The organism is Gordonia sp. 'Campus' (assembly GCF_022206305.1).
In the GTDB taxonomy this organism is placed as follows: domain Bacteria; phylum Actinomycetota; class Actinomycetes; order Mycobacteriales; family Mycobacteriaceae; genus Gordonia.
Window position 1 is genome coordinate 1 of record NZ_JAKOIW010000021.1, and the last position, 56577, is coordinate 56577.

Genomic DNA, 56577 nt, shown 5'->3' on the forward strand with positions numbered 1-56577 from the left:
ATAGGCCAGAACTGTACGCACAGCAATGTGTTCAGGTGACTGGTACTAATCGGCCGAGGACTTACCAACAACACCCACACACCCAAAACCTTTTGGTGTGTTCGCATCCACTATGTACTTCTGAAACAACACACAACAAACAAACACGATTGTTGTGTGACTGTGTTTCATAAAGTTACGGCGGCCATAGCGGAGGGGAAACGCCCGGCCCCATTCCGAACCCGGAAGCTAAGCCCTCCAGCGCCAATGGTACTGCACCCTAACCAGTGTGGGAGAGTAGGACACCGCCGAACACAACTCCCAGAATGCCCCGCAACCCACCGTTGCGGGGCATTCTGCATTCCCGGATCAGCTGAGGTGATGTACGTCGGCGAGTCCGTATACCGGCGTCGGAATCCCCTCGAAGCGGGCCTTGAGCTGCAGGGCCAGATACAGCGAATAGTGGCGGGATTGATGCAGGTTCCCGCCGTGGAACCACAGGCCCGGTTGCTGAGTGGGCTTCCACATGTTGCGCTGTTCGCCTTCCCAGGGTCCCGGGTCCTTGGTCGTCTCCGACCCCAGGCCCCACACCTTGCCGACTCGGTCGGCCACCTCCTGGCCCATGAGGTCGGCTGCCCAACCGTTCATCGATCCATAACCGGTCGCGTACACCACGACGTCTGCCGGGATCTCGGTGCCGTCGGCGAGCACTACTGCGGTCTCGGTCAGGTGGTCGAGTTGTCCGTGGACGAGCTTGATCGTCCCGTCGGCGATGAGCTCGCTGGCGCCTACGTCGATGTAGTAGCCGGAGCCGCGTCGTAGATATTTCATGAACAGCCCGGAATCGTCGTCGCCGAAGTCGAGTTGGAAACCGGCGGCCTCGAGCCTGTCGTAGAACTCCTTGTCCTGCCGGCGGATCTCGTCGTACACCGGCACCTGGAACTGGTGCATGATCCGGTATGGCAGGGAGGCGAACGTGAGGTCCGCCTTCTTGGTGGTCATCCCCGAAGCGACGGCTTCCTCGCTGTACAGCGAACCGAGCGCGATCGAGCGGAGCGAATCCGATTTCACGATGTGCGTCGACGACCGCTGCACCATCGTGGCGTCGACGCCGTTGTCCACGAGCGCCTTGCAGATGTCGTGTGCGGAGTTGTTCGACCCGATGACGACGACCTTCTTGCCGATGTACGCGTCGGGACCCGGATGCCGGCTCGAGTGGTGTTGTTCGCCGGCGAACAGGTCTTGACCGGGGACGGTGGGGATGGCGGGTTTGCCCGACATACCGGTGGCGAGCACGAACTGCGTCGGCTGAAGGACCATGCGCTCGCCGTCGCGGTCGATCTCGACCGTCCATCGGCCTTCGTTCTCGTCATAGGCCGCGGAAAGGCACGTGGTCTTGCTCCAGTACGGGACCTCCATCACCTTGGTGTAGAACTCCAGCCAGTCACCGATCTTGTCCTTCGGCGCGAACACCGGCCAGTTGGCCGGGAACGGGAGGTACGGGAGGTGGTCGTACCAGACCGGATCGTGGAGGCACAGCGACTTGTAGCGCTTGCGCCATTGGTCGCCGGGTCGTTCGTGCCTGTCGACCACGATCGACGGCACCCCGAGCTGCCGGAGACGCGCGCCCAACGCGATGCCGCCCTGGCCGCCGCCGACGATCAGAACGTAGGGCTGCACCGATCGGCCGAGTTCAAGGTCCTCGTCGGCCTTCTTCTCGGCCCACGAGCGGGTGTCGGGATCGGACCCGTGTACGGCGCCCAACGGCCGGTTGGGGCCTGCGGCTTCCTCATGCCCCTTGAGTTCCTGCAATGTCGTCAGGAGTGTCCAGGCCTTGTCCCGGCCGTCGTCGGCGTCGTCGGGGCGGATGCGCAGATGGCCCTCGCACCTGCCGACCGAGGTCTCGAAAGCCATGAACGCCGAGACCACGCCGTCACCGTCGTCGGTTGCCGGCTCGGTGGTGGTGAACTCTGCCGGGCGGGTGTCGGCAAGTCTCGCGGTGAGCATGTCGGCGATCTGCTCGTGACCTTCGACGGTCTTGATGTTCCAGGTGAACGCGGTGAGGTCCCGCCAGTAGCTGTCTGTCAGGAACGCGTCGGTCGCACGGCCGATGTCGCGTGCCTCGAGCGCTGCCTCGAACTCCCGCAGCCATGTGTCGATTCGCTGCTGGGGGGTGCCGTCGACACTGACGACGGGCTCCAGGGTCTGGGTCATGATGCCTCCTCTGTGGTGAATGCCCGCTTGCATGGTGATGTGGACCACAGCGGTTCGAACACAGCAGACGCCTCAGACAGGTGGGCCGACAAGGGTTGCAAGGGGTTGCGGGTCGGCCGATCGTTGTCCTCGGTTGTGACGTGACGCACAATCGAGGTGATGACGACCTTCGACTCCGCACCTGAGCTGGAACCCGCCGTACAGGCGGGTGATGACCCGCGCGAGTTCGCCCACGTACTGCACGCCGTCCACGACGCGGCGATGGCCGGAACCCGGTTGCCTGCGCGGCCTCGCAGCGTCATCGACGACTCGTGGCAGCGGCTGCGACGCGCAGGACTGGACCCCGACGCCACGCGTGCGGTCGAACCCACCCTGGAGTTCGACGAACTCGAGGAGAGGCGCAGACATTCCGGCCTGATCGACGTCGTCGACGAGCTCGCGGGCGGTCTGGACTCGCTCATCGCCGACGGCGACAACATCCTTGTGGTGGCGGATGCTCGGGGCCACGTGCTCTGGCGCAGCGGGTCGTCGAAGGTCCTCACGCGCGCCGATCATCTCGGATTCGTCGAAGGCGCCGACTGGGCCGAGGGCTCGGTGGGTACCAACGCGATCGGTACCGCGCTGATGTCGGGACGATCGGTCCAGGTGTTCTCCGCCGAGCACTTCGTCCGCAGCCACCATTCGTGGACGTGCACCGGCGCACCGATCAAGGATCCGCGGACCGGGGAGGTGCTCGGCGTCGTCGACGTCAGCGGACCGGCGGCGACGATCCACCCGACCACTCTGGCGCTGGTTCATGCGGTGGCCCGGCTGGCCGAGTCCCACCTGCGCGAGCAGCATCATCGTCGCCTGGACACCCTCCGAGCGGTCGCGGCGCCGATTCTGGCGCGGATACCGGGCCCGGCGATGGCCGTCGACACCGACGGATGGGTCGCGGCGGTGGACACGTTGACACCGCGACCGCGGTTGCTGCTCCCCGCGCGCGTGGGTCCGGGTCGGGTGTTCGTGGGCGCACTGGGCGAGTGCGACGTCGAGGCGCTGCCCGGCGGGTGGTTGGTACGTGTCGCAGACGCCACGGATGTACCGAAGACGTCCATCGGTGTTCGGGCGGTGGCGCACGCTTCGGGGGTCGCCGGCGTCGAGGTGAGCGTCGAAGGCGCCAGTGGGGTGTGGACGCACCGGTGTTCGCCCCGCCACGGCGACATCCTGACCTATCTCGCACGGCACCGCGCAGGGGTGAGTGCGGCGCAGCTGTCGATGCATCTGTTCGGGGTCGACGACCGGACGGTGACCGTGCGCGCCGAGATGTCGCGACTGCGAAAGCACTTCGGCGGGCTGCTCGTCGCCGGGCCATACCGGTTCGCCGACGGGGTGGACGTACGCCTGCTCGACGACACGGCGCGCCCCTGAGAAGTCGCCGCCCCTGGGAGTCCCGCCCCTGAGAAAGTCCCACTGAAGGCCCGGGTCCCGACCGGTCACATCCGGGTGAGTGGTATCCGGATCAGTCGTATTCGGCGACGACCAGCCCGCGATCGAAGGCGTACACGATGGCGGCAGCTCGGTCCCGCAGGTCGAGCTTGGTGAAGATGTGGTTCACATGGCTTTTCACCGTGACCTGGGAGATCCCGAGCGCGGTGCCGATCTCGGCGTTGGTGTGGCCCCGTGCGATCAGCCGAAGGACGTCGGTCTCCCGTTCGGTGAGCTCGGGGGCGTGAGCCACCTGTTCGCGGCCGGCGCGTCGGAACCCCTGGAGCACGCGCCCGGTGACCGCGGGGTCGAGGAAGGCCCCGTCACGCACGACTGCCCGCACAGCCCAGATGAGCGCCTCGGCGGGTGAGTCCTTGAGGATGAAGCCGGCCGCGCCGGCGCGGAGCGCACGCGAGAGCAGGACGTCGTCGTCGAACGTGGTGAGCACCAGTACCGGCGGTGGCTCCCGAAGCGTTCGGACCATGGTCGTCGCGGTGATGCCGTCGACGTCGCGCATACGAAGATCCATCACCACGATGTCCGGACGGTGTTCGGCGATCCCGGCGAGAACACCGGAGCCGTCGGCGCATTCGCCGACGATGTCGAACCCGTCGCGCAGACGCAGGATGCGTCGCAGGCCGGTTCGGATCAGTTCCTGATCGTCGACCAGCAGGACACGGATCGGATCGACGGTCGGGTCACCGGGGCTGCTGGTCGTCATACGTGCGCCCCGTCGGCGATCGCGCGCAGAGGCAGCACCGCTCGCACGGACCAGATGCCCCCGCGGTGGGACGTCTGCAGTGTTCCGCCGAGCAGGGTCGCTCGCTGGGTCATTCCGTCGACACCGGTCCCATCACCTGGTCTGTTCCGCCCCGGGGGAGCCGGGTTCTCGATTGTGATCGTGACGTCGTCGCCGATCAGGACGTTCACCGTCGCGCGTGCACCGGTGGAGTGTTTGACGACGTTCGCCAGCGATTCCTGCGCGATGCGATAGAGCGCGGCGCCCACCGGATCCGAGAGGGAGGCGGGATCGCCGTCGAGCGTGCAGTCGATGTCGACGCCGGCCTTGCGGTAGTCGTCGACGAGCCTCATCAGGTCGCCGGCCCCCGGTGCCGGGGAGGGCGCGCGCTGTTGATCGGTGCCCAGCACGTGGACGATGGTGCGGATCTCGGTCATCGCCTCGCGCCCCTGACGTTCGGCGTCGGTGAGGGCATCGAGCGCGTCGTCGATGTCACGGTCCTGCTCGAGGACGCGCCGCGCCGCCGTGACATTGAGCATCGTGATCGACAGCGAGTGCGCGATGACGTCGTGGATCTCGCGCGCGATTCGTCGTCGTTCGTCGCTGGCGGCACGGTCGGCGCGCTCACGCAGAACGCGGGCGCGGTTGTCCGCGAGCCGCTTCTGGATGAGCACCATGTATCCGACGAGCCACCCGCATGCGACGCCGAGTCCGTACAACGCCGGTGAGTCGAGGTCGCCGAACGCGCCGAAGCACACGATGACCGCGAGGCAGATGGTCGCGACGACGATCCCGGTCCGCCACGGGTACATCGCGGCACCGATGGCGGTCATGAGCGCGAGCTGCAGTGGGGCGGCGTCCGACGGCGTCGGGACCATCAGGAAACAGATGGTGCTGGTGATGACTCCGAAGCATGCATACGACGACGGCGGGAGCGTGAGGTCGAGAACGAGGGTCACGGCGGCGAACACCACACCGGCGACCACCCACCAGACCTCGTCGAAGGGGTACCGCTGGGCCGCCGACGCCAGGGTCACCACGACGCTTGCCGACAGGATGACCGCCGGGTACAGCGGGGGATAGTCGCCGCCGGCCCGCTCGATCCGACGGCGCAATCCCGCAGCCGTTCCCGCTGTGAAGCCCGTCACCGTTCCCAGAATAGTTCGGCAGTGGCGGCGTACATCCGTCCCACGGTGGAACCCCGCGTCCACCCACGGGTGGAGACGAGATCAACCCGCGGGTTGGCGAAACGGGAGGCCCGTCTTCCTAGCGTTGTGAGCAGGGACAACGCCACGGCGAGGACGAGAGGACACCACGATGAGACTGCACACCAGAAACACGCGCTGGGAACGGATCGACGCGGCCGGAGGACCGGGACGTGACCGATGGACCGCGGTCGCCGGACGGCCGGTGGTGGTCGGGATCGATGGCACCGACGCCGCGTTGCGTGCCGTGGCCGTGGCCGCCAAGGGCCTCGTCGACGCCGACGACCTGATCCTGGTCTGCGCCACGCGCCGACGACGCGGACGCCCGGACACACGTCCCCACGACGTCCTCAAAGACGAGTCCTATCTGCTCACCGGCCCGGCGATCGTCGACGAACACCTGCGGACCGCGAGGGAACTCGCGACATGGCACGGCGCGCGGACGGTGTCGGTCATGAGCGCGGTCGGCGACCCGACGGCGGTCCTCGGCCGCGTCGCGAACGATGTCGGCGCCGGCGCGCTCGTCCTGGGTACCGACGCGGGACGTCCGGGCTGGACCGCCCGCAGCCTGGCCCGGCGGCTGGACCCTGCCGTCGAACTGATCGTCACCGATGGCTCCGCCCGGTACCGTCGCCGCGCGGTGACGGCCGACACCCCGCGCCGGCCGAGCTGGGCATTCGCGTGGCCGGCGCCGGTGCAGGGTCTTGCCACACGTTGAACGCGTGACACGATGGGCCCATGCACATCACGGATGAGGCGACGCTGCGCGAGATCGTCGGCGAGCCGGTGCAGCTCGTCCGCGACAAGGTGCGATCTTCACTGTCGGACGTGCACCGGGAATGGCTCGAGCAGACGCCCATGGTGTTCCTCGCGACAGCCGACGCCGACGGCCGGACCGACGTGTCGCCGAAGGGCGACCCGGCAGGCAAAGTCGTACACGTCATCGACGACCGGCGCATCGCGATCCCGGAACGCCCCGGGAACCGGCGCGTCGACGGATACCTCAACATCCTGCGAAACCCCCACGCGGGCAGCATCTTCATCGTGCCCGGCCGCGGTGACACCCTGCGGATCAACGGTCGGGCGCGCATCGTCGACGACGGGCCGTACTTCGACGCGCTGGCCGTCGGGGACAAGCGGCCGATTCTTGCGGTCGAGATCGATGTCGACGAGGTGTTCTTCCACTGTCCCAAGGCGTTTCTCCGCTCGGATCTGTGGAAGCCCGAGCGGTGGCGGCCGGACGCACTGCCATCGGTCGCCGACATCACCCGGCGCGTGATGCCGGAGGCCGGTGACGAGCGGTTCACCGAGGAGAGCTTCCGACCGTTCCTGTACTGACCTTGCAGACCTCGCCGCACCGATAGTCTCGAAGGGCGATGCGGCCCGCGGACCGATCGCGAGCACGCGAGAACGAGGTGAGGGGATGGCGATGGGCCGGTACAGCGAAGCGTTCAGCCGGGCGGTCGAGGATCGGGAGAGCTTCTGGCTCGACGCCGCCGCGGCGGTCGACTGGATGACCCCGCCGACACGGGCCCTCGACGCGTCAGCAGCGCCGTTCTACCGATGGTTTCCCGACGCGGAGCTGAACACCTGCCACAACGCCCTGGACCGACATGTCGCTGCCGGGCACGGCGAACGGACGGCGCTGATCTGGGACTCCGCGATGACCGGTCAGCGGCGCGAGCTGACCTACGCCGACCTGCTGGGCGAGGTGTCCCGGTTCGCGGGAGTTCTTGCCGCGCATGGAGTCACCGCCGGTGATCGCGTCGTCGTCTACATGCCGATGATCCCCGAGGCGGCCATCGCGATGCTGGCGTGCGCGCGTATCGGCGCCGTGCACTCGGTGGTGTTCGGCGGTTTCGCCGCTCGCGAACTCGCCACGCGGATCGACGACGCCGAACCGGTGGCCGTCGTCACCGCCTCGGGCGGACTCGAACCGGGGCGTGCTGTCGAATACCTGCCGATGGTCGCCAAGGCGATCGAGTTGTCGGCGGTGCCGCCGCGGACCGTCATCGTCAAGGATCGTGCCGAGGTCGACGGGAGCGCTGCCGACCACGACGGTTGGCTGGACTGGGATGAGGCGACGAATGGCGCCGAGCCGGTTGAGCCGGTCACGGTGGCGGCGACCGACCCGCTCTACATCCTGTACACCTCCGGAACCACCGGAAAGCCCAAGGGCGTGGTCCGAGACAACGGCGGTCACGCGGTCGCGCTGACCTGGTCGATGAAGAACATCTACGACATCTCGGCGGGGGACGTCTGGTGGACGGCCTCCGACGTCGGGTGGGTCGTCGGACACTCCTACATCGTCTATGCGCCGCTGTTCGCCGGTGCGACGACGGTGATGTACGAGGGCAAGCCGGTCGGTACACCCGACGCCGGCGCGTTCTGGCGAGTCATCGCCGACCATGGGGTGAAGGCACTGTTCACCGCCCCCACCGCCATTCGCGCCGTCCGCAAGGCAGATCCGGATGCAGCCGAGCTCGGCAAGTACGACACCTCGTCGCTCGAGACGCTCTTCGCCGCGGGCGAGCGACTCGACCCGGACACCTTCACCTGGTCGTCGAAGGTCCTGGGCGTACCGGTCGTCGACCACTGGTGGCAGACCGAGACCGGGTGGGCGATCGCGGCGAACTGCCGTGGCCTCGAACCGATGCCGATCAAACCGGGTTCGCCGACGGTCCCCGTGCCCGGGTTCCGGGTGGGCGTCGTCGACGCCGAGGGCAACACACTGGGTGCCGAACGGGAGGGCAACATCGTCATCGAGCTGCCGCTGCCGCCCGGCACCCTCGCCGGGCTCTGGCGCGACGAGGAGAGATATCGCAAATCGTATCTGTCGGCGTTCGAGGGTTATTACCTCACCGGTGACTCGGGGTACGTCGATGCCGACGGCTACGTCTTCGTCCTCGGGCGCTCCGATGATGTGATCAACGTTGCCGGACATCGCCTTTCGACCGGCAGCATCGAGGCGGTCGTCGCATCCCACCAGGCGGTGGCCGAATGTGCGGTCATCGGCATCCACGACGAGCTCAAGGGCCAGCGCCCCAGTGGATATGTGGTGCTGAAGTCCGGTGTCGACATCGAACCCGACACGCTACGCAACGAACTCGTCGCCATGGTGCGGGAGGAGATCGGCGCGGTCGCGACCTTCCGCGACGTGACCGTCGTTCCGGCCCTCCCCAAGACGCGTTCGGGCAAGATCCTGCGCAAGACGATGCGCCAGATCGCCGACCATGAGGAGTACACGGTCCCGTCGACCATCGAGGACCCCGACGTGTTGACCGCCCTGGCCGAACAGCTCAAGGACTGACGGTCGTGCTCGACGCCGTGTTGCGCATCGCGATTCGGTTGGTGCCGTTCGTCGGCCTGGTCGGCGCCGCCGTCACGACGGGCATCGACGCGCTGACCCCCGGCGGTGACCTCGGTCGGGACCTGCTCGAGAACTCCGTCCTCTGGATGATCGGGGTGCAGGGCTGGATGACGGGTTGCGGGCACATGTTCTTCGGTGAGCCGATCGCCGAATCCATCGGATGGCCCGCCAAGACGCCGTGGCAGTGGGAAGTGGGGCTGGCGAGTCTCGCCACCGGTGTATTGGGCGTCATCGCTTCAGGTTTCGGCGACGAGTTCACCTTGGCCACGATCATCGCGTTCGCGGTCTTCTACCTCGGCGCGGCGGTCGGGCACGTGCGCGAGATGGTGACACACCGGAACTTCGCACCCGGCAACGCCGGGCCGATCTTCGTCTTCGACGTACTGGTGCCGGTCTATCTGATCGTGTTGTTCGCGGTCGTGACATAGCGCAGACTTGCCGGGTGCATGACGACCAGCACGGCGAACTGCCGACCGACCCGGACGAGCGCCCCCTGCACCTGCGCGTGCACGCGATCGGCTGGGTGTTCGCGGGCGGCATCCTCGGCACGGGACTGCGTTTCTGGGCCGAGGAGACGTTCCCGTTCGTCGACGGGCAATGGCCCTGGGCGACGTTCGGGGTGAACATCACCGGCGCCTTCGTCCTCGGTCTCCTGCTCGAGGCGCTCGCGCGACTCGGTCGGGACGAGGGGGTGCGTCAGCGCATCCGGTTGTTCGGCGGAACGGGCCTCTGCGGGGCGCTCACGACGTACAGCACGTTCGCGCTCGAGATCACCGAACTCACGCGGGCGTCAGCTGTGGTGACCGCGTTGCTCTACGCGGTCGTCAGCGTCGTACTCGGTGTCATCGCAGCCGGATGCGGCATCGGGCTCGCGTCGACACTGCCCTCGCGAACGGCCCGCGCATGATCACCCTCGCAGTCCTGGTGGCCGGTGCGCTCGGCGCGGTGACCCGCTTCGTCGTCGACGGCTGGTTCAAACAGCGGTGGCCGACGATCACACCGTGGGGGACCTTCGGGATCAACGTGACCGGTTCGGCCTTGCTGGGGGTGCTTGCGGGATCGGTGATCTTCCACGGTGCCCCCCATGACCTACAGGCGATACTCGGCACCGGATTCTGCGGCGGTTACACGACTTTCAGCACCGCGAGTTTCGAGACGATGCGCCTGACGCAGCAGGGATCGAGAATCCGGGCGGTGCTGTACGCGGTGGGATCGCTGATCGGCGCGGTGGCCGCATGTGCGGCCGGAATGACGATTGCCTGGGCGATGTGATCGCCCAGGCAATGTCGACAAGCTATCTGTTGTTGCTCACTTTAGTTCGGCGCTGCTCTTGTTCAGCACACGACGCGCGATGATCAGATTCTGGATCTGCTGCGTGCCCTCGAAGATGTCGAGGATCTTCGAGTCGCGGGCCCACTTCTCCACCAGCAGACGTTCGGAGTAACCGAGCGTGCCGGTCAGCTCGACGACCTTGTTGGTCACGTCGGTGGCGGTGCGGCCGGCCTTGGCCTTCGACATCGACGCCTCGGTCGAGTTCGGCTGCTTGTTGTCGGCCATCCACGCGGCGCGCATCGTGTGTAGGTACGCGGCCTCGAAATCGGCCTCCATCCGCAGGAATTCGGCTGCGGCGGCGTGCTGGTCGGCGGCCGGACGGTCGTAGTCCACCTCGATGCCTGCCTCGTCGAGGATGCGGCGCAGTTCCTCGAGTGCGGCGCGCGCGACTCCCACGGCCATGCCGGCCACCAGGGGACGGGTGTTGTCGAAGGTCTGCATGACCCCGCCGAACCCCTTCTTGGTGTCGACCTCGGGCGAACCCAGCAGGTTCTCCTTCGGGATGCGGCAGTTCTCGAAGCGGATCGCCGCGGTGTCGGACACCTTGATGCCGAGCTTGTGCTCGAGGCGTTCCACCGTGACGCCGGGGTGAGTGCGGGGGACGACGAAACTCTTGATGGCCGCACGGCCCGCGCTCTTGTCGACGGTGGCCCACACGACGATGTGCGTCGCACGGGAACCGGCGGTCACATAGATCTTCTCGCCGTTGATGACGTACTCGTCGCCGTCGAGTGTCGCGGTGGTGGAGACCGCGGCCGAGTCGGAGCCGAAGCCGGGTTCGGTGATGGCCATCGCCGCCCACACCTTGCCGAAGCGTTCGAGCTGCTCGTCGGTGGACACGGCGGCGATCGCCGAGTTGCCGAGACCCTGATACGGGATGCTCAGCATGAGTCCGACATCGCCCCAGGAGGTTTCGATGACGTTGACGACGGACTGCATGTTGCCGCCGTTGACCACGGCGCCCTCGGCCCGGGGCTTTTCCTTCTTCTGCTGGCTGCGGCCGCCGTCCGCGCCGGCACCGGCCTGTCCGGTCTCGGACAGACCGTCGTACAGGCTTGCGAGAGTGTCGAGTTCGACGGGGTAGTCGTGCTCGCGCAGGTCGTACTTGCGAGAGATGGGCCGAAAGATCTCGGCCGCCGCCTGGTGTGCCTGATCGACGGTGACGTGCAGCTTCTTCGGGAGTTCGAGATTGATGCTCATGAGAGGTTCTTTCGCTACGTCGGAGAGCTGGTCAGAGGACGACGATGCCTTCGCCGATGCCGGCGCCGCGCAGGTCGCGGTACCAACGCTCGACGGGGTGCTCCTTGGTGAAACCGTGGCCGCCGAGCAACTGGACGCCGTCGAGTCCGATCTGCAGACCCTTGTCGATGGTCAGTTTGCGGGCGAGCGCGGCCTCGCGGGCGAACGACAGGCCCTGCTCGGCACGGGCAGCACCACGCAGCGTGACGAGGCGGATGGAGTCGACCTCGGTGGCCATGGTGGCGACCATGAAGGCCACCGCCTGGCGGTTGGAGATCGGCTCGCCGAAGGCCTCACGCTCGTTGACGTAGGGGATCACGTAGTCGAGGACGGCACGTGCGGTGCCTGCGGCCAGCGCCGACCAGCCGAGACGCGAGAGGCGCACGACATCGCGGTAGGCGGCCGCAGCGGCATCGCCCTCACCGCCGACGATGGCGGATGCGGGGACGGCGACGTCCTGCAGGAGCAGGCGACCCATACCCGCCGCACGGACGCCCATCCCGGGGTCGGCCTCGACGATGAGTCCCTTGGTGTCGGACTCGACGATGAACAGGGCGGGCTTGCCGTCGAGCTGCGCGCCGACGAGGAACAGTTCCGACGATCCGGCGGCCGGGACGAAGGACTTGACGCCGTTCAGCCGGAAGCCGCTGGGTACGCGAGTCGCCTTGGTGCTCAATGCGAATGCGTCGAAGAGGGGACGCGGTTCGGCGATGACGACCGCCGACTGCGGCACGTTCTCACCCGCGTAGTCGGGCAGGTAGGTGCGCTGTTGCTCGTCGGTGCCGAAGTTGGTGAGCGTGGTCGCCACGCCGCTCGGTGCGAGGAGGGGGAGCGCGAGGCCCATGTCGCCGTAGGCCATGGCCTCGGCGACCAGCGCGTTGGTGACGACACCACGCTCGGACGCGGCGCCGTCGAACTCCTCGGGGACGTTGATCATCGTGATGCCGAGTTCGGCGGACCGCTTGACCAGGTCCTCCGGGGCCGCAGCGGCGGCGTCGGCATCGTGGGCCGCCGGTCGCAGGATCTCGGTGGCGAATTCCTTCACCGTCTCGGCGATCATCTGCTGTTCGTCGTCGGGGGTGAGGTTGAAGTAATCCTTGGGGGCGCTGGTCAGACGCTTGGCCTCACCCGACCCGCCGCCCTGGGCCGCCTTGAACGCGCGGTTGGCGGCCCCGAGAGTCTGGAAGCCGGTCTTGGTGCCCTGGTACGCGATTCGATTGATGGGCTCACGGATGTTGTACTTCTCGGCGAACTCGGAGCCCGTGACGGTGGTCAGGACACGCATCGCCGTTCCGATGAAGCTGCGCGGGTGAGGGTTGCGGCCCACTGCGGAGGTGTCGCGCGGTTCGGTGTGAGTTGTCATGATCACCAGCCGTTTCTTCGGAGTCGCCCGGTCGGGGCTCTGCATGGATCTGGATGTGGAAGGGGTGTGTTCAGACCGATCTTACTCGGTGGTAAGTCCATACCTTACTGCTGAGTAAGAAGTTTGTCACGCACTTGTCCGACGCCGCGGCGCGGGGTACCCGCTAGGCTGGCCACATGTCCGTCGAACAGCGCTCCCACCTGGGCTTATCGTCCACCCAAGTCGTGGGTGCGACGACGGTTGCCGTGGTCGGCGCAGCCGCCTTGGGCGCCGCGGCGATCTTCACCCCGGCGGGGGTGGCGAGTGGCCCACAGGTGTGCCCGTTCGCGGCGATGACCGGCCTGCCTTGTCCCGGGTGCGGTCTCACCAGGAGTTGGGTCGCGTTCATGCACGGCGATGTCGGCGCCGCGTTCACGTTCAACGTCTTCGGACCGCTGCTCCTGGTGCTGACGGCTGTCACTGTCGTCGCGGCGATCGTCACGCTGGCCCGTCGGCGTGAAACCCCGCTCAAGGGCTGGCGCGACATCGTGCTCGGGCCGGCCGGTGCCGTCCTCCTGGGAGTGTGGCTCACCTACGGGCTGCTACGGATCGTCGACGCGGCGTCGGGCTGGGGGTTCTTCCCGCTCGTCGTGTGAGAGGGCAGAGTGGACGTATGCAGATCACCCATTTCGGCCACTCCTGTCTGCTCGTCGAGATCGACGGCACCAAGGTGCTCTTCGATCCGGGCAATTTCTCACACGGCTTCGAGGGTCTGAGCGGGCTCGACGCCATCCTGATCACCCATCAGCACCCCGACCACTGCGATGTCGCCAAGCTGCCCGACCTGGTCGCCGCGAATCCCGACGCGATCCTCTACGCGGACCCGCAGACGACGGGTCAGCTCAACGGCGACGACGTCGCCGGGAGGTGGACGGCCGCCCGTAGCGGCGATCAGATCGAGATCGGCGCGCTCACCGCGAGGTTCACCGGTGGCCGGCACGCGGTGATCCACCCGGAGATCCCGGTCGTCGACAACGTCGCGTACATCCTCGGCACCGCCGAGAAGCCGGGGCAGTTCATGCACCCAGGAGACTCCTTCTACATCCCCTTCGAAGACGTCGACGTCCTCGCGCTGCCGTCCGCCGCGCCCTGGATGAAACTCAGCGAGTCCGTGGACTACTTACGTGCGATGGCCCCCCGCGTCGCGGTGCCCATCCACCAGGCGATCCTCTCCGATGCGGGCAGTGGCATCCACTACGGCCGGCTGGCCGACATGAAGGACGCGGCAACCGAGTTCACGGTGCTGGACACAGAGAGCGCGACGGAGGTCTGAAGCCTCAGGCGCGTAGCGCGCCGAGCACCTCGTCGTGCAGCAGCCCGTTGCTGGCGACCGCGCTGCCGCCCGACGGTCCGGGTGTCCCGTCGAGTGCGGTGAAGCGGCCCCCGGCCTCGCGGACGAGGATGTCGAGCGGCGCCAGGTCCCACAGGGACACCTCCGGCTCGGCGGTGACGTCGACCGCGCCCTCGGCAACGAGGCAGTAGTTGAAGAAGTCGCCGTACCCGCGGACGCGCCACACGCGGTCGGTGAGGTCGATGAACTGATCGCGCACCCCGCGGTCGGCCCAGCCGGAGAGGCTCGAGAACGCAAGGCTGGCCGCACCGAGGTCGGCGACCCCCGACACCGACAGACGCCGCACGTCCTGGTCGTCGAAGCGGGTGTGGGCGCCGAGACCCGTTGCGGCCCACCAGCGTCGGCGAAGTGCGGGTGCCGACACGACGCCGACGACAGGCACGCCGTCGATCAGCAACGCGATCAGGGTCGCCCACACGGGCACCCCGCGGACGAAGTTCTTGGTTCCGTCGATGGGGTCGACGACCCACTGCCGGCCGGTGAGCGCGGCATCGCCGCCGAACTCCTCGCCGAGCACGGTGTCGCCCGGGCGGCGGGCCGAGAGTCGTTCGCGGATAAGCGTTTCGCAGGCCAGGTCGGCGTCGGAGACCGGCGTCAGGTCGGGTTTGTCCTCGACCCTCAGGTCCACCGCCCCGAATCGGTCCATGGTCAGCGCGTCGGCGGAATCGGCCAGCGACAGCGCGAGTTCGACGTCATCGCTGAACGTCACCGCCGTGCCGGGGCTCGACGGGCCTGTGTTCGACGGGCCTGTGTTCGACGGGCCGGGGTTCGACGGGCCGGGGTTGGACGGACCGGAGTTCAACGGACCGGGGGGTACGGACATGCCCGGTAGGGTAGCCGTCATGTGGCTCACCGTGACGTTCACCCTGTTGATCGCCGCGCTCGTGGTGGCGCTCGTCGTCCAGTGGCAACGCGGGCGCAACCCGCAACCGCTGTCGGCGGCCAAGGCGTCCCAGTTCGTCCAGGGCACGTTCACGATCGTCGGGGTCTCCGACCGAGACGATGAACCCGCCCACAGTGCGGCCGACAAGAACGGTCAGCGCTTCTGCACCATCTCGGGGACGATCGTCGGGCCCGAGACGAGTCCGACCGACGTCTACGGGACGCTGGTCCTCGGCGCGGGCGACCCGTGGCCGCAGATCGGCGACGATCTGCCGGTTCTCTACAAGCCGAACAAGGCCGCGACGTCGTGGCGATTCGGCGTGATGCCCGAGCCCGGCCCCGATCCTCTCTGATCCGCGGCCGCTCGGGGGCGGACTGTCGGTACTCTGGATAACCGTGCATCCCGACGTGACCGCAGACCTCGAATCTCTCGACGCCACCTTGACCACCGTGGAGAAGGTGCTCGACCTCGAGGAGCTCCGTCGACGCATCGACGAGCTGGAGATGCAGGCATCAGATCCTGACCTGTGGAACGACCAGGACTACGCCCAGAAGGTCACCAGCGAGCTGTCTCACGCGCAGTCGGAGCTGCGGAAGGTCTCCGAACTGCGCCAGCGCCTCGACGACCTGCCCGTGCATTACGAACTCGCCGACGCCGAAGAAGGTGACGACAAGGTCGCTGCCGTCGCCGATGCGGACGCCGAACGGGCGAGCCTGCGTGCCGACATCGAGGCCATGGAGGTCAAGACGATGCTCGCCGGCGAGTACGACTCACGCGATGCGCTCGTCAACATCCGTTCGGGTGCCGGCGGCGTCGACGCCGCGGACTGGGCGCAGATGCTGATGCGCATGTACATCCGCTGGGCCGAGCAGAAGGGCTACGGCGTCGAGGTCTACGACACGTCCTACGCCGAAGAAGCGGGCCTCAAGAGCGCAACGTTCGCGGTGAAGGCGCCGTACATGTACGGAACCCTCTCGGTCGAGCAGGGCACGCACCGGCTCGTACGGATCAGCCCGTTCGACAACCAGAGCCGCCGCCAGACGTCGTTCGCCGAGGTGGAGGTGCTGCCCGTGGTCGAGACGACCGACCACATCGACGTCGACGAGAACGACATCAAGGTCGACGTCTACCGGTCGTCGGGTCCCGGCGGCCAGTCGGTCAACACGACCGACTCCGCGGTCCGGCTCACCCACCTCCCGACCGGGATCGTCGTCACCTGTCAGAACGAGAAGAGCCAGCTGCAGAACAAGGCGTCGGCGATGCGCGTCCTGCAGGCCAAGCTCCTCGAACGCAAGCGTCTGGAAGAACGCGCCGAACTCGACGCACTCAAGAGCGACGGTGGGTCGAGCTGGGGCAACCAGATGCGCTCCTACGTGCTGCACCCGTACCAGATGGTGAAGGACCTGCGGACCAACGTGGAGGACAACAACCCCACCGCGGTGCTCGACGGCGAGCTCGACAAATTCATCGAGGCCGGTATCCGCTGGCGGATGGCGACCGCCGAAGCGTGATGGCATCCTCCGGACATCTGTGGCTCGCTGCTGCGCCGAGCCCGACCGAACAGCTCGTCAGCCGGGTCTACGTCTGGCTCGCGACCAACGGGCTCGAGATCGTCATCTGGATCCTCGGCGCGGTCCTGCTCGCCCGACTGATCCGCTGGGGTGCCGACAAGTACGCCTCGCGGGTGGAGTCCCGCTTCTCCACGAGCGACCTGATCGTGCAGACCGAGGACGCCAAGCATCGTCGTGCCCTGGTCGACGTCGTCGCGTGGACGCTCATCGTCGTCATCGCCATCATCGTCATCGTCCACTCGCTGTCGGTGTTCGGCATCCCGCTGAGCGGCCTGACCGGTCCCACCGCGGTGATCGGTGCCGCACTCGGCTTCGGCGCGCAGCGCATCGTCCAGGACATCCTGGCCGGCTTCTTCGTGGTCGCGGAGAAACAGTACGGATACGGCGACGTGGTCAACCTGACCGTCACGGGCAATGCACCGGCCGAGGGCACCGTCGAGGACGTGACGCTCCGCGTGACCAAGCTGCGCACCGCCGAGGGCGAGGTGATCACCGTGCCCAACGGTCAGATCGTCAAGGCCACCAACCTGTCCAAGGACTGGGCGCGGGCCGTCGTCGACGTCCCGATCCCCTCGGAGGCCGACATCGGGCTGGTCAACGAGACGCTCGACCGCGTCGGACACGAGTTCTACGCGCTGCCGCAGTGGCATGACCTGCTCCTGGACGCGCCGTCGTCACTGGGCGTCATCAACCTCGAACTCGACTCGATCACCGTGCGGATGGTCACCCGGACCCTGCCGGGCAAACAGTTCGAGGTCGGTCGCGCCCTCCGCGTGCACATCATCCGGGCGCTCGCCCGCGAGGGCATCAACGTGGCCGCGCGCGACGTCCGGGCCGCCGGTGGACCGCCTGCGACGCACGCGGACCAGGGCAACCGGGACGGGGGCGAATGATGGCAGATTCAGCGAACTCTCCGGGCCGGCATCGCCCGGGTCCAGACGACACGGGTCCGATCCAAGCGGGCGGCGACGACGCCACGCAGGTGATCCCTACCCAAGGGGTCCCGCCGCAGCACCCGGCTCCCGACGAGGGACAGGCGGACACCGAGGGCAGACGCCGCGACTGGCGCCACATCGCGCGGACCAGGGCTCGCACCAGCACGGTCTTGCTCGTGGGCGTGTTCCTGTTGTGTTGCGTGCTGTACGGATACACCTCACAGCGTTACGGCATCGTCGACCCGCCGGCTCGGCCCGCGCCGAAGTCGACGACGCAGACGGTCGAGCCGTCCTACGAAGCCCCGTCGTCGACCTTCTCCTCGACCACCGAGGAGTCGTCGTCGACGACAGATACGAGCAGCGGGGTCGACGGCACCGAGGGCACGTCGGGGACCGATTCCCAGGTCCCGACGACGACCACCACGCGGCCGACCGTTCCGGGCCTGCCGAACATCCCGATCCCCGGTTTCGGCGGACAGACCCCGACCACCACGGTTCCGACACGCTGAGGGCCGCTGTCGCCGCAGGTCAGCGGTGTCCAGACGGCTGAGTGTCGTGCCTGAACGGACTCTCAGGCGCCGTCGTTACACTGGCACATCGTGATCAAGCTGGAGAACGTCACGATGCAGTACAAGGCGTCCAGTCGACCGGCTCTCAAAGAGCTGAGCCTGGAGGTCGACAAGGGGGAGTTCGCCTTCCTGATCGGTCCGTCGGGATCGGGAAAGTCGACGTTCTTCCGTCTCCTGCTCAAGGAGGACCGCCCGACGAGCGGCGATGTGTACGTCGGTGAGTTCCACGTCAACCGGCTGCGCGCTCGTACGGTTCCCAAGCTGCGTCAGTCCATCGGCTGTGTGTTCCAGGACTTCCGGCTGCTGCAGAAGAAGACGGTCGCGGAGAACGTGGCCTTCGCGCTCGAGGTGATCGGGCGCCCGCGGTCGACGATTCAGCGTGTCGTTCCCGAGGTGCTCGAGTACGTCGGGTTGGAGGGCAAGCACGATCGGATGCCCACCGAGCTGTCGGGTGGTGAGATGCAGCGCGTCGCGATCGCCCGGGCGATCGTCAACCGGCCGCTGGTCCTGCTCGCCGACGAGCCGACGGGCAACCTCGACCCCGAGACCAGCGAGGAGATCGTCGACGTCCTCGACCGGGTCAATCGCCGCGGCACCACGGTCATCATGGCCACCCACGATCGTCACATCGTCGACGCGATGCGCCGTCGTGTCCTCGAGTTCGACAACGGGCAGCTCGTGCGCAACGACCCGCAGGGTGTGTACGGGATCGGCTGACGAGACCGGCAGTCGACACGACCGCACCCACCGACCCCCGGCCGCCATCTTTCAAGGGACTGTCTGAGCAGACATGCGAGCGAATTTCATCATCAGCGAAGTTCTCCACGGACTCCGCCGCAACGCGACCATGACCATCGCGATGATCATCACCACGGCGATCACGCTGGGTATGTTCGGCGGCGGTCTGTTGGTGATCCAGATGGCGGACAAGAGCCAGCAGATCTTCCTCGACCGGGTGGAGATGGAGTTCTACCTCAACCCCGAGGTGACCGAACGGGATCCGCAGTGTGAGTCCGACCCGTGCGCCCAACTGCGCAGGGGCCTGGAGAACGAACCGGGCGTCACATCGGTGACCTACCTCGACAAGGACGAGGCATACAAGCGGGCCAAGGAGATCTTCGCCAACAACCCCGACCTCGCCGAGAACATCGTCGAAGGCACACTGCCGGCCTCGCTGCGCGTCCGGGTGTCGGATCCGGCTCAGTTCGACGCGGTGTTGACCAAGTACGCCACTCGAAAAGACCTGGGCGTGGACGCCTTCAAGGACGACCGCAAGCTCGTGCAACGCATCTTCAGCGTTCTCGACGGCGTGCGCAACGCGACGTTCGCGATCGCCTCCGTCCTCGCGATCGCCGCGATCCTGCTGATCATCAACACCGTTCAGATCGCGGCGTTCACCAGACGGACCGAGGTGTCGATCATGCGTCTGGTGGGCGCCACCCGGTGGTATACGCAGTTGCCGTTCTTGCTGGAGGCGGTGGTGTCTGCCTTTGTCGGTTCGGTGCTCGCCATCGGCGGGTTGCTCCTGGCCAAGAAGTTCTTCTTCGACAACGCGTTACGCGAGTTGTACGGGGTCAGCTTCTTCGCCCGGATCGAGGTCACCGACGTGTTGTTCGTCGCGCCGTGGCTGGTGCTCGGCGGAATTGTGTTGGCGGGCGCCACCGCATATGTCACGCTTCGTGTCTACGTTCGGGAATGATCTGTCGGTCCCGGCGGTTTCAGACATTCGCGGTCGACGACAGGGCCCACTGCAAGGCGAGGAGGTGAGTGCATGCCGAAGGAAAAAGGACGCAATGTGATTGCGTCAAACCGCAAGGCGCGGCACAACTATGCCATTCTCGACGTCTACGAGGCCGGGATCGTGCTGGTCGGCACCGAGGTCAAGAGTCTGCGCGCGGGAAAGGCATCGCTGGTCGATGCCTTCGCGACGATCGACGACGGCGAGGTGTGGCTGCATGCGCTCCACATCGCCGAGTACGGCAACGGATCGTGGACCAATCACTCCGTCCGTCGTAAGCGCAAGCTGCTCATGCACCGGCGGGAGATCGACAACCTCGTCGGCAAGATCCGCGACGGCAACCTCACTCTGGTGCCGCTGTCGATGTACTTCAACGACGGCAAGGTGAAGGTCGAGCTCGCCCTGGCCCGCGGTAAGCAGGCCCATGACAAGCGCCAGGACATCGCCAAGCGCACCGCGCAGCGGGAGGTCGAGCGCGAGGTCGGTCGTCGGGTCAAGGGAATGGGTTGAGTCAGGTTCCGGTCTGACCCTGCTCCTGTGACGGCGCCCCGGGCGGCGTGCCCTGGCCGTCCTTCTCGCCGGAGTCAGAGCCGGAGTCGGAGCCGCCCTCGCTGTCCCGGTCCTGCCGTCCCGGCAGGCCCATCTGTGGTCCACCCATGTGGGGCCCGCCTCCCATTCCGGGTCCGTTCCCGCCCTGCTGCCAGACGGCGGCCGGTGCGGGACGCTCGGACGTCGTGTCACCGGTGATGTAGCCGGCCCCGAAACCCAGCGCGCCCGCGACGATGGCCAGTCCGGCCGCCCCGGCGATCAGGGCCGAGCGTGCCGGCGCGGTTTTCGGCGCAACCGGGTGGGATTCGACGACGGGCGGTTGTGCGGCCGTGGTGTCGGGTGCCCGGTCCGGGTGCGGGTCGGCCCCGGGAGTCATGGGCGTGGTCGTTGTGTCGTCGGGTGTGGGCGGTGCAGGTGGGGTGCTGTCGGGTTCGTGTCCGCCAGGGGTCGGGGAGGTCATCTCGGTCTCGCTCTCGTCGGTCGGCCGAAGTCCGTTTCGGCTCACGAGGTCTCCACGATCCCGGTGGTGTCTTGGGTGAGGCTGGCGAGAAGCTGTGAACTCGCTGGTGGTGGCGGCGAGCGGTAATGGGAATGAACTCTGGGGAACGAGTTGTTAGACTGAAGTGCTCGCTGACTCCGGTCGGCGGGTCCTACTCGGGGCTGATCGGTTTCGACTTCGTGCGTCGAGATAGGGGAAGCGTGTCGGTGCAGGCTGGAGACCACCGTGAGCGTCGCAGCAACCAATTAAGCGCCGATTCCAATCAGCGCGACTACGCCCTCGCTGCCTAAGTAGCGCCGGCTAGTCTGTCGGCCCGGGTTATGCTCCCAGACCCGGATGCCGGCATCATCTATGGGAGCTCACCGTCCTCGCCGGTCGCGGGTGAGGTCGGAACACCAAACAGCGACTGGGATCGTCATCTCGGCTTGTTCGCGTGACCGAGAGATCCAAGTAGAGACATAGCGGACTGCACACGGAGAAGCCCTAACAACACGACGGAGGACCCGGGTTCAATTCCCGGCAGCTCCACGACACAGCGCCCCACCTGGTCCGCCAGGTGGGGCGTTGTCTTGGCGCGGTAACGCGGGGGCATCGGTAGCGTGGCCGCCATGCTTGTCTGGATCAACGGGGCATTCGGCGCCGGCAAGACGCATACCGCGCATGAACTCCACCGGCGGTTGGCGAGTTCGCATGTGGCCGATCCCGAACTCATCGGGTTCGCTATCCACCGGATGCTGCCGTCGTCGGAGCGAAAAGACTTCCAAGACCGCCCGCAGTGGCGAGCGGCCGTCGTCGAGACTTTGGTACAGGCCGAGCGTGTGTCTGACGGTCCGGTGATCGTCCCGATGACACTGGTCGACGACCGCTATTTCGACGAGATCGTCGGGGGATTACAAGCACGTGGAGTCGATGTCCGTCACTACGCACTGACGGCGTCGAGCGAGACAATCAGACGGCGGCTGCGTACCCGCGCCGGAGCGGTGTTCGGGCGGGTCATGGGTATGGATGAAACCTGGGCGATGCAACAGACCGAGCGATGTGTCGCCGCATTGGCCGGGGACAGATACGCGACGCACATCTCCAACGACGCCAGGTCGCTCGACGACGTAGTCGAGGACATCGCAGCCCACGCGGGACTGGACCTCATCCGGCCGCGACCCCAGAGGATTCGAGCGTTGCAGCGTCGAGTCGCGGTGTCGATCGCGCACATTCGGTAAGCGCCGGTCACACCCTCAGCGCGTCAGCCGCGGCACTCTCGCGCCGCCTGCGTCGCGTGGTGATGACGCCGTGGCCGGGGCTGAAGAGGTACACACCGAAGAACGCGATGCCCTGGACCAGTACGACCATCCCGCCGGGCGAGGTGTCCTGGTAGTAGGAGACGTACAGGCCGATGACACCGCAGATCGCGGAGATCGCTGGCGCGAGCAGCAGCATCCGGCTGAACCGATCGGTGAGCAGGCGGGCGGTGGCACCCGGGATGATCAGCATCGCCACCACCAGCACGATGCCGACCACCTGCAGCGCGGTGACGGCGGTCAGCGCGAGAAGGGCGAGGAGGCCGGCGCCCAGCAGACGCGGGCTCAAGCCGATGGCGAAGGCGTGCGTCGGGTCGAAGGCGTACAGGGTGAAGTCGCGTCGTTTCAGCAGGAGCAGCACGGCGACGATCGCGCCGAGGATGGCGATCTGTACGAGGTCCGAGGTGGAGACGCCCAGCAGGTTGCCGAAGATGATGTGGTTGAGGTCGGTCTGGCTCGGCGTCACCGAGATCAACACCAGTCCCAGCGCGAAGAGCGTCGTGAAGACGATGCCGATCGCGGCGTCTTCCTTGATGCGACCGCCGTCGCGGACCGCGCCGATCAGGGCGACGGCCACGAACCCGAAGACCACCGCGCCGACGGCGAACGGGATTCCCGCGATATAGGCGAGAACCACGCCCGGGAGCACCGCGTGTGAGACGGCGTCGCCCATGAGCGACCAGCCGATCAGCACGAGCCAGCACGACAACAGCGCGCACACGACCGAGGAGATGAGCGTCGCCCACAGGGCACGGGTCATGAACGCATAGGCGAACGGGTCGAGGAGAAGGTCGATGACGTTCACGATGCTTCTTCCTCCCGGCGATCGAGTGGGGGCAGATCGGCGATGGGTCGGGCGAGGGGGTCGAGCCCGAAGGCGCGCACGAGATTGTCGGTGGTGATCACCTCGGTGGGGCGCCCCTGCGCGATCACCCTGCGCATCAACAGGATTGCTTCGTCGGCAAGCTCCGGCAGAACCTGGAGGTCATGGGTGGACACCAGGATCGTCGTCCCGGCCTCGGCGAGTTCGCGCAGCAGTGCGGTGATGGTGGCCTCGGTGCGTTTGTCGACGCCGGCGAACGGCTCGTCGAGGAGCAGGATCGACGCCTCCTGCGCGATCCCGCGCGCGACGAACGCCCGCTTGCGCTGCCCCCCGGACAGCTGGCCGATCTGCCGGTCGGCGAAGTCACCGAGCTCGACGCGCGCGAGTGCTTCGTCGACGGCGTCGTGGTCGGCGCGCCGCGGGCGTCGGGTGAACCCGAGGTGGCCGTAGCGGCCGGTCATGACGACGTCGCGCACCGAGATCGGGAAACTCCAGTCGATGTCCTCCGACTGTGGCACGTAGCCGAGGACGCCTGCGCGGCGCGCGGCGGCCGGCGTCCGGCCCCCGAGACGGACGGTTCCGGTGGTCGGGGTCACCGACCCGACGATTGTCTTGAACAGCGTCGACTTGCCCGAGCCGTTCATGCCGACGAGTCCGCAGATCCGGCCGGTCGGGACCCGGACCGATGCGTGGTCGAGGGCGAGGATGTCGCCGTATCGGACGGTGACGTCGTCGACTTCGATGGCGTGATCGGTCTGGGCAGGCGTCGCGGTCATGTGTTGCTCCCGGTCAGGCCCGACACGATGGTCGCGACGTCGTGGCGGATGAGGTCGAGGTAGGTGGGCACGGGTCCGTCGGCTTCGGAGAGCGAATCGACGTACAGCGTTCCGCCGAACCGCGCGTCGGTCGCGTTGACCACCTGCTTCATCGGGGCGTCGGAGACGGTGGACTCGCAAAAGACGGCCGGCACTTTGTTCGCCCGGACGAAGTCGATGGTCGCGGCGACCTGCTGCGGCGTCGCCTGCTGTTCGGCGTTGACCGGCCAGATGTACCGCTCGGTGAGACCCGCGTCGCGGGCCAGGTAGGAGAATGCGCCTTCGCAGGTGACGAGTGCGCGCTCGTTGGCGGGCAACGCGTCGAGCGCGGTGGTGAGGTCGCTCTGGACCCGCTGCAGTTGCTTCTTGTAGGCGGCGGCATTCGATTCGAAGGTGGCGGCACCGTCGGGGTCGAGCTCGCTGAACGCCGCCACCATGTTGTCGACGTAGATCTGCACGTTCACCGGACTCATCCACGCATGCGGATTCGGTTTGCCCGCATAGGCATCCGACGCGATGTCGATCGGTTCGACGCCTTCGCTGACGACGACGTGCCGGACGTCGAGGTCGTCGACGAACTGCGCGAACCAGGCTTCGAGATTCAGTCCGTTGTCGATGACGAGCGAGGCGGTCGCGGCGCGGCGGATGTCGCCGGGGGTGGGCTCGTAGCCGTGGATCTCGGCGCCCGGCTTGGTGATCGACTCGACCGTCAGCCGATCACCCGCGACCTCGGACGCGATGTCGGCGAGCACGGTGAACGTGGTGAGCACGACTTTCTCATCGGGCAACCGGCTCGACAGTGTGCAGCCCGCGACGACCGTGGCCACGGCAGCCAGCAGCGCACCGAGCGAGACGATACGACGACGGGCAGGCTTGGGCATGCCGACACTATAGTTTCGGTGACCCGAACTTTCTAGTCAGGTGGTTCTGAGCGCACAGCACCGGCGGAGATCACCGGCGAATCGCCAGGAGATGGAACTCGGCGAAGCGGTGACTGTCGTCGGCGCGCTTCACGGTCCGCCACTCCTCGTCGAAACCGGCGTCGGCCAGCGCCGCCGCCATCCGATCCGGGTGCCAGCGCCACGCGGGTGCCACGCGATGATCGAACTCGACGACCTCGCCCGCGTCGGTGGTCTGTCCCGCGATCAGCACGACGCCGCCGGGCCTCATTCGAGTGGCCCAGCCATGGAGAATGCCCGGGACGGATTCGGGCAGCACATGAATCAGGCTGAAACGCGCGACGATTGCCGCGATGTCGATGTCGTCGAGCTCGGGCGATCTCAGCCGTGCATCGTCGAGGACAAAGCGAAGGCGGGGATGCGACGACCTAGCGATCCGCACCATCTCCGTACTCGGATCGGCGCCGATGACATCGAGACCCGCGGCGGCCAGTTCCGCCGTCACACCGCCCGGCCCGCAGCCCACGTCGAGCACGGTTCCGGGCACGCCGCTCCCGCGGACATGGTCGACGAAGGCCTCGATGACGTGACGCTGCAGAGTGTTGGAGAACGGTGACGGGAACGTCGCGGCGTACAGTTCGGCGAGCGCGTCGTACCCGGGTTGCAAACCGTCCTCGTCGGCCGAACTCATGCGATCCGGACGCCGCGCGGGAGTTTGCCTGCCGGGATTCGGAGACGACGTGCTGCGACAACGTATCCGAGCCCGCCGAACACCAGGTAGATCCCGAGGCCGACGAACCATGAGTGGCCCATCTCGGACGTCTCGTGGGCTGCTTCACGGGCGCGATGTCCCGAGCGGTCGCCCTCGTCGACGTAGCCGTAGGAGAAACCGTAGGAGATGTCGGCACACGTCCGCGGGCCGATGTAGGGACCCGCCCGCACCGCCGACAGTGTCCGCGAGATCTCCTGGGCTGCCGTGCTGTCGGAGGTTCTCAGCGGGTTCTCCGGTGGCGAGGACACGGCGTCGGCCACGATGAAGAACGGGTTCGGGGCCAGGAGCCACCAGATGCGTTCGTGGTGATGGAACTCTTCGTCGCGGGTGACCTCCCGGCACGTCCAGGTCGGGGTGGGGCTCGATGGATCGGTCACCGCCGTGTCGGTGCGAACCACCGAATGCGTCTGCGCGACCGTCGGATACAGGAGTCCGAAGGCGACCGGCAGGCCGAGGAGGAGGAAGAAGACGGCCGATTGGGTCAACACCGCGGAACCCGCCGGTCGCGCCGTCACCGCGGAGAATCCGAGTCCGATTCCCGCGTAGCAGGCGAAGATCAGTGCCAGGACGATCGTGCCGAGCACACCGCGCCAGATCGGTTGGGGCGCTTCGATCACTCCCCAGATCAGATACGGGGCGGCGACGGCGACCAAGGCCAACCCCGCCACCCAACTCCCGATGAGCTTGCCGAGCGCCAGTTGCCAGTTGCCGATCGCAGTGTCCTGGACCACGGCCAGGGTTGCGTCCTTGCGGTCCCCGTTGATCGTCGTCGCCGCCAGCGTCGGCGCCACGATGATCCCGAGCAACAACAGGAATCCGACCAGGAGTCCGTACAGATTCGACGCCCAGCCGGTGTAGGTCCCGCCGAACACTCCCACGGCCAGGTACATCGATCCGAAGACCGCCAGCGAGGTCACGACGAAGGCGACGACCAGCGTGGCCTTCCACCTCGTCGTCCGGAGCCGCTGGCGCAGTTCGAGTTCGACGATGACCCCGACCATGCGCCACCAGCCGGTGAATGACGTGCGCGACGATGGCGCGTCGAGTTGCGTGATCATCGGCGCTCCGGGCCGAGTGCGAGGTAGGCGTCTTCGATGCCGGTGGACACGGGAGCGAATTCGCTGACCGCGGCCCCGGAGGACACCAGTTGTGCAAGGTGACGCGCGGCGTCGGACTCGTCGTCGAAACGGACGTCCCGCGCCTGCCCGGGAGGCTGCCCCACGAGTCGGATGCGCCATACTCCGCCGGCCGCGCCCTGCGGGGCGTGGGTCCGGCCCTCGGTCATCAGCACGACGTCGTCGACCATCTCCTCCAGCTCGGACAGAATGTGCGACGACACGAGGATCGAGCACCCGTCGTCGGCGAGGCGGCGCAACTGACTGCGCAGGTCCATCCGCGACCGCGGGTCCATGCCGGACGCCGGCTCGTCGAGCAGGAGGATGCGGGGCCGGTGCACCAAGGCGCGGGCAAAGCCGAGTCGCTGTTTCTGGCCGCGCGACAACTCGTGTGCCGGCCGCGTCGCGAGATCGGTCAGGTGGACCAACTCGAGGAGTTCAGCGGCGCGTTGCCGAGCCTGGGTGGTGGGCATTCCGTAGAGCTTGGCGAACGTCGTCAGGATCTCGTGCGCCGTGAGGCTCTCCCAGGTGCCGAAGATGTCCGGCATCCACCCGGTCAGCCGACGCATGTCGGTCGGCTGAACCGGGGCGTCGTCGACCGTGATCGTGCCGGTGTCGGGGGCGAGCAGGCCGGCGAGGAGCAGGAGCAGAGTCGTCTTGCCCGCCCCGTTGGGGCCGACGAGGCCGGTGATCCTGCCGGATCTGAGTTCGAGGCTCGCATCGGCGACGGCGGTGTGCCGACCGAAGGTGCGCGAGAGCCCGGTCGCGACCAGTGACATGCCTCGACCGTAGCCGAGAGTCAGATGACCCCGGCCTCGCGCAACGCCGCGACCTCGTCTTCGGACAATCCCAGCAACCCGCCGTAGACGGACTCGTTGTCGCAACCGGGGGCCGGGGGGCCGGCGTTGCGGATGCCGCCGGGGGTCTCGCTGAACTGAGGTACCACGCCCGGTCCCAGGACCGTGCGCTGCGCGCGCTCGTCGTAGTGTTCGGCGATCATCCCACGCTCCTGCAGGTGCGGGTCGGCGACCACCTCGGCGACGGTGTTCACCGGACCCACGACAACGCCTGCCGCGCCGAGGATCTCGGTCAACTTCTCCGGGGAGTGCTGTCGTGACCAGTCGCCGATGAGGGCGTCGAGTTCGTCCTGGTTGCGGCCACGGGCGGCGTGATCGGCGAACCGATCGTCGGTCGCGAGTTCGGGCTGTCCCATCGCTGCGCACAGTCTCGCGAAGACCGAGTCCTGGTTGGCGGCGATGATGACGTGGGTGCCCTCGCTGGTGGGGTAGAGGTTCGACGGCGCGATGCCGTCGAGGCGGGTGCCCGACGGCCCGCGCACGACGCCCCCGGCGTCGTAGTCCGCGATGGCCGATTCCTGAACCGCCACACAGGATTCGATGAGCGAGGTGTCGACGACCTGCCCCTTGCCGGTCACCGAACGCCGGACCAGCGCGGCGAGTGCGCCCTGCGCCGCGAACATCCCCGCCAAGGTGTCGCCCAGCGAGAGGGCGATCCGCGGCGGGAGCTGGCCCGGGTACCCGTTCAGATGACGCAGCCCGCTCGCGGCCTCGGCGACCGAGGCATAACCGGCGCGGGTCGAATCCGGGCCGGTCTGGCCGTAACCCGAGACACGCACCACGACGATGCCCGGGTTGCGTGCGGACAGCACGTCCGGGCCGATGCCGAGCCGCTCCAGCGTTCCGGGGCGGAAGTTCTCGACGACGACGTCGGCGCGCTCGGCGAGATCGAGGAACAGCTCGCGGCCGCGATCGGACCGCAGGTCGAGTGTGATCGCTCTCTTGTTGCGCCCGTGGACCGTCCAGTAGAAGCGGTGGCCGTCGACCTCGGCCTGGCCCCAGGTGCGGATCGGGTCGGGCTTGCCCGGCGCCTCGATCTTGATGACCTCGGCGCCCATGTCGCCAAGCAGGCGGGCCGCATGTGGCCCCGCGATCAACGTGCCCAACTCGAGGACGGTGACGCCGTCGAGCGGGCCGGAAACGCCCGTCGACTCGGCGGAGGTGTCGGTCATCCGACCAGTGTGGCCGGTCACAGGCGCGCGGCCAAGCGGCGACCCGTGGACAGCTTGAAACAATTCATGACCGATGTGTCAATGACGTCGAGATCCCGCTATGGTGTGTGTCGTCCAGCACATATCGGGAGGCTTTGCAGATGGTTGATCACGCGACGAGCACGGGACTCCTGCCGGATATCCGGCTGACCGACATGCTGTCGGGGGTCGCTTCGTTGCGGGGAGACGCCGGAACCATCCTGCGCACCCTGCCGCAGATGCTGCCCAAGCCGCCGACGACCAAGATGTCGATCGGCAAGCGGTTCCAGCAGAGTGTCGAGAAGTATCCCGACCGGGACTTCCTGCGGTTCGAGGGCACCTCGATCACCTATCGAGATGCCAACGCGCGGGCGAACCGGCTCGCGGACTTCCTGATCCGGGAGGGCGTCGGTCGCGGAGACGTCGTCGCCGTGCTGTCGCGCAACCACCCCGACGTGGTCATCACCATGCTCGCCATCGTCAAGACGGGCGCGATCTGCGGCATGCTGAACTACAACCAGCGGGGCACCGTTCTCGAACACAGCCTCGGCCTGATCGAGCCGAAAGTCGTTCTCTACGAGCGCGATCTGTTGGAGGCGCTGGAGTCGGTGCCCGCCGGGTGCCGCCCGGCCAAGGAGTTCACCTTCGACGAGCTGGCCACCCTGACCGCGCGCTGCTCCCCCCTCGACCTGGCGGTCACCGAGTCGATCGAGGTGGGATCGACCGCCATCTACATCTTCACGTCCGGCACCACCGGATATCCCAAGGCCAGCAAGATGAGTCACTATCGATGGCTGGTCGCCCTGAACGGTATCGGCGGACTCGGCATCCGGTTGCGCGGCGACGACGTCATGTACACCGCGCTGCCCTTCTATCACAACAACGCGCTCACCATCTCGGTCTCGTCGGTCCTCGCATCGGGCGCGTGCCTGGCCATCGGCAAGCAGTTCTCGGCGTCGAGATTCATCGACGAGATCATCGAGAACGACGCCACCGCGTTCGCCTACATCGGTGAGCTGTGCCGCTATCTCCTTGCGCAGCCGCCGAAGCCGACCGATCGTGCGCACCGCCTGCGCCTGGCCGTCGGCAACGGTCTGCGCCCGGACATCTGGGATGCCTTCACCGAACGCTTCGGCATCGACCGCATCGTCGAGTTGTACGCCGCGAGCGAGGCGAACATCGGATTCATCAACGTGTTCGGCTTGTCCAAGACGGCCGGGTTCTCACCGTTGCCGTACACGATCGTCGAGTACGACGAGGAGACCGGTGAACCGTTGCGCGGTCCCGACGGCCGGGTCAAGCCGGTCGGCCGAGGCGGAACGGGTCTGCTTCTGGCGCAGATCAACTCGCGGGTTCCCTTCGACGGCTACACCGACCCGGCCGCCACCGAGCGCAAGATCGTCCGCGACGCGAAGCGCAAGGGCGACAAGTGGTTCAACAGCGGAGACGTCGTCCGGGACCAGGGTTTCTCACACATCGGTTTCGTCGACCGCATCGGGGACACCTTCCGCTGGAAGGGTGAGAACGTCGCGACCACCGAGGTCGAGGCCGTTCTCGACGCCCATGCGTCCGTCGAGGAGGCAGTCGTGTTCGGCGTGCCCGTCCCCGGGGTCGATGGCAAGGCCGGCATGGCCGCCATCAGCTTGCGGGACGGGGAGTCGTTCGACGCGGACGGGCTGGCGCGGCACGTTCGCACCGGATTGCCGGCCTACGCATTGCCGCTGTTCGTGCGGATCGTCCCGCAGCTCGAGCACACCTCGACGTTCAAGAACATGCGCACCGAGCTCCGTAAGCAGGGGTACGCCGAGACCGGTGACGACCCGCTGTACGTGTTGGCGGGCGAGAAGTACGTGGAGTTCTATCCCGACTTCGTCGACGAACTCGCCGGGGCGCGCCGGAAGAGCTGACGCGTCAGGCGGGTCGTAGCGCGGACAACCGCTCGCCGACGAAGTCGAGCGCGCTGCGCTGCCACAACCCGATGTGATCCAACATCGGGTGGCCGCCGCCGGGTACGGGGATGAACTCGGCGTCGACACCAGTCGCGGCGAGTTCGTCGATGCCCTTGCGGGTCCGCTTGGCCAGCGTCCGGGTGTCGGCATCTCCGTGTACCGCGACGACGCGCGCACCGGGCTGGATGTGTCGCCAGTCGGCGAACTGCCACCACGGCGCGAGTCCGAGGACGCCGATGACCCGGCGGTCTGCGGCGAGATGTGCGGCCACGCGCCCGCCCATGGAATGGCCGATCGCGACGACCGGGACGCCGGGGTGCCGGCGACACATCTCGTCGAGTGCGGCGCGTGCGGGCAGCATGGGCGAGTTCTCGTCGCCGTTCCAGCCGTACACGCGATAGCGGACCTGGTGCACGCGCACCGACCGTCCGAAACGCAGCCGGAGTGACCAGGTGAACGGGTACATCCGCAGCGCGGACGGCTGCCATGGCGAAAAGGGCTTGTGACTGTTGTCGGTGCCGCCCGGGAGGACGAGCACGAGCAGGCCCGGGGACGGGCGTCCGGGCGACAACAGCCCGGACAGTCCGGAGATCAGCATGTGTGCAGGGCCTTCCCACGCGGCGTCGACGATCGTCTCACCGTAGCGATTCGCTCGCCGCGGCCGATTGGATCGGTTCGTCATCCGGGCGAACCCGGCCGGGAGTGGCAGAATCGCGGTATGGCACATCCTCGCGCTGGTACCTTGGCCCTGCCCGAAGACCTGGTCGATGTGGACGCGTTGGTGCGTGCCTACTACGACAACGTCCCCGACCCGTCGGACCCGTTGCAGCAGGTCGTGTTCGGGACCTCCGGGCACCGAGGTTCGAGTTTCGACAACGCGTTCAACGAGGCCCACATCCTCGCCACGACGCAGGCGATCGTCGACTACCGTCGCTCGGCCGGCATCTCCGGTCCGCTGTTCATCGGCTTCGACACGCACGCGTTGTCGGTCCCGGCATGGCGTACCGCGCTGGAGGTGCTCGCCGCCAACGAGATCACGGTCTTCACCGCGGAGAGCGATTCGTTCACGCCGACTCCTGCGGTCAGCCGCGCCATCCTGACGTTCAATCGCGACAACCCAGGGGTCTCGTCCGACGGCATCGTCGTGACGCCGTCGCACAATCCTCCGGGTGACGGCGGGTTCAAGTACAACCCGCCCACCGGCGGCCCCGCGGACACCGCGATCACCTCGGTCGTGGCCGCACGCGCCAACGAACTGCTCGCGCAGAAGCTCGACGGTGTCAAACGCATCCCCTTCGAGCGGGCACGCGGCGGCGAGTACGTGCACGACTATTCGTTCCTGCTCAATTACATCGACGGACTCGGCGACGTCGTCGACATGACGGCGATCCGCGACGCCGGCATCCGGATCGGTGCCGACCCGCTCGGTGGTGCGTCGGTCGGTTACTGGGCGCTGGTCGGTCTGCGGTACAACCTCGACCACCTCACCGTCGTCAACCCGACCGTCGATCCGACGTTCTCGTTCATGACGCTGGACACCGACGGCAAGATCCGGATGGACTGCTCGTCGGCCAATGCGATGGCATCCCTCATCTCCGCCCGCGATGCCTACGACATCGCGACCGGCAACGACGCGGACTCCGACCGTCACGGCATCGTCACCCCCGACGCCGGCCTGATGAACCCCAATCACTATCTGGCCGTCGCGATCGACTACCTGTTCACCCATCGTCCGCAGTGGTCGGAGTCGGCGGCGGTCGGCAAGACACTCGTGTCGTCGTCGCTGATCGACCGGGTGGTCGCGGGAATCGGGCGGCCGCTGCTCGAGGTCCCGGTCGGATTCAAATGGTTCGTCGACGGTCTGTTGAACGGCCGCGTCGCGTTCGGCGGCGAGGAGAGCGCCGGGGCGTCGTTCCTCACGTTCGACGGCAGCCCGTGGTCGACGGACAAGGACGGCATCATCATGGCGCTGCTCGCGTCGGAGATCCTCGCCGTCACCGGCAAGACGCCGTCGCAGCGGTACGCCGAACTCGCCGAGGAGTACGGGTCGACGGCCTACGCAAGGATCGACGCACCGGCGTCCCGGGAGCAGAAGGCAGTGCTGTCCAAGCTGTCGTCGGACCAGGTGAAGGCGACCGAGCTCGCCGGCGAACCGATCTCCGCGATCATGACGTCGGCGCCAGGCAACGGTGCGGCTATCGGCGGGCTGAAGGTGACCACCGAGAACGCGTGGTTCGCGGCGCGACCCTCGGGCACCGAGGACGTGTACAAGATCTACGCCGAATCCTTCAGGGGCGCAGAACATCTCGCGCAGGTGCAGAAGGAAGCACAGCAGGTCGTCGACGCGGCGCTGGAGAGCTGAACGCCACCCGGCGCCGAACGTCCGGGACCTCACGATGATCCCTCAGACAATTTTCAGTGCTGCGCGGATATTGTCGGAATGTGAGCAAGAAGCGTAAGCCGGGAGCCTCGGTGCCCCGCACCACCAACTCGAAGTATCAGCCGAGCGCGCCGTCGAACACCATGACGTATGTGCTCGGCGGGGTCGCGATCCTGGTGATCGCGGGTCTCGTCATCGGTGGGATCTGGTGGAGCGGGCGTGACAAGGGCGAGGCCGACCAGTCGGCGCTCGCCTCGAGTTCGACGATGATCGTGGGCCCGGAGACGGCGCCCCTCATCGACGTGTTCGAGGACCCCATGTGTCCGGTGTGCAAGGTCTTCGAACAGCAGTCGGGTCCCGCCATCACCAAGGCGGTCACCGAGGGCAAGCTGCGGGTCCGCTACCACACCCTGAACTTCCTGAACTCGCGGTCGGCGACCGGTGACTACAGTTCCCGTGCGTCGGGCGCCCTCACCTGCGTGGCGGGCGAGCAGAACACCGACCTGTTCATGCGGTTCCACAGCGCGCTGTTCACCGCCCAGCCCCCGGAGGACGGCACCGGCAACATCACCAGCCCCGAGCTGGCGCGGATGGCGACCGAGCAGGGTGCGACCCCGGCCACCGCCACGTGCATCACCGACAACGCGAAGGTCGCGCAGGCCGAGGCAAACGCCAAGAAGTCGACCGACGAACTGTCGAACGCCACCGGCGGTCAGGTCGGCACCCCGACCGTGCTGCACGACGGCAAGCCCGTCAACGGCGTCCTCGAGGGCAACGCCTGGCTCGACAGCATCCTGGGCGGCAACAACTCCTGAGTCGTGGGACGCCGACCCGACACCGGTCGGGTCGGCGTCCTGGCGATTTGGCTGGTATCGCCGAGATGGTGTAACTTCGCCAGTGCCCTTGAACAGGGCGGAACAACAAAATTCGGGGCTATGGCGCAGCTGGTAGCGCACCACACTGGCAGTGTGGGGGTCAGGGGTTCGAGTCCCCTTAGCTCCACTCCGCGTACAAGGCTCGAACTCTTGCCCGAAGAATCACTGGGCTGAGTTCGGGCCTTGTCGGCGTTCCGAGCCCAGTTGAGCGCGTCGGCGTTGATCTCGGGGTCGAGCAGCATCTCGAAGGGCCGGTTCTTTTCGACGCGCAGGTTGTCGTCCTCCTCGATGCAGACCTTGGTGAATAAGGCTTGGTTGCACAGGCGCCGGTTGGCGTCGTCGCACCGGGCGTAGATGTCGGCGCAGTTCTCCAACAGAGTGAGCGCCTCCTTCAGGTGCGCGCGGGCGTCGGCGTAGTGGGCTTGCAGCAGTCGTTCTTGTTCGTGTTTAAGCCGGTCGCGGCGGGTGGTGAGGCGGGCGAGTTCGTCGGTCTCGGCGGCCACGAGCTGGTCGAACTCGTGGTGCAGCATCCCGGCGAGGGCTTCGCGGTGAGCCATCAGCCTCGGTCTTAGCCGAGGTCATCGCCTGCTCCGCAGCCTTGATGTGCGACCTGAGCCGCGCCAAAGAGTCCTCGATGAACTCCTCTTCGCCGTGGCGATGAGTCGGCAAGCAGAACGCAGGATCGCGCAGTATGCCGCACTAATGTCGCTGCACTACGTGCCTGGTCAGTGTTCGGCGCAGTGATCGCCGGCGTGGAGAAGCTAATCGAGGACTACTAAGGTGCACGACCCTGGCTGACCGTCACGGACAGGAACTGCCTGTCCGCGAGTGCATCCGCCGATAGCCGCGCCTTCCGGCAGACCTGACGCCTGCCCGTCGCCTCCCGCCCGGCCGACAATCCGAGCTCGTCTCTGGCCCCCTCTTCACGTTGACACGCCTCTTGCAGGTCGAAGTCACAGCGTGCCCTCGCGGGTGTCCGCGACAACAAAGCGAGGGGCCGCCCGTTCGCGCTGGGTGTCTCTGGGAGTCCGCATGGAAGAAGCGAGGTCGTCGCCATTCGACGGTAGAATCGGGGCTAGGGTCCGGGTTCCCGTCGATCCTTAGCGACGACACGATCGAGGAGCCCGACGATGAGCTACCGCAACAAGACCTATGTAGCCTTCGCCAGCGAAGACATCCACAACTACCGACTCATGACGGCCTGGCGAGCGAACAAGAACATCGAATTCGACTTCACCAACGCACACGACATCTACGAGGCGCGTGACACGAGCACGCCTGAGACGATCAAGCGGCGACTGCGGGAGCGTCTGAACAACACGAAGCAGGTCGTTCTGCTTGGCAGTCCTGCCGCCCGACGCAAGGGAGGCGACGGCTCCTCGTTCCTCGCCTAGGTCGGAGCGATCATTTCCCTTGGCCTTCCTGTTGTTGTCGCCAATCTTGACGGAGCCCGTCGAGGCAAGAGCAGCACCAACATTCCTGCCCCCTTCGCTGACAAGGACTACTTCACGATGTCCGTGTCGTTCGGGCCGACGATCATCAAGTACGCACTGGACCACTACGTTCCTGACTTCAATAGCTCAGACAAGACCGGCCCACACAGTTACAACGAGTCCGTGTACGAGAGCCTGGGGCTGAATAAGTAGTGCGCCACAAGCGGTCACTACGACGGTACGCGGGAAGATTTGCCCGTCGCTTCTTGGAAGCCCTGGGTGCGTTGGCTGTTGTGAGCGGCGCCCTCGCGCTATTCGCACCCAATCTTCTGAAAGGTCAGTGGTGGCTTCTAGCCGTCGCGGGAGCACTAGCCGTGGGGTGGGCGCTGTTCTCCCTGCGACAAAAGGACCCCGAGCAGAGATTTCCCTCAGAGAGCATCAGCATCCGCTTGATCGAGGGCGACCTGTTCGAGCAGAGGGCGTCAGCCCTCGTCGGGATGACGACCACGTTCGACACAGAGCCAGGCATCATCGAAAACGGCAGCGTTCAAGGCAATCTGCTTCACAGGATCTACGGTGGATCACAGACGCGACTTGATGCCGAACTCGCAACCGCGCTGACAGGTATCGGGCCAGTGGGCACGATCACGAAGCCCGGCAAGGAAGACGTCTATCCAGTCGGGACCGTTGCCGTCCTCAACGGAGAGGGCACGACCCGCTACTACTGCGTCGCCTACACCTGCATGGACGAACACAACCGCGCTCAGGGCACGATCCGAGGCATCCTGGACAGCCTCGACAGCGTGTGGGATGCCGTTGATCGCAACGGCAACGGTGAGGCGATCTGCGTGCCGCTGCTCGGCCAGGGGCAGTCCCGTATCCCTGAGCTGACGGCCGAGGTCGCCGTCAGGCTCATCGCGTTCTCGTTCCTCCTCCGCGCCCGGCGCGTACGGTTCTCGAAGGAGTTGCGCATCGTCGTGCATCCGAACGAGATCGGCAAGATCGACCGCGCCGAGTTCCAAGCGTTCCTGCGATCCTTGGTCGCCGGATGAACGAGAACGAGAGCAGCCTCGACATCCCCGAACAGGAGCCGTGCGCATTCTGCGACTACCTCAATGGGGTGCGTCCATTTACGGTCCTCTATCGCGACGATCTGATCGCTGTGCTCGTCACAAGAGAACAACGCGGCATCGACACCTGCTCGTGTTGCCGGTGCGGCATTACCCGACCCTGTTGGAATCCGAGCCCAGCGAGCGTCATTCGATGATGGACACCCTCGCGTGGGACGCCGCAGCGATCGACGCTACGTTCGAGCGCCCGGGAATCGCGGTTTGGCAGAACAACGGCACCGCAGCGCACCAAGCCATCCCACACCTCCACTTTCACATAGCCGGCACTCTGACCGGAGGAGGCACCGACTTCGGCGACGTTCCCGAACTCACCGTGGAGCAGACCGATCAGATAGCCGCACGAATTCTGGCGGCAATCCGCTTCGCCCCCGATCTCGGATCAACACCCCACTAGTCTCGTTCCAGGAGTAGCGCGGCCATCCACCCCCATGTCACACCCCAAGGTGATGACCCTGCGCGTTGTTGTCACTCGCCCACCTGTCTACCGAAGGCGCTGGTGCGGTGGCGGTCTCGATGTGCGTGTTGACATTGCCTCCGTATACTCCAATACCGGGTCGCAAGGGCCACCGCGCCCTGCCGGTTCGGGCCGCACCCGCAAAACGCCACGACGTATCGCCGGAATTGATCCCGTCAGCGGACGGACCGATGAGCGGCGGCATGCGGCAAGCTCTCGATGGGCAGCGGCAGCTGATCGAGGCCCGTGTTGACGCGGTACTCGATACCGCCCGCGATGCCGGAGCGGCCTGGACGGGGCCCACTCAGTGAGCCGCCGCGCGACCCGCGCAAGACAGTGGCGTGACGAAGCCACGCCGACACCATCGCCGTCTACCGCGACCGGTGCAGCATCGCCGACGACACACCCCTTAGCCCCGCGCCGGAGAAGATCGACCGTGCCAGGGCTGAGGCCGCACTCCGGCAGCTCGCCGGCCAGCCCGAGCCACGCCGACAGCAACGACCACCCGCCCCGACCCGGCAAGGGCCGAGCCTGTGAGAACACGCGGGCTGACGGCGGCTACGGCTGGTGCATTTCCGTATACCGGAGCGGGCGTGTCGTCCCGGAACTGGGTAGCAATCGTGGTACGCATGAAGGTGACGACGTGTCCGCGTCGCCGTATCGGCGTCCCTTCCCAACGCCATCACGTTGAAGGACGCCCCTCATGCCCAGGAGTTTCAGCACTCTCACTCTCGGTACCTCGCACGCTAGCGGCAGCTCCCGAGGTCGCAGCGGAGACACGCCGAGTGACCGCACGGATAGGGGCATAGCGATCACACGGGGCTGTCGATACCAGCTCGTAGCGTGTCACCCGAACGCGTTGGGCGCACGAGCAGGCGGGGATGCTCTGTGAGTGGCTACAGCAGGGCCCAGTTCGGCGCCACGGTGCGCAACGGCTTCTCGAACCGTCGCGACCGCGCCAACATCATCGAGCACGTCGCGCTCACAGCAAGCTCGGCGCTGGAAACCAAATCCCTCGGGCACCCGGACTTCGAGGACCTCCTGGTCGGCGCCAAGCGGACCGCCCCGATGGTCGCCGCCTTTCTTGACCTGACGAACTTCACCGGGCGCACATTCTGGGATGACCAGGAGGAGGCTGCCGACCTCGCCGACGCCGTGCTCTCCGGCTTCATCGAAATCGTCAGCAACTTCGGCGGTCACCCTCTCGGGCTGCGCGGCGACGGACTATTTGTCGGGTTCAGCCCCGGCGACCCAGCCTTCACCGCCACCATGGCGCTGAGCGCTTGCGCCTTCGCCCTCGATGCGGTCGAGCAGGAGGTCAACCCCTGGCTGGAACGACGCGGCATGGCCCGAGTGCAGGCCCGCGCGGGCCTCGACTTTGGAAGCATCACCTTCATCCGGACCGGCAACAGGTACAGCAATGAGATCAACCCGATCGGCTTCGCCGCCAACTTCGCCGCGAAGTGCGAGAAGGTGGCTGACTCCTGGGAGATCGTCGTTGGCGAAGGTCTCGCCGACCTCCTGCCGGACTACCGCTACTTCTCCGAGCACGAGCGGTCACCCAAGCGCTACACGCGCGATTACCAGACCGAGTCCTACAAGTTCTTCCACTACCGCTGGCGCAACACCCTGCCGCACCTGCCCGGCGTGATCGAGACTCTCGGCGGCATCCCCACCTCGCAGATCCATAGCCGCTAGGAGATCGACATGTCCATGCCCGCCCTGCTCAGCCACTTCGGCATCAACACCGCCCGGTTCGTCACCCAGACCGGCGAGATCGTCTTCGACGGCGTCACGAAAACTGTCAACGGCTTCACCCACGCCACCCTCGGAGTTGTCACCCCAGTCGCGAAGCACACCTTCCACGGCGGCGAGGACGAGCCCGACGACATCCCCGCTGGGCCCGCCGTGTGGTGGGATGACGAGACGCAGCTCGCCCGCCATATCGAGGCTATGGAGACCTCATTCCCGGACTTCGTGTACGTGGCACCCGACGATGACTCCGGCCCGTGTTGGGGCGGCACGATTGACACCCGTCGTGGCAAGTTCGACGTAGGCATCTTCCCGCGCCGCGACCAGGCGCTGCCTCGCGTTGTCGTCTTCAACCGCCGCCTCGGTGCGCAGGCGGGCCGCAAGTGGCAAGACTCGCCCCACCTGTACCTCAACGGGAACCTGTGTATCGCTGACCGCAACGACTGGAAGCCCGCCGAGCATACCGTCGCGACCGTCGCGGCGTGGGCTGCGCACTGGCTGGCCGCGTACACCGAGTGGCGGATGAGCCGGCGTTGGCCCGTCGAGGGGGTGCATACCGTTGCTTCCTAGCCGCTGGCGCAAGACGGCGCCGAAAGATGCGCCCGATGCTGATCATGCCGATGGCGCCTTCCAAGCCATGGACCAGATGGCAAACTGGGTCCGGTTTGCCGACACGAAGGCGACCATCCTCACCGCCGGACTCGGTGTCGTCCTGACCATGCTGATGACGAACGCCGGCACGATCACGAGCGCCATCAAGACGGGCTGCCCAGCCGCCTACGTCGTAGGCACTCTCTCAGTCCTCTTGCTGATCGCCTTCGGGTACACCCTGTTCTGGCTAATCCGCGCCATCGGACCCCGGAGCAATGTCGCCTACAGCACGCTCAACCGGTTCGCCTGGCCCACGCTCACCAAGGCGACTATCGACCAGTTGGCTGACCACATGAAGAAGGTCGACGTTCGCACCGACGCGTGGCAGCAGGTGCTCGACCTGTCCGTACTCGCGAACCGCAAGTTCGATGCCTGCGGACGGGCGGTCAAGGGATTCGCGGTCCTTATCGTCCTCGGCGTGGCGACCGTGACACTCGCGGTCAGCTTCACCTCCTGGCCTGTCGCCGGTGGATGAACTCGGCTTGTAGTCGAGCATCAGTCTCTACTCGCTTCTGAAGACTGCTCCTCGGTCAGTGACCCCGGAGGAGGTGGGCTCACGCGGCCGGCCGCGAACATGCGTCGGTTTGCCCAGCTCAGGTCACGGATGTCGACGTCCTGAACAGGCTCGTGGTACCAGGGGTCGTCGCCCGCGGGCGCGAGCTGGTTGAACGCTTCCTGATTGAAGTCCGGGGACAGCTTCCAGTCGGGCTTGGTCCCGAGGATGGTTTGGGCTGATACCAGACGCGAGGCGAGAGTTGAGAGGTCTGTTGCACCCGACTCCAGGAGTTCGTGGATGGGGGTCCGAAGCAGTTCCGGGCGATGGCCTAGAACGAAGTGGACCTGATATCCGACACCAGAACGGGTCTGCGCGTCATCACCCTGCTTCAGGTGATCCAGGAAGTTACTGGCAGAGTCGTTGACTAGCATGTCCGTTACCTCCTCGTACCAGGACGGTTTCTCGGACCGATACGCGTGGTCAATGCTGTTCGTCAGCCTCGTCCATGTTCGGATGCGGAGGGGTGGGCCATCGAGTTTCCAGATTACGGCTCGAACCGCCCCTGGGGACGCCGCCTTGTCCAGCCCGACGAGCAGCTCGCCAATCCAGCTGAGGAGCTGATCCTGGTCACTGAATGGCGCGTCATTATCGGAAGGTAGGTCATTAGCGATCCCGGCTAGAGCGTCAGCCAGTTTGATCCGGCCCGCGTCCGTGGCTGGCTGGTTCGTCGGGCTGAGGCACTTGCTTACTATTAGGCCTCGAATCTTGTCTGGCGTTCCGACAAAAAGGCGCACCAACGATGTAGCGTCTCCCGCCGCTGCGGTTGCGACTGCGGCCTCGACAGTGGCGTCGCTGACATCGTGGTCGAGGATGCCCATTGCGAAGTATCGATCGAAATACTCCTCGTGCTGGACGCTCTGACGCCGACGGCTCCCGTGCACTGAGAGCTGCTTCTTCTGACGGACCTTCGGGAACAGCGAAACGAGCAGCTTGCGAGCGGTGCTCCGGCGCTCGGACGGGACGACGTCCAACAGCGGTTCGATGTCGAACGGCTCGTACTCGAACGACTTGGCTTCGGTTTTCAGTTCGCCGGTGTGACCGGAGACCAGCTCACTGCGGTACCGCGGTATTGAGTTGAACAGAGCCGGGAAACTGACTCGAATGAGAGTCAGTAATTGAACGTCCTCGTCATCGACCTCGTCCATAGGCAGAAGTGGGATGTGGTGCTGCAGCTGGGCAAGGTAGCGGTCGATCGCTCGCGGAGTCGTCAACAGGTCGGTGAAACAGTCGACCAGTCCACTGAGCCGGCCGTCGTCCGCACCATCTTCAATTGTTTCTCGAGAGACGCGCGCGAGCCCAGTATTCAAACGCGAGATCTGCTGCTGCCGCAGCAACGGAGGCACAAAAAGGGGGTACTGGACGATCTTCTCCATAAACCGCTCCGCCGAACCGTCGTGGGGATTGACCGCACTCGATGCGATCATGCTCCGGTAAAGGGTCTCGTCGTCGTAGGCCAGCAGGTATTGAACGCCGTCGAACCTACCTAGTAAGCGAACAACCTTCAGGAGAATTAACAGTTCGTCCCCGTGAAGCCGATCGATATCGTCGACTACTACAAGAATCGGCTTCTTGAGTTCCCTCAGTTCCTCCGACGCCTTATTGAACGCCACTTGCCACGACGGTGACTTCGCCAAGGCCTCACCTGCGAGCCGGACGCCTTCGGCGGCCGCGCTTCCAGCGATGGGAATCAGGTTCGCAGCAGGTGCAGCGACCGACGCTGTTACCGCGAGTGCCCGTCGGACCTGCTGACCCTTCTTCTTGGGAAGAGCTTCGGCAAGAGACGAGTAGAACTCAGCGAGCAGCCCGGGCACATCACTCGTTGCCCAGGGAGTGAACCTAGCTGCGGCCCACTCGGGATGCTCTCTCTGCAGTTCTTCGACGATCATGTTCACCAGCGACGTCTTGCCGCTACCCCAGGGTCCACTGAGGCCGAAGACTGCGCTCGACTCGAACGAGTGCGTCGTGTGGATCAGCTCCGCGGCCCGCCGTGCGTACGGCAGACGCCCGAGAGCGTCGTGCTCTCCCGTGCGGAGTGCCTCGTCTGTCCAAGTCGTAGCGGTCATGTGCCAATTGTCCTCAGTCCGATGGGGCGATGTCCTTACCGTCGATGACTTCGGTCGCGATGTAGGAGCTGACGTTCACAGGCAGGCGGTGGGACTCTCGAAGAGTGTGACGCCAGCTCCCGCACGGGCACCCCATCGCCGTAGCCGGTGGGCAGCTTAGCTCGATTGGAGATGCTCAAACGGGTTTGAGACTGACGCGAATTCTCACCCACGGGACCGCGCCCATCGGCGATCCGGGCACCCTGAGCGCGCGGCCGACGAGTCCGAGAACCCCGAGAAAGCAGAAGATCAGCGATCCAAGCGGCTTGTGGCGGTTGAGAAGCTGCTACGGAGGTCCACCCGACGAAGCCCGTTCCGACTCATGTCGGGACGGGCTTTGTCGTCGTGTGGCCACAGCGCGGGTTCGGCTACCGACCGTCCCGGCGCGCGATCTCGGGTCCCACCACCCTCGGTATTTGTACCGATGACAGCTGTCACCCCTCCGATGATGCTGTGTTCACCGACACACAGGTTCGGACGGAAGGAACGATCGTGGCAACGACAACCGGATACATTTGGAACACGCTCTACGGGTGGGCGGACACGGGCAGCGGCGGCGTCTTCCCGCCCAGCGTCGACGCACTGACCCAGCCCATCGCGCATCACGTCGCACACCCCGACACCAAGAGGCGGCTCCACGAGTTGATCACTGCCTCCGGATTGATCAACTCGCTGCGACAGCTCGAGCCGCCGCCCGCGACCCGCGAGGATGTCCTCCGTGTCCATGACGCCGCCCACTACGACCGCATCGTCACCGAGAGCGCCCTACCCAAGGGCGGCGACGCCGGTGACGGGGTGTCGCCGTTCGGCAACGGTGGGCACCACATCGCGCTGCTCGCGGCCGGAGGCGCGATCGAGGCCGTTCGCGCGGTGGCCGACGGCACCGTGAGCAACGCCTACGCACTGATCAATCCTCCGGGGCACCACGCCGAGCGCGCCACCGGCCGCGGGTTCTGCATCTTCAACAACGGCGCGATCGCCGCAGCTCATGCCCTCGACGTGCTCGGGATGCAGCGGGTGGCGATCGTCGACTGGGATGTCCATCACGGCAACGGCGCCCAGGACATCTTCCGCGAGTCGTCGAAGGTGCTGAACATCTCAGTGCACCAGGATCGCTGCTTCCCGTCCGACTCGGGGTTCCGCGACGAGCGGGGTTCCGGCGACGGGTTCGGCTACACGCTCAACGTCCCATTGCCTCCCGGCGGCGGAAGTGGCGCATACGAATACGCCTTCGACGCGGTGGTCCTGCCCGCACTGCGTGCGTATCGCCCCGATCTCATCATCGTGGCGAGCGGATTCGACGCCTCCATGATGGACCCCCTGGCGCGGATGATGTTGCGCGCAGACGGATTCCGATCGCTGGCCCGCAAGATCATCGACGTGGCCGATGAGGTGGCCGGCGGCCGACTCGTCTGCCTCCAAGAAGGCGGCTACAGCCCGTACTACGTTCCGTTCTGCGGGCTGGCGGTGGTCGAGGAGCTCGCCGGGGTCTCGACCGGAACAGCCGATGCGTTCGCGCCGATCCTGGGGCCCATGGGAGGTGACGACCTGCTCGCCCACGAGCGTGAGGCGGTCGACGCGGCGAAGGAACTGTTGGCGGACATCACCTAGGGAACGAGTCGCGGTAGATCCGTGCCAACTCGGCGACGGGCGCTGTCGCGGGGCCGGGGACGACGGTCGCGGTCGCCGTCGCCCTGGCCGCCGCCTCGGTCCGTCGGTTCACCCCGAGCTTGCGTCGGATGTTCACCATGTGCGTGTGCACCGTCCGCGGACTCAGATTCAGTCCCGCGGCGATCGCCGCGTCGGTGCGTCCCACCACCAGCCCGCTGAGTACCCGCACCTCCTGTCGACTCAGGTGCCACACCTGCTCGGAGGTCATCGGCCGCGCGGTCAGCCTGATGTCACCGAAATCCCCCAGGCGCGAGAGCGTCACCCGGTACCACGCGCCCCGGTGCCACCACAGGTGTCGGAGTTCATCGGCGGTGCAGGTGACGAAGTCGTCCACGACGCGGGCGAAAGGGTCGTCGGCGACGAACGGCACGTCCACCGGACCGGCCGGGAGGAACTGCGAACCCTGGCGGAGATAGACGGTGGACGAGGTGGGTGCGACCGGATCCGCGGCGCCGGCCGGGAGCGTGGTCGGCGGGGTTCGTCGAACGGTCCCGGCCGCCTGGTCCGGTCGTAGGACCAGCGCCAACAAGCCCGACAGGTCGCGGGCCAGGGCGCGTTGGGGCGCAGCGAAGGCATCGGGGCGTCGAGCGGAGAAATGCGCGAGGCCCAGGTAGTCGCCGCCGTCGAACAACTCGACCGTCATCCCGTCCACGAAGCCCTCTGCTCGCAGATACTGCTCGAACAACACCGTGCGGGTGAACTCTTCGCGGACCGCGCCGCCGACATCACTGATCGACAGCGGCAGTCCGTCTCCGGGGCTGAGCCGGCTGGTGAACCCGATCTCGTAATCCCGCGGGAACAGATGCTGAAGGGCCCAGGCCGAACCCGAGGTGTACCCCACCTGCGAGACGATGCGAGAGCGGGCGCCCCTCGGCTGATGGACGAGCAGCGCGGCGTCGAAGCGCACATGCCCCTGGAGCAGCTGCACTGCCCGCGTCAACTGACCCTGCGTCAGATCGGTTGCCGGATCGCCCATTTCGCCAGTGTAGAGGCGGCCGGCGCAGGCCGCTGCAGGTTTGTCACCCCGGTGACGTCGGTCAGTCCCGCCCGATACCCACCGGCATGGGCAGGATCTCGACGCGCGCAAGACCCGAGGTGACAGCCGGGTCGGCGGCGCTGATCGCGCGGACCGCCTCTTCGGAGTCGGCGCGCACCACACCGAGACCCCAGTTCCCGGCCGGATCGACGACGGGGCCGAAGATCACCGCCGTCCCGTCGTCGAGCAGTCCTGACCAGTAGGCGCTGTGTTGCCCCATGATGGCGGCCTCGTCGTCATCCATGTCGCCGGGACCGAAAGTAGGCCGTGGCGGCACGAGTTTGTACACGAAATGGGTCATGACGATGCCTCTCGGTCAGGGGTGGGTGTTGATTCGATGACGGCGACCGACGCCGCCAACGCGGTGGCCCAGCCGCCGGAATAGGCGCCGGAGCGGTAACCGCCCGGCGCCGCGCAGTCTTGGCGTAGCTGGGCATCGCTGAGGTGCTCCCACCCGCGGTGTTCCACGGACACCCTGGTGAGCGTGTCGCCGAGTGCGGTGAACGTCAGCTCGACCTCGGTGGGTTCGGGGGTGTTCAGCCACGACATCACGAAGCGGCCGGGCGGTTCCCAGACGGTGAGCCGGCCCCACTCTGCCGTGGTGCCGTCGTCCCACGTCTCATAGACCCGGCCGCCCGGGTGTTCCTCGATCGTCACCGTGCGAGCCCGGTCGCCGCCGACCGACATCGGCTGCAACGGCCACCAGATGCCGATGGTTCGCACGAATGTGACGAAGACATGGTCGAGATCGCTTCGGACGGTCACGTTTTGGCGTATCGGTGGGCGGAGCAGAGGTAGGAGGGAACGGTCACCGGCGTCGTCGGGGTCGACGCGTGTGAATTCATCCGGCACGGTGCACCTCGGCGTCGGTCAGTCCGCGCTCGGCCTCCACGAGTTGCCGCGCCATGTCGAGAGATGACGCCCACATGCCGTCGAGCATGCCGCGCAGTTGGTCGATGCCCTCCGGTCGCGTGCGGTAGATGCGCCGCGTTCCCTCGCGCCGTTCGACGAGAAGCCCCGCGTCTTTCAGAACCGAGATGTGCTGCGAGATCGCCGTCCGACTGACCTCGAAATGCGCGGCGATCTCGCCCGCTGCCAGCTCGTGCCCGGAGACCAGCTCGAGGATCGCGCGGCGTCGGGGCTCGGCCATCGCGCGCAAGGCCTCGTCGATGCCCGGCCGGTTCCCGGTCACGTCCGGAGTCCGCTTGATGTCCTCGCGGACGGTGCACACACAGCGCCCATCAGAACTCCTACGGTCCCGTGATCGTCGATGATCACTAACGTTAGCGGATGCTGACGAAGACCGCAGCTGATTCGGAGATCCGACGCCGGTCGTCGATCTGACGAGCCCGCCTCGGTGGTCGGTGGCGTAGCGTCACGATGATCCGAACACCCCGTCCCGAAAGGGCAGACATTGGCGATCGAGTCCCCGCGGTGGCTGCTGCTACCAGGAACGCCGCTGACGCCGTCGGTGTGGGACGGCGTGCGGGCCGAGTTGGCCACGCACGGCGAGGTGGTCACCCCGGAGATCAACCCGCCGGCCGGTGACGTCGACGCCGACCTGCAGCTCCGGCTGGCAGCCGACGTCGTGGAGACGGCGGCGACCGACGCGCCCTGGCATGTGGTGGGCCACTCCTTCGGCGGTCAGGTCGCACTCGAGTTCGCGCTCATGCGGCCCGATCTCGTCTCACACCTCACCCTGCTGTGCACCCGGGACACCCCGTTTCCGGCCTTCGGTGCGGCGGCCGCCGCTGTGAACGCCGGCACCGTCGATGTCGACGCCACGCTCCGCCGTTGGTTCAGCTCGGCGGAAGTGCTCGACGACGGTCCGGTCGTGCGATATGCGCGCCATGCGGTGACCACCGCAGACAAGGCGTCGTGGGCGTCGGCACTGCGTGCGATTGCAAGCTTCGACTGTTCGCAGCGCACGGCGTCGATCGCCTGCCCGGTGAATGTTGTTGCTGCCGAACATGACACCGTGTCCGACGTCGACGCCATGGAAGCGATGCATCGTCGAATCCCGGGCTCGGACTTCGCGGTCCTCGACGATGCGTGGCACATGAGCATCTTCGAGGACCCGGTCGAGCTGGCGCGACTCCTCCGACGCTGACGGGCACGTACAGACTCTCGCTCACCCATTCCGTTCCCGATCACCGAATTTCGGTGCGCGGGAACGGAATGGATGAGCGGCATGCCGTCGACCTTGCTATGCGGCATCCTTGATGATCTGTCGCTGCGCCGTGAACATCTCGGCCAGGTTCTCGGTGACCTCGGGGTCCAGCGCAGGGGGAGAACTGTCGACGGTGTTGTGTGTGACGGAGAACGACACGCCCCGTTCCTCACCGATCACGAGGATGCCCGCCAGATTGAGTTCGAAGGCGCCGACCTTGTACGCGCCGGTCATCCGGACCGCCTTGTATCCGCCGTCGATCGGTAGGTCCACCTCGTCGAGCGTGAGCGCGACCGGGACATCACCCTCGCCGAGAGTCAGGGTGAACGAGGAGCAGGCGGAGAGGATCTCGTCGAAGTCGTCGTACCCATTGTCGGCGGGTTTGGTGACGTCGGCGCTGTAGTTGTCCAGACCGAACAGGATCTCGCTCGACGACGAGGTCTCGGTGAGCTCGCGTTCGGCTCGTTCGTTGGTGGTCCGCTGGGAGTTCACCAGCGTTGCGCATTTCTCGTTGTCGACGGTGCTGTCGTCGTCATTCTGATTGCCCGTCTCGGTGGTGAAATCACCGGTGATGTCCGGGAACTGGTCCTCCGGCAGCACCATCTCGAGCGCCGACGCGGTCGGTACGGAGGGCTCCTCGTCACCGCCGCTCAGGGTCAGGGCCAGCACCACCGCGACGACGACGAGAAGTACCAGGACGAGCCCGCCGCCACCGATGAACCACCATTTCTTGCCGCCGCCGGACTTCGGCGGGGGAGGTTGATGGCCGTAGGGCTGCTGCCCGAACGGTTGTTGACCGAAGGGTTGTTGAGCGTTGGGTTGCTGACCATACGGCTGCTGGCCCGACGGTTGTTGACCATACGGTTGTTGGCCGTACGGCTGCTGGCCCGACGGCTGCTGACCATAGGGCTGCTGACCGGCGGGCGGCCATCCGGGTTGCTGCGGCCCCTGCGGACCCATGGCGGTCGGTTGGTTGGGGTCATAGGGAGTACCCACGGTCGGCTCCTCGGGGTCGGGTGACCTGGGGAGACTATCGCGCTCCGGGACCCGCCCCGGAGAGTTTCATGTGACCGAATGAGCGCCACGGGCCGGGCCGCCCGGCTCCTGCGGTCACCCACGCCTCACGGCCGCGGCACCCCGATCGGGTTGGGAAACGGTATGACTTCCCGATCGACCAGTGCGCGCGCAAGCGCTGTGAGGATCCCCAGAGTCCACTCCGCGTCGGGAAGTGCACGAACGGTCTGCGCCGCCAGGCGATCGGTGGTGTCCTCGATCGACTCGCGCACTGCGATGCCGCGGTCGGTCAGCGCCCCGGCGGGGGTGAGGATGTCTCGTTCGACGAGTTGGCCGCGCGCGTCGTCCCACTGTGCGTCGGTCCAGCCGCGGTTGGCCTGGATCATGTCCCGGGTGACCCCGCCGTCGGCGATGTGGGTCATCGACGCCTGTAGACCGCTGAGACCCGCGGCGGTGGCCGCGGCGACGTGACCGTCGCCGCGATGCTCTCGCAAGATCGTGGTGGCCAGCCACAACCGCCGGCACAGGCCGGTGGGCCGGTCCACGGCGCTCCAGGCGCCGGCGAGTGCGCGCCCGTCCATGCCCAGACCGTCGACGACGCGTTCCAGATTATCGGTGACCCGACGGAGATCGTCGGTTGAACCGGTCGAGATGTGTTCGCCGAGAACCTGTTCGGCTGCCGACAGGCGCGCTTCGAGGGCCGCCTCCGGGGCGATGCGCGACCAGATCTTGGGAACCGCGCGAGCCACCATCGAGGGCGAGAATCCGAAGAACAGTGCGGTCACGACCTCGGGTGGGGTGGGTCCGAGCGGTGCGGCCCGACCGGCGAAGTAGCCGTTCCACCAGCCGGTCAGGCCGCTCGCGGTCATTGCCGCTGCGAACCTCGGATCGAAGTAGCACACGGCGTGGACCGGCTCGTAGGCGCGCCACAACCGCCGTTCAGGATTGTCGTCTCGATTTCTCACCGACGCCGTACCGTGCGATCAGTCCGCAGCGGGTTCGCCCGGCTCAGCAGCCGATGCTCTCGGGTACTCGTCGGTCTCGTCGGCGTCGACAGGGGTGGCCTGCTCGGCGACATCGGCGTCGTTGGCGTCGAGCGGTACGGCGGGCGCCTGATCGGTCGCAGGATCGTCCTCGACGGGTTGCCGCTGCTCGATGGCGTCGGCGTCGCTCGCTTCATTGGGCAGATCGGACTCTGACATCGGCGATCACTCCTCTCGTGTCCACATGCTTCGCACCTACAGGTCTACCCGAAAGCCGCGAGCCCTTCCTCAGCGCCGCGGTTCGCCGATCCGCACGACGTGCGCCCACTCTGGCGGCGGATCCGGGGTGTGGAAGACCGCGATGCTGGACATACCCGGCACGGAAGACCCGGTGAGCGGTGTGTACGCGTACGCCTCCCGGTGGAACAGACCGACGATCGTCCGGCATCCCGGCCGGCGGCTCGGCCACGGGGTGTGACCGTCGGTCAGGGCCACCACGACATCGGGCCGGTGTCGCAGGGCGCTCTCGAAGCCGGTGCGCAGGTCGGTGCCCCCGCCGCCGTGGAGCTGTATGTCCTCCGCCCGGCAGATCGGGTGCACCACCCGCGCGGCGGCATCGCACGACACCACCGACAGGAGGTCGCGCCGACCGCTGACGGCCCGCGAGATCGCAGCGACCTCGAGCAGCGCGCTCCCCAGTTCGGCATCGCTGACCGATCCCGACGTGTCGATGACGACACTCACCCGGGGCGGCGTCCGTCGCAGGCTCGGCACGATCACGCCGGGTAGCGCCGCTGAGCGTCGAGCCGGCCGGCCGTAGGTGTAGTCGTCGCCGACACCCGCCGTCGACACTGCCGTCCTGATGGCCGCGCCCAGGAGGGCCTGCCACGGCTGTGGCGGGTGAATGGCCTCGCGTGCCCATCGCCGCCAGCCGGCCGGCGCCGAGCCGGGACGGTCGGAGATCGACCTCGCGACGGCGAAACGCACCGCGTCGCGCTGCTGCTCACCGAGACCATCCGCTCCGTCGGGACCCAGTTCCCACGCGCGGTCCCATCCGTCCGCACCGCTGCCGCATTCGACCCAGCACATCTGGTCGGTGGCAGGCCCGAGACTGAACTGACGGAGATAGTCCTCCATCAGTTCGCCCGCGGGCAGTTCGAGCATCTTCGGACGGATGGCGTCGACGGGGGTGACCAACCCGTTTCCGTAGGCGTCGTCGTTGATCTCGAAGTCGGCCGCGATGTTCATGCGGAGCCGCTCCGACGGGCCATTCAGTCCGTGGGCGCGGGCGTAGCGGTCGCTGCGTCCGTGATGATCGCGGAGAAGGTGGGAGACCAGGTGCACCAGATGAGCGGCGATCTCCTCCTCGGGCCGAGCGGCGACGAAGGCGGGCGAGAGATAGCACCGCCAGTAGCGGTCCACGCTCATGGCGGGTACGCGCGACGTCTCGACGATGTGCAGTGCATGGAGCGCGGTCGCCATGTACGGCCTGGCGCGAACCGCGTGCAGGCGCGCGGCATACACCTTGTCCGACAATCGCATCGGGGTGTGGGCCGGGGTGTGGGCCGACGTCATCGCACAGCGGTCGCACGAACGTCGGCCTCGTCGGCAGCCCGCGAGACCGACACCACCCCGGCCAACTGGTCGATGGCGTCGGGAACCTCCCAGTCGTCACGTCGCAGGGTGGCCAGCGTCGTCGCAGGCACCACCACCAGGTCGGGCGCTCCGGAGCTTGCGGCGCGGGCGAGGACCTCCCATGCCGCGTCCCACCGGGGCCTGTCGGGATGGCGCCGGACAGCGGCGACCACGGCGTCGAGTGTTGCCTGGCGCAGGTCGCCTCGCTCGGGTAGCTCGGCCGCCGACGGATCGGCCAGCAGTAGTTCGGGATCCGGGAGGTCCATGTGATCGATACTCGCCAGCAACTCGAAACCGGGTCCGTCGCCGACCGCGCCGCGAATCAACAACGACAGGACATCGGCCGATGCCGATGAGGCGGTGGCGAACGCGATCAATCGGATCGTCGCGTCCCAGCTCCGCGGTGAGGGCCATGCGCCGCCGCGGCGGGTCTGGCTGCCCGGAAGCTGATGCACCAGCGCGGGCCGGGCCGCGAGCAGGGTGCACACGGCACGTCGAGCGAATTCGACCGCGGCGGGGAATTTCTCCGGGTCCAGGGTCGGCAGCTTCGCGTGCGGCCACGTGCCGCCCAGGCCACGTACGACGACGTCGTGGTCGTGGGTCCAGTGCAGGTGGACGAAACGGTTGGCCAGCGGTGCGCTCAGCTCCCATCCGTCTGCCGCCGACGACGGTGGATTGGCCGCGGCGACTATGCGCACACCCGCAGGGAGTTGTAGTGTGCCGACGCGCCTTTCGAGGACCAGCCGCAACAACGCCGCCTGTACCGCGGGGGGAGCCGTGGACAATTCGTCGAGGAACAACAGCCCCCGGCCGGCGTCGGCGAGGCGGACCGCCCAGTCGGGTGGTGCCATCGGCACCCCACGTGATGCGGGGTCGTCGCCGACGACCGGAAGCCCGGAGAAGTCGGACGGCTCGTGGACGCTCGCGATGACGGTGGTCAGTGGCATGTCGAGGGAGTCGGCGAGTTGTGTGAGCGCTGCGGTCTTGCCGATTCCGGGTTCGCCCCACAGCAGCACGGGCAGGTCGGCGGCCACGGCCAGCGCGAGTGCTTCGAGTTGATCGTGGCGGCGAGGTTCGCCGGTCACCGCGCCGAGGAGCGCCAGCAATTCATCGGCGGTCTCGAGCTCGTCGATGAGGGGGATCGTGGTTCCAAAGTGTGGAGACATGGTTCACCTAGGGGTTCGAAGGATGAGCAATCGGAGATGAGAGTCAGAGATGTGCCCGCGCGGGAGTGCAGCGGGTGGATACGGGTCAGCCGTGGGTGGCGTGCCGCGGATGGGCACGCCGCCGCCTGCCGGTGCGGTGATGCCCGCCGGCAATGTGCGGAAGCGGCTGTGCCGCAGCGGTGGTCGAACCGGAACGGTATGCGTCGTACGTCTCCCGCTGGAGCCGAAAGTGCTCGAGCGCGTCCCGCAGCGGCCCGTCCCGCAGACCCGCGTCAGGGCCGAGGAGTCCCTCGACTGTCGCCAATGCGCCCTCGATGTCACCGAAGTCGAGGCGGTCTCGAACTCCGGCGAGGCAGTCCGGTTCGCGGTGGGCCCGATCAATGGCTTGGAGGCAGGGGAGAGGCGTGCCGGTCAGGGCGGTCAGCATCTCCTCGCGACGGATCTCGTCGCGATCATGGTCAAGGGCGGACAGCACACCGTCGGCGAGTCCGATGCGGTGTGGCTCCCCGCGGCATTCGACGACCCGGAAAAAGTTGTCGGGTGGTGCGGCACGATCGACCGGTGGCGGGCGGAACTCCGGCACGAGCGCGGCGGCCACAAGCGGGTGCAACCGATCAGGGGTGATCGCCCCGCATCGGAGTAAGTCGAGGTCGGGCAGGGTCTGGGTGGCGGCGTCGGGCAGGACCGGCAGGGGTACCAGCCGGTCGGTGGGAACGCCGGTCGCCCAGTACATCTCGGGTGGATCTCCGTCGTCCAGGATGAGGTCGCGCCGCGTGCCCAGGCGAATGCGGACCCGCCCGGTGCGGTGGCCTTCTGCGCGACGAAGGATGGCGGCTTCGGCCGCCCACCGATCGAGAGCGAAACCCGCGGGGATTCCGGGCGGCTGCCCGGTCCTGAGGATGGTCTCCGAACACGTTGCACCCGAACGCATCCGAAGTTCGTCGATGTGGCGCACATCCCACAGATGCCGGTGCAAGTCCAGCCGGAATCTCCTGTCGGGCCGTGGATGGGGATGCGGGTCGGGCTGTCGCCCATCCCACACCGCCAGCGAGAACCGCTGACCGGCGTCGGCCCAGGCGGGTGGGGTTCGGGCCACGAGATACACCGAACCTGTTGTGGCGAAACGTATGTCGCAGTCGGGCGCGTACCGCGTCAACGCAATTGTCAGGCCCGGACGAAGCCGGCCGGCCGGCGAGATCCGAGGTAGATGCCATCGCAGGAGGTCGGGAGCGAAGTGGCGGAGGTCGTCTTCGATCTGCTCGGCGATGGCGTGGCCGTGGCGGCGCCGGATCTGGGTGAGATCGATGTCTGGATCGACATTCGCTGCGTCGCATGCTCCTGTCCAGTCACCGGAAAGGCGTCTGGAGGTGGCATTTTCGATCATGGAGGGCGGTACCGCGAAGTCGCGTACACGTACCCAGAAGGAGAGTCGGGGAGGGATTCCAGTCGTGGTCGGAAGGTGCATCAGCACACACCGCGCACGACGTGGACCCCCGATCTTTGTTCAGAGTGAGTCATCACCCGTCGAAATATACCGTGCCGCAGTCGTCTTGGCCAGAGGGGGTGCCTCGGGGCCGGTTGACGCGAGTGACCGTCAGCCGACCGCCCTGGCGACGAGGGTGGCGATGGTCTTCTCGGCCTGGGCGTCCACCGAGCTGACGGCATACGACGACGGCCAGAAACCGCCGTCGTCGAGGTTCGCGTTCGGCGTGAAGCCGAAGGTGGAGTAGCGCTCCTTGTCGTCGTGTCCGCTGCGGAAGAAGCACACGACCTTGCCCTTGAGCGCATACGCCGGTTGCCCGTACCAGAGCTTGGGTGCGAGGTCCGGGGCGGTCGTGGTGACGATGGCGTGAATCCGTTCGGCGAGTGCACGGTCGGTCGGGTCCATCCCCTCGATCTTCGCGAGCACATCGAGTTCTTCGGCGGCCTTCTTGTTGCCCCGCCCGCGGGTTTTCTCCTTCTCGAGTTCGGCGGCACGCTCCTTCATCGCAGTGCGTTCCTGTTCGGTGAAGCCTCCCGATGTGCTCAAGCGCATTCCCCTTCGTGGTCTGGACAGATCGGTCCCTGGTCGAGTTGTCGCCTCGGGTGAGGCGTTGACCACGCTAGTTCGCGACGACGGCGTCGTGCTTCTTCATTCGTGACCGCTTCGCGTGTCGTCTCACACCCGCCCGCGCAGGATCGCGTTCCAGTAGAGGCGCGGGAGCGCGTAGCGGTCGAAAGCCCAGGCACTCCGCCGGGGCTTGAGCGGGTCGATGACCGACGGCAGCGACGAGGTGATGGTGCCGTCGCGGTCGAATTCCGCGGCGATGAGGTGGTGGGCGTCGGTGGCGATCGGCGCAACCGTGTATCCGTCGTAGCTGTCGAGCTGCTCACCGGCCCGAGCTGCGGCCAGGTTGTCGGCGAGCACCGCGATCTGGCGTCGTAACCCGCCGCCCGACGGGTCGGTCGCGATCGCCGCGCCGTCGCCGGCCGCCCAGATGGACGGATAAATACGGTGGCGAAGGGTGTGGGGGTCGATGTCGACGAGACCGTGTCTGCCCTCGGCGGCGAGCCCCGAGTGCGCCACGATGTCCGGACCGCGGAACGGTGGGACGAGGTGCAGCATGTCGTAGTGCACCTGCTCGGTGCTGCCGTCGGTCACCACAGTGACACGTCGGTCGACGGGATGAAGGCGCACCTCGCTGTCGAGCAGGACCCGGACGCCGAGTTCGTCCAGACAGTCGGTGAGTCGCGCGTCGAGACCGTCGACGCCGAGCAGTCGGGGGCGGTCGACGACGAGCGTGATGTCGAGCGTGTCCAGGATTCCGGTGCGACGCCAGTGCGCAGCCGCGAGGAACAGCGGCTTGTAGGTGGTGCCGGTGCAACTGACTGGCGGCCGTGGAACGGTGAACACCGCGCTCCCGCCGCGGGGCATGGACGTCACGGCGTTCCAGGTCTGTTCGGCACGATCGAGATAGTTGCTGCCCACCGCCGGGTCGGCGATCGCGAGGTCGATTCCGGGCATCGCGTTCTGATCGGGAACCAGACCCACGGCCAGGATCAGATCGCGATAACCGACATCGACTCCGGAAGCGCAACGTACCGTACGGCTGTCGGCGTCGACGACGACAGCCGTATCACGTAGCCAGGTCACTCCGTCGGGTGTGACCGAGCGCTGGGTGCGTTCGGCGTCGTTCAGGGTCGCCTGTCCGCCGCCGACATAGGAGAGGAGAGGGCGGTAGGTGTGCACGGCCTGTGGTTCGATCACGGCTACGTCGGTGATGCCGAGGCGTCGAAGACGTGCCGCCGCACTGAGGCCGGCGTTCCCGCCGCCGACGATGACGACGTCGAAGTGCCGGGTCTCGCGAGTTGAGGTCATGACGCGGGGTACCCGGCCGAGGACGCCGGAAAACGCGCGTTGTTTCCCGGGTCGGGCTCCCGTACGGGGTGGTGCGACCATGGACCGATGACCGCCACGCTCGTCGCCAAGGACGTCGCCGGGGGATACGCCCACCGCGTCCTGTTCGATCACCTCGACCTCACCGTCGCTCCCGGCGACGTGATCGGTGTCGTCGGCGCGAACGGAGCGGGCAAGACGACGCTGTTGAGGGTTCTGGCAGGCGACCTCCCTCCGCTGGAGGGGTCTGTCGGTTGTGCCCCGGCCGACGCTTTTGTGGGATGGCTCCCACAGGAGCACGAGCGTGTCCCCGGTGAGGTCGTCCGGGACTACGTCGCGCGCCGCACGGGTTGCGCGGCGGCGACACGGGCGATGGATGCGGCCGCCGATGCACTCGCCGATCCCGACGCGAACACCGCCGCGGGCGACCCGGCCGACGTGTATGCGACCGCACTCGACCATTGGCTGGCGACGGGCGCCGCCGACCTCGACGAGCGACTGCCCGCGGTGCTCGCCGATCTCGGGCTAGGGGACGGCGTCATCAGCCCGGACACCACCCTCATGACGGAGCTGTCCGGCGGCCAGGCCGCCCGGGTGGGACTCGCCGCGCTGCTGTGCTCACGCTTCGACATCGTGCTGCTCGACGAGCCGACCAACGACCTCGACCTCGACGGCCTCGCCCGGCTCGAGGAGGTCGTCACGGGCATGCGCGGCGGTGTCGTTCTGGTGAGTCACGACCGAGAGTTCCTGGCGCGCAGTGTGACCCGGGTCCTCGAGCTCGATCTCGCGCAGCACACCAACACGGTGTACGGCGGCGGTTACGACAGCTATCTCGAGGAACGGGCGGTGGCGCGGCGCCACAAGCGCGAGGAGTACGACGAGTTCGCGGCGAAGAAGGCCGACCTCGTCGCACGGGCCCGAACGCAACGGGAATGGTCGAGTCAGGGTGTCCGCAACGCCATGCGCAAGGCTCCGGACAACGACAAGGTACGACGCCGCGCCGCCACCGAATCCAGCGAGAAGCAGGCCCAGAAGGTCCGGCAGATGGAGAGCCGGATCGCGCGTCTGGAAGAAGTCGCCGAGCCACGCAAGGAGTGGGTCCTCGAGTTCACCATCGGGGCCGCACCCCGCTCGAGTTCGGTGGTGGCCACCCTCAACAATGCTGTTGTCCACCAGGGAGAGTTCGTGCTCGGCCCGGTCTCACTGCAGGTGAATGCGGGGGACCGCATCGGCATCACCGGCCACAACGGCGCAGGTAAGACCACGCTGTTGCGTCTGCTGCTCGGTCGCGTCGAACCGCAAGACGGAACCGCCCACCTCGGCGCGAACATCGCGGTCGGCGAGATCGACCAGGCCCGCGGCCAGTTCACCGGTCCCACGCCGCTCGCCGAACGCTTCGAGGCCCTCGTCCCCGACTACTCCACCGCGGACGTGCG

At 66.9% G+C, this 56577-nt stretch carries 58 protein-coding genes, 1 tRNA gene, 1 rRNA gene and 1 other RNA gene (1 of these 61 only partly in view); 33 read left to right on the forward strand and 28 right to left on the reverse strand.

Going from position 1 to position 56577, the window contains the following annotated elements; all coding sequences use genetic code 11:
• The first annotated feature begins 176 nt into the window (after positions 1-176).
• Positions 177-293: ribosomal RNA gene (rrf, locus tag MAY35_RS19170) — 5S ribosomal RNA — on the forward strand.
• A gap of 55 nt (positions 294-348) precedes the next feature.
• Here rrf and MAY35_RS19175 read toward each other — a convergent pair.
• The gene (locus MAY35_RS19175) at positions 349-2193 is read right to left on the reverse strand and encodes an NAD(P)/FAD-dependent oxidoreductase (protein WP_238422878.1); all 1845 of its coding nucleotides are present in this window, start codon (positions 2191-2193) and stop codon (positions 349-351) included.
• A 159-nt stretch (positions 2194-2352) separates the two neighbouring features.
• On the opposite strand from MAY35_RS19175, the gene MAY35_RS19180 reads away from it, so the two are divergent.
• On the forward strand, positions 2353-3603 hold the full coding sequence (locus tag MAY35_RS19180; protein WP_238422879.1) for a helix-turn-helix domain-containing protein: 1251 nt from the start codon (positions 2353-2355) through the stop codon (positions 3601-3603).
• Positions 3604-3694: 91 nt separating this feature from the next.
• Here the strand turns inward: MAY35_RS19180 and MAY35_RS19185 are convergent, their stop codons facing one another.
• Positions 3695-4381, reverse strand: a complete 687-nt coding sequence (locus tag MAY35_RS19185) for a response regulator transcription factor (protein WP_238422880.1) — start codon at positions 4379-4381, stop codon at positions 3695-3697.
• The gene (locus MAY35_RS19190; protein WP_238422881.1) at positions 4378-5547 is read right to left on the reverse strand and encodes a sensor histidine kinase; all 1170 of its coding nucleotides are present in this window, start codon (positions 5545-5547) and stop codon (positions 4378-4380) included. The genes MAY35_RS19185 and MAY35_RS19190 overlap by 4 nt, the downstream gene beginning before the upstream one ends.
• 169 nt (positions 5548-5716) lie before the next feature.
• Between MAY35_RS19190 and MAY35_RS19195 the strand changes: the two genes are divergently transcribed.
• The 6 genes from MAY35_RS19195 (at position 5717) to crcB (MAY35_RS19220) (ending at position 10246) form a co-directional block, all read left to right on the forward strand.
• On the forward strand, positions 5717-6322 hold the full coding sequence (locus MAY35_RS19195; protein ID WP_238422882.1) for a universal stress protein: 606 nt from the start codon (positions 5717-5719) through the stop codon (positions 6320-6322).
• A 20-nt stretch (positions 6323-6342) separates the two neighbouring features.
• Complete coding sequence (locus MAY35_RS19200) at positions 6343-6942, forward strand: MSMEG_1061 family FMN-dependent PPOX-type flavoprotein (RefSeq protein ID WP_238422883.1); 600 nt, start codon at positions 6343-6345, stop codon at positions 6940-6942.
• A 91-nt stretch (positions 6943-7033) separates the two neighbouring features.
• Positions 7034-8914 (forward strand): propionyl-CoA synthetase, encoded by a 1881-nt coding sequence (locus MAY35_RS19205; RefSeq protein WP_238422884.1) that lies wholly within the window; start codon positions 7034-7036, stop codon positions 8912-8914.
• 5 nt (positions 8915-8919) lie between these two features.
• Positions 8920-9402, forward strand: coding sequence for a DUF6790 family protein (locus MAY35_RS19210; RefSeq protein ID WP_238422885.1), 483 nt, complete (start codon positions 8920-8922; stop codon positions 9400-9402).
• A 14-nt stretch (positions 9403-9416) separates the two neighbouring features.
• Entirely contained in the window at positions 9417-9881 is a 465-nt protein-coding gene (gene crcB, locus MAY35_RS19215; protein WP_238422886.1) for a fluoride efflux transporter CrcB, read from the forward strand.
• Positions 9878-10246, forward strand: coding sequence for a fluoride efflux transporter CrcB (gene crcB / locus MAY35_RS19220; RefSeq protein WP_238422887.1), 369 nt, complete (start codon positions 9878-9880; stop codon positions 10244-10246). Before crcB (MAY35_RS19215) ends, crcB (MAY35_RS19220) begins: the two co-directional genes overlap by 4 nt.
• Before the next feature lie 36 nt (positions 10247-10282).
• Here crcB (MAY35_RS19220) and MAY35_RS19225 read toward each other — a convergent pair whose 3' ends face one another.
• Both MAY35_RS19225 and MAY35_RS19230 read right to left on the reverse strand, forming a co-directional pair.
• Entirely contained in the window at positions 10283-11506 is a 1224-nt protein-coding gene (locus MAY35_RS19225) for an acyl-CoA dehydrogenase family protein (protein WP_238422888.1), read from the reverse strand.
• A gap of 31 nt (positions 11507-11537) precedes the next feature.
• On the reverse strand, positions 11538-12908 hold the full coding sequence (locus MAY35_RS19230; RefSeq protein WP_238422889.1) for an acyl-CoA dehydrogenase family protein: 1371 nt from the start codon (positions 12906-12908) through the stop codon (positions 11538-11540).
• A gap of 176 nt (positions 12909-13084) precedes the next feature.
• Between MAY35_RS19230 and MAY35_RS19235 the strand changes: the two genes are divergently transcribed.
• Entirely contained in the window at positions 13085-13543 is a 459-nt protein-coding gene (locus tag MAY35_RS19235; RefSeq protein ID WP_238422890.1) for a DUF2752 domain-containing protein, read from the forward strand.
• Positions 13544-13560: 17 nt separating this feature from the next.
• Positions 13561-14220 (forward strand): MBL fold metallo-hydrolase, encoded by a 660-nt coding sequence (locus MAY35_RS19240; RefSeq protein ID WP_238422891.1) that lies wholly within the window; start codon positions 13561-13563, stop codon positions 14218-14220.
• 4 nt (positions 14221-14224) lie between these two features.
• On the opposite strand, the gene hisN is transcribed toward MAY35_RS19240, so the two are convergent.
• Positions 14225-15121, reverse strand: a complete 897-nt coding sequence (gene hisN / locus MAY35_RS19245) for a histidinol-phosphatase (RefSeq protein WP_238422892.1) — start codon at positions 15119-15121, stop codon at positions 14225-14227.
• A 19-nt stretch (positions 15122-15140) separates the two neighbouring features.
• On the opposite strand from hisN, the gene MAY35_RS19250 reads away from it, so the two are divergent.
• The 7 genes from MAY35_RS19250 (at position 15141) to smpB (ending at position 20504) form a co-directional block, all read left to right on the forward strand.
• Positions 15141-15533: a hypothetical protein gene (locus MAY35_RS19250; protein WP_238422893.1), complete on the forward strand. Its 393-nt coding sequence runs from the start codon at positions 15141-15143 to the stop codon at positions 15531-15533.
• A gap of 43 nt (positions 15534-15576) precedes the next feature.
• Positions 15577-16692 (forward strand): peptide chain release factor 2, encoded by a 1116-nt coding sequence (gene prfB, locus MAY35_RS19255; RefSeq protein ID WP_238422894.1) that lies wholly within the window; start codon positions 15577-15579, stop codon positions 16690-16692.
• Positions 16692-17645 carry a mechanosensitive ion channel family protein gene (locus MAY35_RS19260; RefSeq protein WP_238422895.1) on the forward strand — a complete coding sequence of 318 codons (954 nt, stop codon included), beginning with the start codon at positions 16692-16694 and terminating at the stop codon, positions 17643-17645. Before prfB ends, MAY35_RS19260 begins: the two co-directional genes overlap by 1 nt.
• Before the next feature lie 89 nt (positions 17646-17734).
• Positions 17735-18196 carry a hypothetical protein gene (locus tag MAY35_RS19265; protein WP_238422896.1) on the forward strand — a complete coding sequence of 154 codons (462 nt, stop codon included), beginning with the start codon at positions 17735-17737 and terminating at the stop codon, positions 18194-18196.
• 90 nt (positions 18197-18286) lie between these two features.
• The gene (gene ftsE, locus MAY35_RS19270) at positions 18287-18973 is read left to right on the forward strand and encodes a cell division ATP-binding protein FtsE (RefSeq protein WP_238422897.1); all 687 of its coding nucleotides are present in this window, start codon (positions 18287-18289) and stop codon (positions 18971-18973) included.
• A gap of 73 nt (positions 18974-19046) precedes the next feature.
• Positions 19047-19955: a permease-like cell division protein FtsX gene (gene ftsX, locus MAY35_RS19275; protein ID WP_238422898.1), complete on the forward strand. Its 909-nt coding sequence runs from the start codon at positions 19047-19049 to the stop codon at positions 19953-19955.
• 72 nt (positions 19956-20027) lie between these two features.
• The gene (gene smpB / locus MAY35_RS19280; protein ID WP_010844498.1) at positions 20028-20504 is read left to right on the forward strand and encodes an SsrA-binding protein SmpB; all 477 of its coding nucleotides are present in this window, start codon (positions 20028-20030) and stop codon (positions 20502-20504) included.
• 1 nt (position 20505) lies between these two features.
• On the opposite strand, the gene MAY35_RS19285 is transcribed toward smpB, so the two are convergent.
• On the reverse strand, positions 20506-21048 hold the full coding sequence (locus MAY35_RS19285) for a hypothetical protein (protein WP_238422899.1): 543 nt from the start codon (positions 21046-21048) through the stop codon (positions 20506-20508).
• 151 nt (positions 21049-21199) lie between these two features.
• Here MAY35_RS19285 and ssrA point away from each other — a divergent pair.
• Together ssrA and MAY35_RS19295 are read left to right on the forward strand one after the other, a co-directional pair.
• Positions 21200-21573, forward strand: a transfer-messenger RNA (tmRNA) gene (ssrA, locus tag MAY35_RS19290).
• 77 nt (positions 21574-21650) lie between these two features.
• Positions 21651-22259 carry an AAA family ATPase gene (locus MAY35_RS19295; protein ID WP_238422900.1) on the forward strand — a complete coding sequence of 203 codons (609 nt, stop codon included), beginning with the start codon at positions 21651-21653 and terminating at the stop codon, positions 22257-22259.
• Positions 22260-22266: 7 nt separating this feature from the next.
• Here the strand turns inward: MAY35_RS19295 and MAY35_RS19300 are convergent, their stop codons facing one another.
• The 7 genes from MAY35_RS19300 to MAY35_RS19330 form a co-directional block, all read right to left on the reverse strand.
• On the reverse strand, positions 22267-23142 hold the full coding sequence (locus tag MAY35_RS19300; RefSeq protein ID WP_238422901.1) for a metal ABC transporter permease: 876 nt from the start codon (positions 23140-23142) through the stop codon (positions 22267-22269).
• On the reverse strand, positions 23139-23936 hold the full coding sequence (locus MAY35_RS19305; protein ID WP_238422902.1) for a metal ABC transporter ATP-binding protein: 798 nt from the start codon (positions 23934-23936) through the stop codon (positions 23139-23141). The genes MAY35_RS19300 and MAY35_RS19305 overlap by 4 nt, the downstream gene beginning before the upstream one ends.
• Complete coding sequence (locus tag MAY35_RS19310; RefSeq protein WP_238422903.1) at positions 23933-24856, reverse strand: metal ABC transporter substrate-binding protein; 924 nt, start codon at positions 24854-24856, stop codon at positions 23933-23935. The genes MAY35_RS19305 and MAY35_RS19310 overlap by 4 nt, the downstream gene beginning before the upstream one ends.
• Before the next feature lie 70 nt (positions 24857-24926).
• Complete coding sequence (locus MAY35_RS19315) at positions 24927-25565, reverse strand: trans-aconitate 2-methyltransferase (protein ID WP_238422904.1); 639 nt, start codon at positions 25563-25565, stop codon at positions 24927-24929.
• Positions 25562-26704, reverse strand: a complete 1143-nt coding sequence (locus MAY35_RS19320) for an ABC transporter permease (protein ID WP_238422905.1) — start codon at positions 26702-26704, stop codon at positions 25562-25564. Before MAY35_RS19320 ends, MAY35_RS19315 begins: the two co-directional genes overlap by 4 nt.
• On the reverse strand, positions 26701-27540 hold the full coding sequence (locus tag MAY35_RS19325) for an ABC transporter ATP-binding protein (protein WP_238422906.1): 840 nt from the start codon (positions 27538-27540) through the stop codon (positions 26701-26703). Before MAY35_RS19325 ends, MAY35_RS19320 begins: the two co-directional genes overlap by 4 nt.
• A gap of 20 nt (positions 27541-27560) precedes the next feature.
• Positions 27561-28790 carry a CaiB/BaiF CoA-transferase family protein gene (locus tag MAY35_RS19330; RefSeq protein WP_238422907.1) on the reverse strand — a complete coding sequence of 410 codons (1230 nt, stop codon included), beginning with the start codon at positions 28788-28790 and terminating at the stop codon, positions 27561-27563.
• A 140-nt stretch (positions 28791-28930) separates the two neighbouring features.
• On the opposite strand from MAY35_RS19330, the gene MAY35_RS19335 reads away from it, so the two are divergent.
• Positions 28931-30715, forward strand: a complete 1785-nt coding sequence (locus MAY35_RS19335; RefSeq protein ID WP_238422908.1) for a long-chain-acyl-CoA synthetase — start codon at positions 28931-28933, stop codon at positions 30713-30715.
• A 4-nt stretch (positions 30716-30719) separates the two neighbouring features.
• On the opposite strand, the gene MAY35_RS19340 is transcribed toward MAY35_RS19335, so the two are convergent.
• Positions 30720-31355 carry an alpha/beta fold hydrolase gene (locus MAY35_RS19340; RefSeq protein ID WP_238422961.1) on the reverse strand — a complete coding sequence of 212 codons (636 nt, stop codon included), beginning with the start codon at positions 31353-31355 and terminating at the stop codon, positions 30720-30722.
• A gap of 120 nt (positions 31356-31475) precedes the next feature.
• Here MAY35_RS19340 and pgm point away from each other — a divergent pair, with 120 nt between their 5' ends.
• From pgm to MAY35_RS19390, 10 genes are all read left to right on the forward strand, one after another.
• Entirely contained in the window at positions 31476-33119 is a 1644-nt protein-coding gene (pgm, locus tag MAY35_RS19345) for a phosphoglucomutase (alpha-D-glucose-1,6-bisphosphate-dependent) (RefSeq protein WP_238422909.1), read from the forward strand.
• Positions 33120-33199: 80 nt separating this feature from the next.
• Entirely contained in the window at positions 33200-33952 is a 753-nt protein-coding gene (locus tag MAY35_RS19350) for a DsbA family protein (RefSeq protein ID WP_238422910.1), read from the forward strand.
• Between the two features lie 114 nt (positions 33953-34066).
• Positions 34067-34139: transfer RNA gene (locus MAY35_RS19355), tRNA-Ala, on the forward strand.
• Positions 34140-34323: 184 nt separating this feature from the next.
• Positions 34324-34584, forward strand: a complete 261-nt coding sequence (locus tag MAY35_RS19360; RefSeq protein ID WP_238422911.1) for a hypothetical protein — start codon at positions 34324-34326, stop codon at positions 34582-34584.
• A gap of 558 nt (positions 34585-35142) precedes the next feature.
• Complete coding sequence (locus tag MAY35_RS19365; protein WP_238422912.1) at positions 35143-35406, forward strand: TIR domain-containing protein; 264 nt, start codon at positions 35143-35145, stop codon at positions 35404-35406.
• 332 nt (positions 35407-35738) lie between these two features.
• A complete protein-coding gene (locus MAY35_RS19370; RefSeq protein WP_238422913.1) occupies positions 35739-36497 on the forward strand; it encodes a macro domain-containing protein in 759 nt (252 codons plus the stop codon).
• A gap of 160 nt (positions 36498-36657) precedes the next feature.
• Complete coding sequence (locus tag MAY35_RS19375; protein ID WP_238422962.1) at positions 36658-36969, forward strand: HIT family protein; 312 nt, start codon at positions 36658-36660, stop codon at positions 36967-36969.
• 948 nt (positions 36970-37917) lie between these two features.
• Positions 37918-38727 (forward strand): adenylate/guanylate cyclase domain-containing protein, encoded by an 810-nt coding sequence (locus MAY35_RS19380; protein WP_238422914.1) that lies wholly within the window; start codon positions 37918-37920, stop codon positions 38725-38727.
• A gap of 9 nt (positions 38728-38736) precedes the next feature.
• Entirely contained in the window at positions 38737-39351 is a 615-nt protein-coding gene (locus MAY35_RS19385; RefSeq protein ID WP_238422915.1) for a hypothetical protein, read from the forward strand.
• 76 nt (positions 39352-39427) lie between these two features.
• Positions 39428-39907: a Pycsar system effector family protein gene (locus tag MAY35_RS19390; protein WP_238422916.1), complete on the forward strand. Its 480-nt coding sequence runs from the start codon at positions 39428-39430 to the stop codon at positions 39905-39907.
• 20 nt (positions 39908-39927) lie between these two features.
• On the opposite strand, the gene MAY35_RS19395 is transcribed toward MAY35_RS19390, so the two are convergent.
• The gene (locus MAY35_RS19395) at positions 39928-42051 is read right to left on the reverse strand and encodes a KAP family NTPase (protein ID WP_238422917.1); all 2124 of its coding nucleotides are present in this window, start codon (positions 42049-42051) and stop codon (positions 39928-39930) included.
• Positions 42052-42582: 531 nt separating this feature from the next.
• Here MAY35_RS19395 and MAY35_RS19400 point away from each other — a divergent pair.
• A complete protein-coding gene (locus tag MAY35_RS19400) occupies positions 42583-43701 on the forward strand; it encodes a class II histone deacetylase (protein WP_238422918.1) in 1119 nt (372 codons plus the stop codon).
• Here MAY35_RS19400 and MAY35_RS19405 read toward each other — a convergent pair.
• The 4 genes from MAY35_RS19405 to MAY35_RS19420 form a co-directional block, all read right to left on the reverse strand.
• Complete coding sequence (locus MAY35_RS19405) at positions 43694-44737, reverse strand: helix-turn-helix transcriptional regulator (protein ID WP_238422919.1); 1044 nt, start codon at positions 44735-44737, stop codon at positions 43694-43696. The two genes, MAY35_RS19400 and MAY35_RS19405, sit on opposite strands and share 8 nt — an antisense overlap.
• A 61-nt stretch (positions 44738-44798) precedes the next feature.
• Positions 44799-45098, reverse strand: a complete 300-nt coding sequence (locus tag MAY35_RS19410) for a YciI family protein (RefSeq protein ID WP_238422920.1) — start codon at positions 45096-45098, stop codon at positions 44799-44801.
• A complete protein-coding gene (locus MAY35_RS19415; RefSeq protein WP_238422921.1) occupies positions 45095-45649 on the reverse strand; it encodes an SRPBCC domain-containing protein in 555 nt (184 codons plus the stop codon). Before MAY35_RS19415 ends, MAY35_RS19410 begins: the two co-directional genes overlap by 4 nt.
• Positions 45639-45989: a metalloregulator ArsR/SmtB family transcription factor gene (locus MAY35_RS19420; RefSeq protein WP_238422922.1), complete on the reverse strand. Its 351-nt coding sequence runs from the start codon at positions 45987-45989 to the stop codon at positions 45639-45641. Before MAY35_RS19420 ends, MAY35_RS19415 begins: the two co-directional genes overlap by 11 nt.
• 222 nt (positions 45990-46211) lie before the next feature.
• Here MAY35_RS19420 and MAY35_RS19425 point away from each other — a divergent pair, with 222 nt between their 5' ends.
• The gene (locus tag MAY35_RS19425; protein WP_238422923.1) at positions 46212-46907 is read left to right on the forward strand and encodes an alpha/beta fold hydrolase; all 696 of its coding nucleotides are present in this window, start codon (positions 46212-46214) and stop codon (positions 46905-46907) included.
• 96 nt (positions 46908-47003) lie between these two features.
• On the opposite strand, the gene MAY35_RS19430 is transcribed toward MAY35_RS19425, so the two are convergent.
• From MAY35_RS19430 to MAY35_RS19465, 8 genes are all read right to left on the reverse strand, one after another.
• Positions 47004-47963 carry a hypothetical protein gene (locus tag MAY35_RS19430; RefSeq protein ID WP_238422924.1) on the reverse strand — a complete coding sequence of 320 codons (960 nt, stop codon included), beginning with the start codon at positions 47961-47963 and terminating at the stop codon, positions 47004-47006.
• A 125-nt stretch (positions 47964-48088) separates the two neighbouring features.
• A complete protein-coding gene (locus MAY35_RS19435; RefSeq protein ID WP_374237984.1) occupies positions 48089-48946 on the reverse strand; it encodes a hypothetical protein in 858 nt (285 codons plus the stop codon).
• An 18-nt stretch (positions 48947-48964) separates the two neighbouring features.
• A complete protein-coding gene (locus MAY35_RS19440; RefSeq protein WP_238422926.1) occupies positions 48965-49183 on the reverse strand; it encodes a hypothetical protein in 219 nt (72 codons plus the stop codon).
• 69 nt (positions 49184-49252) lie between these two features.
• Entirely contained in the window at positions 49253-50539 is a 1287-nt protein-coding gene (locus MAY35_RS19445) for a VWA-like domain-containing protein (RefSeq protein WP_238422927.1), read from the reverse strand.
• On the reverse strand, positions 50536-51765 hold the full coding sequence (locus MAY35_RS19450) for a sigma 54-interacting transcriptional regulator (protein WP_238422928.1): 1230 nt from the start codon (positions 51763-51765) through the stop codon (positions 50536-50538). Before MAY35_RS19450 ends, MAY35_RS19445 begins: the two co-directional genes overlap by 4 nt.
• An 85-nt stretch (positions 51766-51850) precedes the next feature.
• Entirely contained in the window at positions 51851-53149 is a 1299-nt protein-coding gene (locus MAY35_RS19455) for a hypothetical protein (protein WP_238422929.1), read from the reverse strand.
• A 210-nt stretch (positions 53150-53359) separates the two neighbouring features.
• Entirely contained in the window at positions 53360-53794 is a 435-nt protein-coding gene (locus MAY35_RS19460; RefSeq protein ID WP_238422930.1) for an iron chaperone, read from the reverse strand.
• A 129-nt stretch (positions 53795-53923) separates the two neighbouring features.
• Positions 53924-55123, reverse strand: coding sequence for an NAD(P)/FAD-dependent oxidoreductase (locus MAY35_RS19465; RefSeq protein ID WP_238422931.1), 1200 nt, complete (start codon positions 55121-55123; stop codon positions 53924-53926).
• A gap of 87 nt (positions 55124-55210) precedes the next feature.
• On the opposite strand from MAY35_RS19465, the gene MAY35_RS19470 reads away from it, so the two are divergent.
• Positions 55211-56577, forward strand: the 5' portion of a protein-coding gene (locus MAY35_RS19470; protein WP_238422932.1) for an ABC-F family ATP-binding cassette domain-containing protein. 298 nt of this gene lie beyond the right edge of the window; 1367 of the gene's 1665 nt are visible here — the first part of the coding sequence; the start codon lies at positions 55211-55213; the stop codon falls past the right edge of the window.

Bases quoted from the DNA above. Each gene is read 5' to 3' on its own strand.
- MAY35_RS19175 (WP_238422878.1), bottom strand. From the start codon at position 2,193: ATGACCCAGACCCTGGAGCCCGTCGTCAGTGTCGACGGCACCCCCCAG.
- MAY35_RS19180 (WP_238422879.1), top strand. From the start codon at position 2,353: ATGACGACCTTCGACTCCGCACCTGAGCTGGAACCCGCCGTACAGGCG.
- MAY35_RS19185 (WP_238422880.1), bottom strand. From the start codon at position 4,381: ATGACGACCAGCAGCCCCGGTGACCCGACCGTCGATCCGATCCGTGTC.
- MAY35_RS19195 (WP_238422882.1), top strand. From the start codon at position 5,717: ATGAGACTGCACACCAGAAACACGCGCTGGGAACGGATCGACGCGGCC.
- MAY35_RS19200 (WP_238422883.1), top strand. From the start codon at position 6,343: ATGCACATCACGGATGAGGCGACGCTGCGCGAGATCGTCGGCGAGCCG.
- MAY35_RS19205 (WP_238422884.1), top strand. From the start codon at position 7,034: ATGGGCCGGTACAGCGAAGCGTTCAGCCGGGCGGTCGAGGATCGGGAG.
- crcB (WP_238422887.1), top strand. From the start codon at position 9,878: ATGATCACCCTCGCAGTCCTGGTGGCCGGTGCGCTCGGCGCGGTGACC.
- MAY35_RS19225 (WP_238422888.1), bottom strand. From the start codon at position 11,506: ATGAGCATCAATCTCGAACTCCCGAAGAAGCTGCACGTCACCGTCGAT.
- MAY35_RS19230 (WP_238422889.1), bottom strand. From the start codon at position 12,908: ATGACAACTCACACCGAACCGCGCGACACCTCCGCAGTGGGCCGCAAC.
- MAY35_RS19235 (WP_238422890.1), top strand. From the start codon at position 13,085: ATGTCCGTCGAACAGCGCTCCCACCTGGGCTTATCGTCCACCCAAGTC.
- MAY35_RS19240 (WP_238422891.1), top strand. From the start codon at position 13,561: ATGCAGATCACCCATTTCGGCCACTCCTGTCTGCTCGTCGAGATCGAC.
- hisN (WP_238422892.1), bottom strand. From the start codon at position 15,121: ATGTCCGTACCCCCCGGTCCGTTGAACTCCGGTCCGTCCAACCCCGGC.
- MAY35_RS19250 (WP_238422893.1), top strand. From the start codon at position 15,141: ATGTGGCTCACCGTGACGTTCACCCTGTTGATCGCCGCGCTCGTGGTG.
- MAY35_RS19260 (WP_238422895.1), top strand. From the start codon at position 16,692: ATGGCATCCTCCGGACATCTGTGGCTCGCTGCTGCGCCGAGCCCGACC.
- ftsX (WP_238422898.1), top strand. From the start codon at position 19,047: ATGCGAGCGAATTTCATCATCAGCGAAGTTCTCCACGGACTCCGCCGC.
- smpB (WP_010844498.1), top strand. From the start codon at position 20,028: ATGCCGAAGGAAAAAGGACGCAATGTGATTGCGTCAAACCGCAAGGCG.
- MAY35_RS19295 (WP_238422900.1), top strand. From the start codon at position 21,651: ATGCTTGTCTGGATCAACGGGGCATTCGGCGCCGGCAAGACGCATACC.
- MAY35_RS19305 (WP_238422902.1), bottom strand. From the start codon at position 23,936: ATGACCGCGACGCCTGCCCAGACCGATCACGCCATCGAAGTCGACGAC.
- MAY35_RS19310 (WP_238422903.1), bottom strand. From the start codon at position 24,856: ATGCCCAAGCCTGCCCGTCGTCGTATCGTCTCGCTCGGTGCGCTGCTG.
- MAY35_RS19315 (WP_238422904.1), bottom strand. From the start codon at position 25,565: ATGAGTTCGGCCGACGAGGACGGTTTGCAACCCGGGTACGACGCGCTC.
- MAY35_RS19320 (WP_238422905.1), bottom strand. From the start codon at position 26,704: ATGATCACGCAACTCGACGCGCCATCGTCGCGCACGTCATTCACCGGC.
- MAY35_RS19325 (WP_238422906.1), bottom strand. From the start codon at position 27,540: ATGTCACTGGTCGCGACCGGGCTCTCGCGCACCTTCGGTCGGCACACC.
- MAY35_RS19330 (WP_238422907.1), bottom strand. From the start codon at position 28,790: ATGACCGACACCTCCGCCGAGTCGACGGGCGTTTCCGGCCCGCTCGAC.
- MAY35_RS19335 (WP_238422908.1), top strand. From the start codon at position 28,931: ATGGTTGATCACGCGACGAGCACGGGACTCCTGCCGGATATCCGGCTG.
- MAY35_RS19340 (WP_238422961.1), bottom strand. From the start codon at position 31,355: ATGCTGATCTCCGGACTGTCCGGGCTGTTGTCGCCCGGACGCCCGTCC.
- pgm (WP_238422909.1), top strand. From the start codon at position 31,476: ATGGCACATCCTCGCGCTGGTACCTTGGCCCTGCCCGAAGACCTGGTC.
- MAY35_RS19365 (WP_238422912.1), top strand. From the start codon at position 35,143: ATGAGCTACCGCAACAAGACCTATGTAGCCTTCGCCAGCGAAGACATC.
- MAY35_RS19385 (WP_238422915.1), top strand. From the start codon at position 38,737: ATGTCCATGCCCGCCCTGCTCAGCCACTTCGGCATCAACACCGCCCGG.
- MAY35_RS19390 (WP_238422916.1), top strand. From the start codon at position 39,428: ATGGCAAACTGGGTCCGGTTTGCCGACACGAAGGCGACCATCCTCACC.
- MAY35_RS19395 (WP_238422917.1), bottom strand. From the start codon at position 42,051: ATGACCGCTACGACTTGGACAGACGAGGCACTCCGCACGGGAGAGCAC.
- MAY35_RS19405 (WP_238422919.1), bottom strand. From the start codon at position 44,737: ATGGGCGATCCGGCAACCGATCTGACGCAGGGTCAGTTGACGCGGGCA.
- MAY35_RS19410 (WP_238422920.1), bottom strand. From the start codon at position 45,098: ATGACCCATTTCGTGTACAAACTCGTGCCGCCACGGCCTACTTTCGGT.
- MAY35_RS19440 (WP_238422926.1), bottom strand. From the start codon at position 49,183: ATGTCAGAGTCCGATCTGCCCAATGAAGCGAGCGACGCCGACGCCATC.
- MAY35_RS19445 (WP_238422927.1), bottom strand. From the start codon at position 50,539: ATGACGTCGGCCCACACCCCGGCCCACACCCCGATGCGATTGTCGGAC.
- MAY35_RS19450 (WP_238422928.1), bottom strand. From the start codon at position 51,765: ATGTCTCCACACTTTGGAACCACGATCCCCCTCATCGACGAGCTCGAG.
- MAY35_RS19455 (WP_238422929.1), bottom strand. From the start codon at position 53,149: ATGATCGAAAATGCCACCTCCAGACGCCTTTCCGGTGACTGGACAGGA.
- MAY35_RS19465 (WP_238422931.1), bottom strand. From the start codon at position 55,123: ATGACCTCAACTCGCGAGACCCGGCACTTCGACGTCGTCATCGTCGGC.